43 protein-coding genes and 1 pseudogene are annotated in these 57,671 nt (G+C 59.8%); 29 read left to right on the top strand and 15 right to left on the bottom strand.

Features of this window, described 5'->3' with window-relative positions:
- Positions 1 to 130: 130 nt before the first annotated feature.
- Both ACDK93_RS09545 and ACDK93_RS09550 read left to right on the top strand, forming a co-directional pair.
- Positions 131 to 616 (top strand): JAB domain-containing protein, encoded by a 486-nt coding sequence (locus tag ACDK93_RS09545; protein ID WP_458068252.1) that lies wholly within the window; start codon positions 131 to 133, stop codon positions 614 to 616.
- A 694-nt stretch (positions 617 to 1,310) separates the two neighbouring features.
- Positions 1,311 to 4,307, top strand: a complete 2,997-nt coding sequence (locus tag ACDK93_RS09550; RefSeq protein ID WP_458068253.1) for a CHAT domain-containing protein — start codon at positions 1,311 to 1,313, stop codon at positions 4,305 to 4,307.
- A 305-nt stretch (positions 4,308 to 4,612) separates the two neighbouring features.
- On the opposite strand, the gene ACDK93_RS09555 is transcribed toward ACDK93_RS09550, so the two are convergent.
- The gene (locus ACDK93_RS09555) at positions 4,613 to 5,632 is read right to left on the bottom strand and encodes a DUF4238 domain-containing protein (protein WP_458068254.1); all 1,020 of its coding nucleotides are present in this window, start codon (positions 5,630 to 5,632) and stop codon (positions 4,613 to 4,615) included.
- Between the two features lie 339 nt (positions 5,633 to 5,971).
- Between ACDK93_RS09555 and ACDK93_RS09560 the strand changes: the two genes are divergently transcribed.
- Positions 5,972 to 10,084 (top strand): HigA family addiction module antitoxin, encoded by a 4,113-nt coding sequence (locus ACDK93_RS09560; RefSeq protein ID WP_458068255.1) that lies wholly within the window; start codon positions 5,972 to 5,974, stop codon positions 10,082 to 10,084.
- A 1,225-nt stretch (positions 10,085 to 11,309) separates the two neighbouring features.
- Here ACDK93_RS09560 and ACDK93_RS09565 read toward each other — a convergent pair.
- Together ACDK93_RS09565 and ACDK93_RS09570 are read right to left on the bottom strand one after the other, a co-directional pair.
- Entirely contained in the window at positions 11,310 to 11,693 is a 384-nt protein-coding gene (locus ACDK93_RS09565; protein WP_458068256.1) for a hypothetical protein, read from the bottom strand.
- Between the two features lie 192 nt (positions 11,694 to 11,885).
- Positions 11,886 to 12,953, bottom strand: a complete 1,068-nt coding sequence (locus ACDK93_RS09570) for an SOS response-associated peptidase family protein (RefSeq protein ID WP_458068257.1) — start codon at positions 12,951 to 12,953, stop codon at positions 11,886 to 11,888.
- 176 nt (positions 12,954 to 13,129) lie between these two features.
- On the opposite strand from ACDK93_RS09570, the gene lexA reads away from it, so the two are divergent.
- The 5 genes from lexA to ACDK93_RS09595 all read left to right on the top strand — a co-directional run bounded on the left by lexA (position 13,130) and on the right by ACDK93_RS09595 (position 20,030).
- Positions 13,130 to 13,750, top strand: coding sequence for a transcriptional repressor LexA (gene lexA / locus ACDK93_RS09575; protein WP_458068258.1), 621 nt, complete (start codon positions 13,130 to 13,132; stop codon positions 13,748 to 13,750).
- The gene (imuA, locus tag ACDK93_RS09580) at positions 13,750 to 14,373 is read left to right on the top strand and encodes a translesion DNA synthesis-associated protein ImuA (protein ID WP_458068259.1); all 624 of its coding nucleotides are present in this window, start codon (positions 13,750 to 13,752) and stop codon (positions 14,371 to 14,373) included. Before lexA ends, imuA begins: the two co-directional genes overlap by 1 nt.
- A 12-nt stretch (positions 14,374 to 14,385) precedes the next feature.
- Positions 14,386 to 15,783 (top strand): Y-family DNA polymerase, encoded by a 1,398-nt coding sequence (locus ACDK93_RS09585; RefSeq protein WP_458068260.1) that lies wholly within the window; start codon positions 14,386 to 14,388, stop codon positions 15,781 to 15,783.
- The gene (locus ACDK93_RS09590; protein ID WP_458068261.1) at positions 15,780 to 18,860 is read left to right on the top strand and encodes an error-prone DNA polymerase; all 3,081 of its coding nucleotides are present in this window, start codon (positions 15,780 to 15,782) and stop codon (positions 18,858 to 18,860) included. Before ACDK93_RS09585 ends, ACDK93_RS09590 begins: the two co-directional genes overlap by 4 nt.
- Positions 18,861 to 19,652: 792 nt before the next feature.
- Positions 19,653 to 20,030 carry a hypothetical protein gene (locus ACDK93_RS09595; RefSeq protein WP_458068262.1) on the top strand — a complete coding sequence of 126 codons (378 nt, stop codon included), beginning with the start codon at positions 19,653 to 19,655 and terminating at the stop codon, positions 20,028 to 20,030.
- Between the two features lie 97 nt (positions 20,031 to 20,127).
- On the opposite strand, the gene ACDK93_RS09600 is transcribed toward ACDK93_RS09595, so the two are convergent.
- Together ACDK93_RS09600 and ACDK93_RS09605 are read right to left on the bottom strand one after the other, a co-directional pair.
- The gene (locus ACDK93_RS09600) at positions 20,128 to 21,096 is read right to left on the bottom strand and encodes an IS481 family transposase (RefSeq protein WP_458068263.1); all 969 of its coding nucleotides are present in this window, start codon (positions 21,094 to 21,096) and stop codon (positions 20,128 to 20,130) included.
- 363 nt (positions 21,097 to 21,459) lie between these two features.
- Positions 21,460 to 22,161, bottom strand: a pseudogene (locus tag ACDK93_RS09605) (IS3 family transposase); the annotation flags it as partial.
- A 442-nt stretch (positions 22,162 to 22,603) separates the two neighbouring features.
- Here ACDK93_RS09605 and ACDK93_RS09610 point away from each other — a divergent pair.
- The 10 genes from ACDK93_RS09610 to ACDK93_RS09655 all read left to right on the top strand — a co-directional run bounded on the left by ACDK93_RS09610 (position 22,604) and on the right by ACDK93_RS09655 (position 32,121).
- Positions 22,604 to 22,924 carry a DUF2384 domain-containing protein gene (locus ACDK93_RS09610; protein WP_458068264.1) on the top strand — a complete coding sequence of 107 codons (321 nt, stop codon included), beginning with the start codon at positions 22,604 to 22,606 and terminating at the stop codon, positions 22,922 to 22,924.
- 99 nt (positions 22,925 to 23,023) lie between these two features.
- A complete protein-coding gene (locus tag ACDK93_RS09615) occupies positions 23,024 to 23,656 on the top strand; it encodes a response regulator (protein WP_458068265.1) in 633 nt (210 codons plus the stop codon).
- A 214-nt stretch (positions 23,657 to 23,870) separates the two neighbouring features.
- Positions 23,871 to 24,272 (top strand): nuclear transport factor 2 family protein, encoded by a 402-nt coding sequence (locus ACDK93_RS09620; protein WP_458068266.1) that lies wholly within the window; start codon positions 23,871 to 23,873, stop codon positions 24,270 to 24,272.
- A gap of 345 nt (positions 24,273 to 24,617) precedes the next feature.
- Positions 24,618 to 25,850 carry a helix-turn-helix domain-containing protein gene (locus ACDK93_RS09625; protein ID WP_458068267.1) on the top strand — a complete coding sequence of 411 codons (1,233 nt, stop codon included), beginning with the start codon at positions 24,618 to 24,620 and terminating at the stop codon, positions 25,848 to 25,850.
- 53 nt (positions 25,851 to 25,903) lie between these two features.
- The gene (locus tag ACDK93_RS09630) at positions 25,904 to 26,335 is read left to right on the top strand and encodes a tautomerase family protein (RefSeq protein WP_458068268.1); all 432 of its coding nucleotides are present in this window, start codon (positions 25,904 to 25,906) and stop codon (positions 26,333 to 26,335) included.
- Positions 26,328 to 26,759 (top strand): nuclear transport factor 2 family protein, encoded by a 432-nt coding sequence (locus ACDK93_RS09635; RefSeq protein WP_458068269.1) that lies wholly within the window; start codon positions 26,328 to 26,330, stop codon positions 26,757 to 26,759. The genes ACDK93_RS09630 and ACDK93_RS09635 overlap by 8 nt, the downstream gene beginning before the upstream one ends.
- 57 nt (positions 26,760 to 26,816) lie before the next feature.
- Positions 26,817 to 27,647 carry a response regulator transcription factor gene (locus tag ACDK93_RS09640; protein WP_458068270.1) on the top strand — a complete coding sequence of 277 codons (831 nt, stop codon included), beginning with the start codon at positions 26,817 to 26,819 and terminating at the stop codon, positions 27,645 to 27,647.
- Positions 27,648 to 28,356: 709 nt separating this feature from the next.
- Entirely contained in the window at positions 28,357 to 28,716 is a 360-nt protein-coding gene (locus tag ACDK93_RS09645; RefSeq protein WP_458072412.1) for an acyloxyacyl hydrolase, read from the top strand.
- Between the two features lie 486 nt (positions 28,717 to 29,202).
- A complete protein-coding gene (locus ACDK93_RS09650; protein WP_458068271.1) occupies positions 29,203 to 29,919 on the top strand; it encodes an SDR family oxidoreductase in 717 nt (238 codons plus the stop codon).
- Positions 29,920 to 30,327: 408 nt separating this feature from the next.
- Entirely contained in the window at positions 30,328 to 32,121 is a 1,794-nt protein-coding gene (locus ACDK93_RS09655) for a GAF domain-containing protein (RefSeq protein ID WP_458068272.1), read from the top strand.
- Between the two features lie 273 nt (positions 32,122 to 32,394).
- On the opposite strand, the gene ACDK93_RS09660 is transcribed toward ACDK93_RS09655, so the two are convergent.
- On the bottom strand, positions 32,395 to 33,486 hold the full coding sequence (locus tag ACDK93_RS09660) for an alpha/beta hydrolase (RefSeq protein WP_458068273.1): 1,092 nt from the start codon (positions 33,484 to 33,486) through the stop codon (positions 32,395 to 32,397).
- Positions 33,487 to 33,764: 278 nt separating this feature from the next.
- On the opposite strand from ACDK93_RS09660, the gene ACDK93_RS09665 reads away from it, so the two are divergent.
- Together ACDK93_RS09665 and ACDK93_RS09670 are read left to right on the top strand one after the other, a co-directional pair.
- Positions 33,765 to 34,736, top strand: a complete 972-nt coding sequence (locus tag ACDK93_RS09665; protein ID WP_458068274.1) for a c-type cytochrome — start codon at positions 33,765 to 33,767, stop codon at positions 34,734 to 34,736.
- 11 nt (positions 34,737 to 34,747) lie between these two features.
- Positions 34,748 to 35,224, top strand: coding sequence for a nuclear transport factor 2 family protein (locus ACDK93_RS09670; RefSeq protein WP_458068275.1), 477 nt, complete (start codon positions 34,748 to 34,750; stop codon positions 35,222 to 35,224).
- Positions 35,225 to 35,359: 135 nt separating this feature from the next.
- Here the strand turns inward: ACDK93_RS09670 and ACDK93_RS09675 are convergent, their stop codons facing one another.
- Positions 35,360 to 35,509, bottom strand: coding sequence for a hypothetical protein (locus ACDK93_RS09675; protein ID WP_458068276.1), 150 nt, complete (start codon positions 35,507 to 35,509; stop codon positions 35,360 to 35,362).
- A gap of 128 nt (positions 35,510 to 35,637) precedes the next feature.
- Here ACDK93_RS09675 and ACDK93_RS09680 point away from each other — a divergent pair, with 128 nt between their 5' ends.
- Both ACDK93_RS09680 and ACDK93_RS09685 read left to right on the top strand, forming a co-directional pair.
- Positions 35,638 to 36,054 (top strand): hypothetical protein, encoded by a 417-nt coding sequence (locus ACDK93_RS09680; protein WP_458068277.1) that lies wholly within the window; start codon positions 35,638 to 35,640, stop codon positions 36,052 to 36,054.
- 197 nt (positions 36,055 to 36,251) lie between these two features.
- Positions 36,252 to 37,241: a c-type cytochrome gene (locus ACDK93_RS09685; protein WP_458068278.1), complete on the top strand. Its 990-nt coding sequence runs from the start codon at positions 36,252 to 36,254 to the stop codon at positions 37,239 to 37,241.
- 227 nt (positions 37,242 to 37,468) lie between these two features.
- Here ACDK93_RS09685 and ahr read toward each other — a convergent pair whose 3' ends face one another.
- The gene (gene ahr, locus ACDK93_RS09690) at positions 37,469 to 38,491 is read right to left on the bottom strand and encodes an NADPH-dependent aldehyde reductase Ahr (RefSeq protein ID WP_458068279.1); all 1,023 of its coding nucleotides are present in this window, start codon (positions 38,489 to 38,491) and stop codon (positions 37,469 to 37,471) included.
- A gap of 136 nt (positions 38,492 to 38,627) precedes the next feature.
- On the bottom strand, positions 38,628 to 41,783 hold the full coding sequence (locus ACDK93_RS09695) for a triple tyrosine motif-containing protein (protein WP_458068280.1): 3,156 nt from the start codon (positions 41,781 to 41,783) through the stop codon (positions 38,628 to 38,630).
- 262 nt (positions 41,784 to 42,045) lie between these two features.
- On the opposite strand from ACDK93_RS09695, the gene ACDK93_RS09700 reads away from it, so the two are divergent.
- The 3 genes from ACDK93_RS09700 to ACDK93_RS09710 all read left to right on the top strand — a co-directional run bounded on the left by ACDK93_RS09700 (position 42,046) and on the right by ACDK93_RS09710 (position 45,333).
- Positions 42,046 to 43,065, top strand: coding sequence for an alcohol dehydrogenase catalytic domain-containing protein (locus ACDK93_RS09700; protein ID WP_458068281.1), 1,020 nt, complete (start codon positions 42,046 to 42,048; stop codon positions 43,063 to 43,065).
- A 138-nt stretch (positions 43,066 to 43,203) separates the two neighbouring features.
- Positions 43,204 to 44,316 (top strand): alkene reductase, encoded by a 1,113-nt coding sequence (locus ACDK93_RS09705; protein WP_458068282.1) that lies wholly within the window; start codon positions 43,204 to 43,206, stop codon positions 44,314 to 44,316.
- Between the two features lie 84 nt (positions 44,317 to 44,400).
- Positions 44,401 to 45,333, top strand: coding sequence for a LysR family transcriptional regulator (locus tag ACDK93_RS09710; RefSeq protein WP_458068283.1), 933 nt, complete (start codon positions 44,401 to 44,403; stop codon positions 45,331 to 45,333).
- Between the two features lie 91 nt (positions 45,334 to 45,424).
- On the opposite strand, the gene ACDK93_RS09715 is transcribed toward ACDK93_RS09710, so the two are convergent.
- From ACDK93_RS09715 to ACDK93_RS09730, 4 genes are read right to left on the bottom strand one after another with little or no spacing between them, the layout of a single operon-like run.
- A complete protein-coding gene (locus tag ACDK93_RS09715) occupies positions 45,425 to 46,960 on the bottom strand; it encodes an efflux transporter outer membrane subunit (protein ID WP_458068284.1) in 1,536 nt (511 codons plus the stop codon).
- Complete coding sequence (locus tag ACDK93_RS09720) at positions 46,957 to 50,163, bottom strand: efflux RND transporter permease subunit (protein ID WP_458068285.1); 3,207 nt, start codon at positions 50,161 to 50,163, stop codon at positions 46,957 to 46,959. Before ACDK93_RS09720 ends, ACDK93_RS09715 begins: the two co-directional genes overlap by 4 nt.
- 9 nt (positions 50,164 to 50,172) lie before the next feature.
- Entirely contained in the window at positions 50,173 to 51,357 is a 1,185-nt protein-coding gene (locus tag ACDK93_RS09725; RefSeq protein WP_458068286.1) for an efflux RND transporter periplasmic adaptor subunit, read from the bottom strand.
- The gene (locus ACDK93_RS09730; RefSeq protein ID WP_458068287.1) at positions 51,354 to 51,818 is read right to left on the bottom strand and encodes a hypothetical protein; all 465 of its coding nucleotides are present in this window, start codon (positions 51,816 to 51,818) and stop codon (positions 51,354 to 51,356) included. Before ACDK93_RS09730 ends, ACDK93_RS09725 begins: the two co-directional genes overlap by 4 nt.
- Between ACDK93_RS09730 and ACDK93_RS09735 the strand changes: the two genes are divergently transcribed.
- The 3 genes from ACDK93_RS09735 to ACDK93_RS09745 all read left to right on the top strand — a co-directional run bounded on the left by ACDK93_RS09735 (position 51,798) and on the right by ACDK93_RS09745 (position 54,087).
- Positions 51,798 to 52,808 (top strand): MBL fold metallo-hydrolase, encoded by a 1,011-nt coding sequence (locus ACDK93_RS09735; protein WP_458068288.1) that lies wholly within the window; start codon positions 51,798 to 51,800, stop codon positions 52,806 to 52,808. The genes ACDK93_RS09730 and ACDK93_RS09735 overlap by 21 nt on opposite strands.
- Before the next feature lie 30 nt (positions 52,809 to 52,838).
- Entirely contained in the window at positions 52,839 to 53,555 is a 717-nt protein-coding gene (locus tag ACDK93_RS09740; protein WP_458068289.1) for a hypothetical protein, read from the top strand.
- A 205-nt stretch (positions 53,556 to 53,760) separates the two neighbouring features.
- The gene (locus tag ACDK93_RS09745; protein WP_458068290.1) at positions 53,761 to 54,087 is read left to right on the top strand and encodes a hypothetical protein; all 327 of its coding nucleotides are present in this window, start codon (positions 53,761 to 53,763) and stop codon (positions 54,085 to 54,087) included.
- A 36-nt stretch (positions 54,088 to 54,123) separates the two neighbouring features.
- Here the strand turns inward: ACDK93_RS09745 and ACDK93_RS09750 are convergent, their stop codons facing one another.
- Together ACDK93_RS09750 and ACDK93_RS09755 are read right to left on the bottom strand one after the other, a co-directional pair.
- Positions 54,124 to 55,341 (bottom strand): MFS transporter, encoded by a 1,218-nt coding sequence (locus ACDK93_RS09750; RefSeq protein ID WP_458068291.1) that lies wholly within the window; start codon positions 55,339 to 55,341, stop codon positions 54,124 to 54,126.
- An 80-nt stretch (positions 55,342 to 55,421) separates the two neighbouring features.
- Positions 55,422 to 56,261 (bottom strand): SDR family oxidoreductase, encoded by an 840-nt coding sequence (locus ACDK93_RS09755; protein WP_458068292.1) that lies wholly within the window; start codon positions 56,259 to 56,261, stop codon positions 55,422 to 55,424.
- A gap of 191 nt (positions 56,262 to 56,452) precedes the next feature.
- On the opposite strand from ACDK93_RS09755, the gene ACDK93_RS09760 reads away from it, so the two are divergent.
- On the top strand, positions 56,453 to 57,610 hold the full coding sequence (locus tag ACDK93_RS09760) for a Gfo/Idh/MocA family protein (RefSeq protein ID WP_458068293.1): 1,158 nt from the start codon (positions 56,453 to 56,455) through the stop codon (positions 57,608 to 57,610).
- Positions 57,611 to 57,671 lie beyond the last annotated feature (61 nt).

The following is a 57,671-nucleotide window of genomic DNA, read 5'->3' on the forward strand; positions in this document are numbered from 1 at the left end:
CTGCATTGCTCACAACGGGTCTGCATGCCGCCCGCCTCAAGTTTTCAAACCATGCCTCTTCAAAAGCCAATAAGCGTAGCCCGGCCTCGGCCGGGCTTTTTTATGCCGCCAACTCATAAGGAAGATGTATATGCACCTCAACAAGACGATCGCTTATGTTCGTTACAAACTCGGCAGCGAAACCAGTGAGCAAGACGTACTCGCCGCGGCGGAAGGTATTCTGATAAGAAGGCTGCAACGCCAAGGCAGCATCGACAATCCGGGGAATGCTTTCGACTATCTTCGTATGCGCTTAGGGGCACTCTTACATGAGGAATTCCACATCATGTGGCTCGATAACCGGCATCGGATTCTGGACTGCCAGAAATTGTTCACGGGGACAATCAACGGTGCGAGCGTCTACCCGAGAGAGGTCGTCAGAGCCGCGCTCGCTATTAACGCTAGTGCAGCTATTTTGGCGCACAACCATCCGAGCGGCGTCGCGGAGCCCAGTGCCGCGGATCGAGTGATCACCAAAGAGATCCGTAATGCGTTGGAACTTGTCGGAGTTCAGATACTGGATCACGTCGTAGTGGGCGCCGAGTGCGTGAGCATGGCAAGTAGAGGTCTGATGTAAGTAGTGTCGATGAAAACGCGTAAGACGATCGTTGCTTGGGACTCTACCTGCGTTGCAGAGGGAGAGGGCACGGGTCTTGGCGTCCTCCAGCTACCGTGTCGGTTGGGTTTGCAAACGGCACCTGTGCACGCAGTTCAACGACCGATGGCCGCTGTCGGCCAAGAAGCGACGGTCAGGTACCAAAGATGCCTGCCGTAAAGCGGCCGTTCGCAATGGTTGAAAAGGGTCGCGCAGCGATCGTCGGCAAGGGCCGTCAACTAACGGCCGCCGACTTGCCAATGGCGGACGTTCGCAACTTACCTGTCAGCTGGTATTGCGATAACATGGATCGGTGCCTCGCATGAGCACCAGCGTGAGGTCGCTGCGCATTGAGCTCAGAACCTGCTGATAACCAATGGCGCTGTCAGCGAGATTCCAAATACGTGCTCTGGGGCCGCGCAGCCATCGCGTCGCCCCGAGTCTCTCTTACTTCTCCTGCTCTTCCCACTTGAGCTACTGTGCTGTTTGAACACGGGCCGGCAAAGAGATCGCTTTGGAAGAGTACAGACGCTATAGCAATTGGGAAGCTGAGGTGCAAGCAGGGTTGGCCATGTGCGATCGGATGCTCGCTAATGGAGAGGTCGGGGCGGCATTAGCTCACTTGGACACGTTGCCGATTCCGGACCAGGCTGACGTACCCTTCCTTCGCATCCAGATGTTGCATGCCGCTGGATTGCCGATACCTGCGCTCGAAGCAATAAAGGCGCTCGTCCTTCCCGAGGATCCTGACCCGGAAGCCCTAGTGCGCCTCGCACATGTGTGCGCCGACGCCGGGGCAGATATGGATGCCTTGGCCTATCTCAAGGCAATTGCGCAAGAGTCCTTGGCTGAATCATCTCTCCTGCTAGCCTCGCGAATAGCTGAGCGCATTGGCGCCTTTGAAATCGAGAGAGATTTCGAGTCGCGCATCGTTGCTGAATACCCTTCATCGCCACTAGTCCAACGTCTGTGCTGGCGACGTGCGATGGTGAGGGGCGAATTTCTGACTGCAGCAGTGACCCTGCCCTCAGACGCTACCCACCTGCGCGAAGCGTTATTTAGCCTGCAATACATGCTTGTCGACAATGATCCGCCCGATTTCAATGCCGTGAGGACTGTATGCGAGCAACACGCAGGAACCCCAATACCAACGATTGTTGTTCGATTTCTCCTCGGCAAAAGCCACGTAGAGCAAGCCCTTAGTGTTGCAATAGGGCTCGTGGAGGCGCCGGGGGATCAGGAAGCGCTTGCGTTATTGGCCGTATTTGATGCGCTTCTCCTACGCCGGGGATCGATAGATTTCACGAAACATGCTCAAGACGTTGAGAAACTCGTGAAGGGCATCATCAGCTATCTGGCGACACGTCCCGAACGTGGCATCTTGCGCCACCGATTAGTAAAGCTTTTATCCGTAAATCGCAGTGGCGACCTGGGGCTACCTATTATTTTGACGGTTGCACTTAATCTGGCCAAAGGCTCGCTTGCTTTAGGACCGGACATTCTTCCCGACGGTGCTTCTGCCCAAGAATTAGAGACCAGTGGATTTCTTGAAGCAGCTACGCGATGGCTCGGTGCACGAGCACCATGTGTACCTGGGCGGACCGTACTGCCACGCGATCTCATTCCAATCGAGCCTGATGCAGTTTTAGGAGCGATCGCCACAATCATGAGCCATAGCCACTTGCCACTTGACTCGGCTGATGACATTGAACTCTGGAAACATTGGCTCCTATTGGGTACGGCAGTGGCACCGCTCGCAAGCAAGCCAGATTGCGTCGTGTCCCTATTCCGAACAGCGGCCACGCGTTTGGCGATTGCGCATCACCCTCAGCAAGCTAGGGACCTCTGCGAGGAGATACTGATTCAAAGCAAGAACTCTCCAACACAGGCCCAGTCAGCTTGGTTTGCTATGGCTGACATCTATAGCCGCCTCAATGATCGATACACTTGCCTGGTTGCCTTCGCATGCGCAGTGGCGGGGCGTCGTGGCCAAGAGCCCATGACGGGATGGAACGAGATTAATGTGTGGGTTCGCCTGCTGAGGGACTGCAAGCTATATGACTATGCCATTGATGCGCTGGATTCAGCAGATGATGCGCTCCGTGCAACCGGCGCATACGATCGGATGCGCCACCATCAAGATCATCTCAGGCTGACAATCGAACACGCTAAGATCCTGTCAAGTCCAGCTTCAAATGGGCCCGCGCTGCCGGCGCTTGTTGAGCGAGCTTGCAAATCAGCGTTCGAGGCGTTGAAACGCGGCGAAGAAGCGACTCAGTCAGTCGTTCTATTGAGTCAACTCATACATCTGTGCGAAACCTTCAGCGTCACATTACCAGCCTCCGCGCGAGCGACCCTTGAGGAACTGACAGGAGAGCATCTGTCGTCCAAGCTATTCGTTCAGACACTCACTGATAGCGATGATCCGGTAGCCGCGCTGTGGGGGCTTTATTGCATGGACAACGAAGCACGCTATGCCACCGACGCGGCATCTGACGCACAACACCTCATCGTGCCCGCTAGGGACCTGTTGACGCGCCACTTAAAAAAAATCGACGCGCAGGCCCTCATCTTGCCGTTCGACTTGTTGGCCGATAGTGGTATTGCTATGCCTGGGTGGACCGAACGACCGCGTCCTCCTCGCCGCTTCACATCAAACCAAGAAATGCTGGAGGTCATCGCGCACCTTCGCGCGCGAAATGTCGCGTTGGTTATGGCTGCTTTCAACAATCGCGGAGAGCTCTTGTCTCTCCGATGTCATGACGGAGGCATCGCGGTTGTCGATGAAGTCGGCTTCAATCATGCCTTCTTCCAAGCGTGGTCCAAGTCTTACCCATTCGACTATTGCAACGAACCCACGGCTACGCAAGCGATTTTTCGCAAGTACGAGCTAATGATTGATACGCTCGAAGGCTGCGAGTGGGCACCCTTCCCGCAGCACGCTGTTTTAATGGTCTTCGATACGGACCTTCAATCTTTGCCCTGCAACCTAATCCGGACGGGGTTCCAATTCCTCGGCCAAACACGCGCCGTTGGAGCAGCGCCTTCGCTCGCATGGCTTGCTGAGTCGTTTAGGCGCCCAGCCTCTAGCAGCCGTCGGTTGCACGCGTGGATTTCGGCGGCGGGTGACCAAGGAAAGACACTGAACGTCCTCATCGCCAATCTTAAGAACACGTTTGCGGAGCAAGATGTCCAGCTTGATACCGGAGACCAGCCGCCAGCATCCTTGGCGGGCGCCGATTTGGTCTTCGTTGCCGCGCACGGCCAAGTCTCACCAGATGGCCGCTATTTTCATACGCTAAATGACGAGGGAACGCTCAAGATTCCTGCAGAATCACTTGCTCTGGCACTACGAAATGCGCGAGTGGTCGTGCTCTTTGTGTGTAGCGGCGGACGCTCAGACAAAGTGCCAAGCGCAAACACGACGAGCGGACTTGCAAAGCAGCTGCTCGACGCCGGTTGCGCTACGGTGATCGCTTCTCCTTGGCCTATGGAGGCCATGGTGGCGGTCGAATGGGCACCAACGTTTCTCAAGCATTGGAAGTCTGGGGAGAATGTGATCGAAGCATGCTTCCATGCGAATGAGCGCATTAGCCGTGACGATCCGTCCCGCAGTCTTGCAATGAACTTGTATGGCGATCCGTGCCAATTTTGCGCAACATCGCCGACTTAGTGAATCGTACAGCAGCTTTCGGCCGATTCTGTTGAAAAACACTCTTACGGCAGCGTGATGGTAGTGATTGACTGACCACCCATCGACCGAACGGAATTATCGCGATTTTGGGACGTCAGCAGGCTGCACAAGCCCCGACGCTCTGTCGGTCGTCGGCTCTGTTGGAAGTGTATGCGTTAACGGGGTAGAACCCGTTGCTGCAAAGCGGGACGCAAGCTTGTAAGAGATGGAGCTGCGTTCGACTGTGGCCTCAATGGGCTGCCGAGCATACTGCTGCGGCCCACACAACCGACAAGCGCCTCTGATCAGCTCTCTCGGTCCAGAATGTCACGCAACTCATATGGACAGCTGGGACTGGTCCACCGCTTCCGTTCGGCAGGGTCGGGATGAAGCACGTCCCATGAATCAGCAGGCGCCTCGACTACCTGAAACCATAGCGCCCGCGTCTCTTTTCTCCGCGCCACAATCGTGGTCGGAGCATGCCCGGCATGCCGGTGATTAAAGGCATCAACGGTGTCTGGGGAGACCTCGCAGTAGAGCGGGCCGACAGGTCGATGCGTGAAAAGCAGGCATTGGCTTGGGGAGATCGGCAACGTGATCTCGATATCAGGGTTCTCCAGACCCGGAGCTCGCTCGTATGGATGCTTCCTGTATGCGGTTTGGTCGTACCAGGTCGATGGGGCATCGGTTGTCAGGAACCCAAGCTGGTCATTCGTGCAAAGCACCGTCTTGTTCATGCCAAGCAGCACCGGAAGAATGACCTTTACCCCTGATTCGATCAGGATTCTTGTCGAGTCCTCTTTCAAGTTGTCGAAATCCCCTGGTTGAGGAACGTAGACCCTCGAACGGTCAACGTGGGCAGGAAGCACGGACTCAACCGTTCGCGTTTCCCAGCCGGGGCCAGCCATCTGCTGGAACATCGCCTTGACGTCCTCCATTTGATGAAGCCAGTGGTCGCGGCTCGATTTCGTACGGAGGTGGGCCGTTGCAGCGAACAAACAGATCCACATCCAGTCGTCATCGGTGAGTGGGCGTTTGAAATTGAATGTTCTGTTGCGCACCGTCGTGAAGTTGGACTCGATCGTTCCCAGTCCTTTCTCTAGCCGAAGGTCACGGCCCCCATCAGCCTCCGTCAGCGTGTACATCTCCGTCTCACGGAAGATCTTCTCCGGTGACTTGGGCCTGGGATTTTCGCCGTTTTTGTCGAACAACCAAACGTACGGATTATTCGTGGCCGTCTTCGGCGCCACAGGATCCAACCAGGCTTTCAGGTAACAGGCCGGGACGAAATGCTGCTTCCGCTGCGCGTATTTCTCTCGTTTCATAGCTGGAACGTCCGAAGGTTGTTGTCGCACTGATGCGACGATGATAACCAACCACCTTCAAGCGGCTTGCGCCCGGCCACATTCAGAAGGTCATGGATCAAGAGCCGGCGGCCTAACGTGCTCCAACACCGGAGAACAATCGAACATTCCGACCTTCCGCAACTTCCGGAAACGAGCGATTGCGCGCTGTGCGGCGTTCTGCGTCGCCACCTCGACCGTGAGATCTCGCTGTGCGGCCAGGCACGACAGCTGCGCAAGCGGAGGTTTCGGCAAGCGCGATGTCACTTGTATTGTGTAGCGTCACACGATACGCTACCTCAACAACCCGAGGAGGCAGCCATGGCACCCCAAGATGACACGCCCCACCCGGGAAGCCGCATTCGGGCCGAAGTGATTCCGCTCGGCATGTCGGTTACCAAGGCCGCCAAGCTAATGGGGGTGGGGCGCCCTGCGCTTTCAAACCTCCTCAACGGCAATGCCTCCCTTTCACCGGAGATGGCCTCGCGTCTGGAGAAGGCTTTCCAAGTGCCCAGGGCCGACCTGATGGAAATGCAGGCGCGCTTTGACGCGGCCCAAGCAAGAAGTCGCGGCGCTCCCGCCAACATTACGGCTTACGTGCCCCCCTTCCTGCAGATCAAGGCCAACGACATCGAAGTCTGGGTAACGGACAACCTCCAAGCACGCGCTCGATTGGCCGTGCTACTTCGAACACTGGTGCATTCCACTGGAAGGGGCCTTTCGAAGGTCGATTTTCCGGGCAATGACGACTCACAGCGGAAGGGCTGTGATGGTGAGGTGGAAGCGAATGAAGGTGCCCCGTGGGTTCCGAGCGGACGGTCAGCCTGGGAATTCGGAACCGACGAGGATGTGAAGCGCAAGGCAAATAATGACTTCGACAAGAGCGTCGATGGAATCGAGGCAAAGGAGCGCGCCGAGATGACCTTCGTGTTCGTTTCTCCACGCCGCTGGACGGCAAAGGATGCGTGGCGAAAGGAAAAGAAGAAGCTTGAGCGGTGGAAAGACGTTCTGGTCTACGACGCCAGCGATCTGGAACAATGGCTCGAACAGTCCCTACAAGGTCAAGCCTGGTTTGCCAACGAAACTAATCGACCGTCGCGGGATGTCCGCACGCTCGACAGTTGCTGGGCGGATTGGGCTAATGCAGCGTCGCCGCCTTTGTCCGGAATGCTGTTCAAGTCCGCGATCGAGGCGAGCAAGCGAACAATCCTGGCGCGCCTCTCCAAGCCTAGCGAAGGTCCTATTTTGCTGGCGGCAGACTCGCACGAAGAGGCACTGGCATTCCTCGCACAGCTGCTGACCGGCAGCGAGGAACTCCAGGCCCTCCGTGACCGTGTCTTGGTCTTTGACAAGCCAGGAGTCTTTCCTGGCTTGGTCGCCGCCGCGCAGGCGTTCATTGCGGTCACTCACTCGCGTGATGTGGAGCGGGAGTTCGCTCCCCATGCCAAAAATCTGCACACAATCGCGATCTATCCTCGGAATGCTGCCCCGGGGAAGCCCGATGTGGTTCTCGAACCCGCAAGCCACGAGACATTCGGCGCCGCATTGGAAGCAATGGGCAAGAGCCGCGACGAAATCGGTAGGCTCTCGTCAGACTCAGGTCGTTCGCTGACAGTGCTGCGACGTCGGCTGTCAACGGTGCCTGCCGTTAGAGTGCCGCGGTGGGCGGGTGATCCTCAGTTGGCAGGAAAGCTGGTTCCTTTCCTGCTCGTCGGCGCGTGGGATAGCACCAATGAGTCGGACAAGAGTGCCCTGTCACTTGTCGCTGGCGGCAAGAGTTACGAGGAACTAGAAAAAGATTGCCAAGGTTTGGTCTTGCTGGACGATACGCCCGTTTGGTCCATAGGCACGTTTCGCGGTGTTGTCTCCAAGCTTGACCTGCTGCACGCGATCGCCGGTGTCGTAACCCAAGACGACCTGAAGGCCTTTTTCCGCGTGGCGCGGCGAGTCTTGGGCGAAGACGACCCATCCCTTGACCTCGAAGACGGCGAGCGTTGGGCAGCTTCCATGTACGGTAAAACGCGCCAGTTCTCCGGCACCTTCCGCGAAAGCATCTCGGAGACGCTGGTCATGCTCGCAGTGCAAGGCCCTCAACTCTTCAAGCATCGTCTTGGGGCGGACCCTGAGCTGGAAGCGGCGATGGTAGTGCGCGAACTGCTCCCCGACCCGCTTACGACACGCGCCCTCGAAGCGAATGATCGCGACTTGCCACTTTACGCAGAAGCGGCGCCGGAGGAATTCCTGGGAATCATCGAACGCGATCTCCGGACCGGCTCGCCGGCGTCCCTCGGGTTGATGAGACCGGTAGGTGGCGACTTCTTCAGCAGCCCGGTCCGGACCGGGTTGCTGTGGGCCTTAGAAGGGTTGGCATGGAATCCGGACCTGCTGCCGCGAACCGCCCTGGTGCTTGCACGGCTCGCTAGCGTTGAAATCAACGACAACTGGTCCAACAAGCCGATCAATTCCTTGGAGTCGATCTTTCGCGCGTGGATGCCGCAAACCGAGGCGGACCTCAGCACACGCGTCGCCGTGATGAAGATGTTGGCGCGGAAGTTCCCTCGTATTGGCTGGAAGATCTGCATGGATCAGTTCGGGGATCTCCAATCCGGACATTACAGTCACAAGCCTCGATGGCGCTCCGATGGTTATGGGTTTGGGGAGACGCTCGCCACGTGGGAGCCCATTCATGCTTTTCAGCGCGAGATGGTGGAACTCGCACTTTCATGGAAGGAGCACTCACTCGAGACGCTTTCTGATCTCGTAGAACGCATGCACTTCTTGTCGCCGGAGCACCAAGTCCGGGCATGGGATTTGGTCGCAGCCTGGGGAGACGGAACGGCGAGCGACTCGGACAAAGCCAGGATGCGCGAAAAAGTCCGCACGTCTGCGCTATCGAGGCGCGCAGCTCTGCGGGGCAAGAGAAAGGGAATTGACAAGACGCTGATAACCGCGGCCAAAGCTGCTTTCCAGGCGCTTGAGCCTGCCGGAGTCGTGAACAAGCATCTATGGCTGTTCAAGGATCACTGGGTCGACGAGTCCGCCGATGAATTGGAGGACATCGAAAAGGTCGACTATCAGGAGCGCGAGAAGAGAATTGGCGCTCTGCGCGTGAACGCCCTGCGAGAGGTTTATGGGGGTGTGGGCGCTGCGGGTTTGCTGGAGCTTGCGAGTCGCGGCCGCGCGCCATGGATCGTCGGGGCGCTGGCTCCCGATGCGATAGAAATTGAGTACCTGGAATCGCTCCTGACGGCAGCGTTCGATGCCGTGGTTCATGGTGCGCAGGAGACCGGGTCATATAGCAGCTTAATTGGCGGCACGCTGCATGCAATTGCAGAAGACGGGAGCCGCGAGAAGGTGATTGAGGCTGTTTCCGCCGCCCGCCCCGAAATTGAAAGGGCATGGCTGCTGACGCTGGCACCTTTTATCAGAAGCACATGGAAGCTGATAGACGGTCTCGGCGAGGAAGCTGCGAGGAAGTACTGGGAAGAAGTCCGGCCGGACCTTATGCGAGGTGAGGCAGATGAAAAAGAAGAAGGAGTCGCCAGGCTGCTCGACGCTCGTCGCCCGCGCGCGGGATTTTTCAGCGTCAAGTACGACCTGAAAATTCTCGATCTGGAACTGCTCTTCAGCCTGATGTCGGCGATCGCCAAAGACGGAAACGATAAGCCGGGCGAGTATCAGCTCGATTCCTACCATATTGAAGAGGCCTTCAAGCGCCTTGATTCAAGCGGGCGATTCACTGTCGATCAGATGGCATCCCTGGAATTCACCTATATGGAAGTCCTCAGAAAGCTTGGGGGTCGAGACATGGGTTATGGCATCCCCAACCTGGAGCGGCATGTCGAGGCCAATCCGGAAATGTACGTGCACGCTCTTGTCTGGGCTTACCGGCGAGGAGACAAGCAAGCTGATCCCGAACCGTTCCGGGTCGCACCTGATCAAGTGAGAGAGATGGCGAAACGCGGCCATCATCTGCTGGAGGCAATCCATCGAATCCCTGGCCATGATGATCTGGGCAACCTGGATGCACTACGACTTGCGAAGTGGATCGCGGCGGTTCGAAAAATGGCTGCAGAACTCGATCGGGCGAAAGTAGCCGATGTGTCCATAGGCGGGCTCTTGGCAAACGCTCCTATTGGAGCGGACGGAGTCTGGCCCTGCGAGCCTGTCCGCGATGTCATGGAGGAACTGCAACTTGAGGACGTGATGCGCGGCGCGCACACGGGCCTGTACAACTCGCGAGGTGTTCACTGGCGAGCTAAAGGCGGTGACCAGGAGCGGGAATTGGCGGATAAGTATCGAGCGTGGAGCAAGGCGCTGCAGATCTCACATCCGTTTCTCTCCTCAAACCTACTCATGGGCATGGTTAGGACTTACGAACGCGAAGCCAGCCGCGAAGAAACAGCGTCCGCCCTGCATCACCGTTTGCGCTGAGGTTGAGATGCAGACTCAAGGAGACGCAATCGCCGTTGAACTCGACGCCCCTAGAATCAGCCTGTAACGACCGACCGCTAATGAGCGACCCAAAGCGGCCGTTAGTGACAGGCTGAAATGGGTCGAATTCTGCCGGTCCACTTAAGCCCGCGGGTGACCCGATTCGGAACACCCCTAGGAGCTGGATGATCATTTGTCGAACGGCTTCGACTTGAGTACAAGCCCTTTGCAACAAGTTGCTGAAAGAATCCCAATAGTCAAATGAAATGACGAGATACTTACTCAAGGAAGAGCGACCTAAAATGTAGAGATCGCCCGCAAAGCCCTGGTATTGAGCGGTTTGTGCATCTGCTTTGACGTCGACGTGATTCCGTACACAGAGCTTTTCTCAAGAACCATTTTTTCTTTGGGCACTATGCAATCCGCATCAGCCTCACCGAGTGGTGCCCTTTGGTGATCGCAGATGCCGGAGCTTCCTTACCGTCTGAACACCATGTTGCCGATTCCTGAAGATGGTTATTAACCAATGTGACGTCATCCCCTTCTTCCGCATGGAACGCTGCTACCCACAGGCCGACACATGCGCCGATACTGGGTTAGCTACAGCGGCACCCTTATCGATTTTCACGCCCGGGGTCTGGGTTGGAGTGGGAGCAGTAAAATATGTCCTTTAGTCGTGTGAACACTCGTTATTTCCCATTAGATATTTTTCGCTCATTAGAGACGGCTGTATGCCCCTTATCGAACTTCAAAAGTACCTAGCTGCTATAGCTCCCGGAAAAACTATCTCACGAGTATCTTGAGGATGTCCAAAGCCTTCCGTTTGATTGTTGGGAGAAATTGTCCGGCCGAACGAACGGAGGGATGGCCGCACACAAATTGACTGAACGAGCTGAAGAATTCAACTGGGATCTCCCAGTACTCAGCTTCCTAATCGAGCGCCATGGAGCGATAGTAGGAGGAGGCTCGTCAAGGGCAGAGGTTCAAGGTTGGAAGGTTAATCTTGGGGCTGCGACGGCCGACGTTAGCTCGGTTGGTTTTAAGCAGAGCCGTCCCATGAACAGGGCTCTTGACGTAAAGCCAATAGCGGCAAAAGTCACTGCGTCGATCTTGAATCGTGTTAATGATCCTAAAATCGCGTGGGAGGGCCCGAACCGTGTAACGATAGTGATGGCCGCGAACGGCAGTTTCTGCCCAATTTGGGGCGGTCTTTTAATCATCCAGCTCAGCGCCCCGGTATGTAGCGGTGGAACTCCCCTGACCAGCGCATACGTGGCGACTTAAAGTCGGCCATCACATCTCTCGGTGAATGCGGGCGAATCACGATTTCACCATCAACCATTTCATCGCAAAAATGTCCCCCTTGAGGCGTTTCGATCGCGTAGTGGCTGACGTGCGGATCGCCGTGCACGAGGTGGGCGTGCAAGACGCAGGTGTGAGGTCCGTGCACTTGCGCGATCAGACGATGAGGTTCAAACCGGAGTTCTGTGTAAACACCGTGCGGACTTTTGGCGTGGAGAACCCCGTCAAAGAACGGAGCCGTTGGTGCGCAAAGTGCGTTTGCACTGATGCCCAGAAGCATGACGGCGGCGCATGTCTTCAGCTGCATCCACTTTGCGAGCGTGCTGCTATGAGAAAGGGAAGGTGTTGGGTCAGCATGTGCGCCCGTAGGGCAGGACATAAAAGTTATCGGACCATCTGAAAACTGGTGGGAACTTAGTTCATTCGTGTGTGGCAAGGGCTGGAATCTCATTTGCATCGTCGGAAGTGACACCAAACAGGTGAGGGGATACGGAACTGATCAATTTTCAGGCTTTGCCAACTGATGTTCGTAGAAGGGCCGCACGCGTCGATCCAGAACAGCGTATTGGCTCGGCAGATCGTTCGGATCAGGATTCAGCCACACGTCGATGTCGTCTTCGCGGATTGGAATGGGGCATCGATCATGTCCGGCCTCTACCACTTCTAGCGGCGGTTCATCGGTGATGGCGGCAAAGGTGTAGAACCCTGAGTTGTCGCCTTCCGGTTCGACATACGTCCACAAGCAGGCCACGAAAAGATCTTCACCAGTAGACGGTGTGAACAGGATTTCCACGCTCTGTTCTCGCTCGCCCGGAACTAACTCTCGCCGTTGCAGGTGGTGGAGATAAACCGATTCATAGAAGCGATCCACCACCATGACGCCATGGTGGTATCCGAAGACCTTGCGCCACACCGTCGACAGCTTGTCGCGACGAGCGTTGTAAGTGCCGGGCTTTTCAATCTCATCTGCTTCCGTCCAGCCGGGCAAGCGGCATCGGTAGCGCATGGGCACCACAGAGCGCTCGCCCGTTTCCGGGTCACGAATCATCACTGGGGCGAAGTAGCCCGGCCAGATGCGGCCGATGCCATCCGCCGAGGCGGGGGAGGCCATGTCGTCAAGCTTCTTCCGGCCGGCGTCGATCTTGTTGGTTGCAATGCGGCGATCGTTCTCGGCTTTCTTGGTCGGTTTGGCTGACGCCAACTTGGCGTTGGCTTCGACCAGACGCGCTTCCTGCACGCCGATCTCCGCGGCGATCAGCGCGATCGCTTCCGCGTCTGCCTCGCGAGCCAACTCGACGGTGCCGATGTCGAGCACGCCGCTTGCGGTATCCGTCATCGCTTGGCGCATGGCCTTCGGCACAACTTTCACCCACGTACCCTTTTTTTTCGTCCAGCCGGCGAGATTCGTGAACTCCTTGATCGCGAGCTTGCCGCCAAAGCGTTCGTATTTTCGAAAGTCCGCCCAGATTTGCGCGCTGTAACACATGCGTTTCGGCACTCCTGGGCGTTCGTGGTCTATATACCGGCAAGTCTCACCAACGCCATGTGAGATCGGTGCGTCGGTCATGAGTGGATCAATGACTCATCTCAGGCCATGAGATCGGTTTGCGCGAGCCTGATGCCTAGATCAGTGCTCGACATCAGGTGCAGTTTGCGGTCCAACCCCTTGATCCGTCTCGAGTGGTTCTGAGGATATCTTTTTCTTCTTCCATTTTCACCTATTTTGGTGAAACTATGTGAGCTATGACGATCCAGATCACCAGTCGCCAATCCAATGTCCTCGCCTTCATCCGGGCTCGCATCGAGCGGGATGGTCAGTCCCCCACGCTTGAAGAAATCGGCGAGGCCCTGGGGATCGGCAACGTGAGCGCCGTGCTCAAGCACGTCCGCTCGCTGGAGGCCAAAGGTCGGTTGACCATGGAGCCCAACCGCGCGCGCAGCATCCGGCTGGTGCACGAATCCGACCCCCTGGATGCAGACACACTAGAACTCCCACTGATAGGTCGCATCGCCGCCGGTGAGCCGCTGTTTTCCGAAAGTCGTATTGACCGGACGTTACGTGTGTCCCGATGGGCATTTCGCTTGCGACCGGACTATCTGGTGCGCGTGGTCGGAAATTCCATGCGCGATGAAGGCATTCTGGATCAGGACATCGTGGGCGTGCACGCGACACCGGTGGCGCGACACGGCCAGGTGGTGGCCGCGCGACTGGATGGCGATCGTTTTACGATCAAACGGCTGCATTTGAAAGGCGATGTCATTCGGTTGTTACCCAACAGCCCGGGCTTTCACCCGATTGATCCCAACCCGACCGAAGACTTCGCGATTGAAGGCTTGTTCGCCGGCCTTTTGAGGTCTGGCTGATGGCTGCCGTTGTTGCACTGTCGAGCTTGCTGGAAGGTCGCCAGGTCTGGCGGGGCCGGGAAGCACCTGCACCGGCTGGCGATCAGCCGACCGGTTGGAAGGCACTCGACGCGATCCTACCGGCCGGTGGCTGGCCGGACGCGGCGCTGTCGGAAATACTGCTGCCCGTCGATGGCGTCGGGGAACTCCAGCTGGTGTTGCCCACCCTCGCGCGGCTAACGCAAGGCAAGCGCAGCGTCGTGATTGTTGCGCCGCCCTACGTGCCGTGCGTCGCCGGCTGGCGACAGCGGGGCGTGGACATGCGACGCGTTGAAATCGTCGCGGCGGGCGACAAGGACGTGCTCTGGGCAACCGAACAGTGTCTGCGGTCGGGCAGCTGCTCGGCGGTCCTGGTCTGGCCGCATCAGGCCGACGATCGCGCGCTGCGACGCCTTCAGGTCGCCGCCGACACCGGCAAGGCGCTCGCTCTAGCTTTTCGCGACCGTCGCCATCTGTCGAATGCGTCGCCTGCGGCTCTGCGGCTGGAACTGGAAGCGATGCCGCGGGCCCAGATCTGGGTCCGCAAATGTCGGGGTGGCAACGCGCCGAGCCAGCCCGTTCCCCTTTCGCGCCATTCGCATTGATGGCGGCCGGGTATGTGGGCGTGTCTATTGCTGCCGCATCTGGCGCTGGATGGGATCCTCCGACGCCGGCCCGTCGATGGGCCGCTGGTGTTGGTCGATGGTCCCGTCAACGCGCGGACCGTGGTCGCCGTCAATGACGCGGCGCGCGCGGCAGGCTTGCACGTTGGCCAGAGACTGACCGCCGCACACGCACTTCTGGCGCAATTCGATGCGGTTCCGTATGACCCGGATGGGGTCGAGAATTGGCACCGTTTTCTGGCGGCGGTGGCCTACCGCTACAGCTCCGAAGTCTGTTTGCTGCCCCATGCCATCGTCCTGGAGGTCAGCAAGAGCATGGGCTTGTTTGGCCCCTGGCCGCGCCTCGAATCCATGTTGCGGGCCGACGTGGAAGAGCTCGGGTTTCGCCACCGCATTGCAGCGGCACCGACGCCGCATGCCGCTTACATTTTGGCCGGTGTCAGCGACGGGCTCGCGGTCCTGACCCGAGACACCTTAATCAACGCGCTGCGACGCGTGCCCATCCAGAAAAGCCGGTTGCCGGCCTCGGCGTCGAGTTTGCCGGGCATGGGCGTGCGAACCCTGGGTCAGCTGCTGGCGCTTCCCCGAGACGGGCTGCGCCGGCGCTTCGGCGCGGAACTCCTGGCAAACCTCGACCGCGTGACGGGTGATCTGCCGTCCGGGCTCGACAGCTTCCGACCACCTGATGTGTTTGATCTGAGGATCGAGCTGGTTCACGAGGTCGAAAACCTCGCCATGCTGGTGTTTCCCGTTCGCCGCATGACGAGTGACCTGGCGGCGTATCTGGCTGGGCGCGATGGCGGGGTCCAGCGGTTCCTCTTGCGGCTGGAACACCGCGATGATCGCCACACCGACGTGGTCGTAGGCCTGCTTGCTGCAGAGCGCGACCCGGCCATGCTGTTCGAGTTCGCCCGCGGCCGCCTGGAGCACGTGACGCTCACCGAACCGGTGCTGGCGCTGCGACTGATCGCGCGCGATCTGCCCGCGTTCGTGCCCGCCGGACGCGATCTCTTCGATGAGCGACCGGCCAACGCGCTGCCGTTCGAACAGCTGCGCGAGCGCCTGCGCGCCCGTCTGGGTGATGGCGCGGTTTATGGCTTGGGCAGCACGACCGATCCACGGCCGGAACGCGCTCAACAAATCGCGGCGAGTGCACACGTGGCGATCGAAGCACACCCCCGGCCGACGTGGTTATTGGAGCGGCCCATTCCTCTGCGCGGGCATGAGCCGCTGATTTTGTCGGGGCCTGAGCGCCTGGAAACGGGCTGGTGGGATGACGGCGAGGTGTGCCGCGATTACTACGTGGTGGAAACGTCATTGGGTCAGCACGCGTGGGCGTTCTGTCCACCGGGCGAACAAACAGGGTGGATGATCCACGGCTGGTTTGCGTGAGCGGGTATGCGGAGTTGCACTGCCTGTCCGATTTTTCGTTTGGACGCGGCGCCTCTAGCGCGCGCGAGCTGTTTGGTCGCGCGAAGACCTGCGGGTATGAGGCATTGGCGATCACCGACGAGTGTTCGCTGGCCGGGATCGTGCGCGCCTTCGAGGCAGCGCGCGACACAGACGTACCGCTTATCGTCGGCAGTGAAATCCAGTTGACCAATGGCCCAAAGCTCGTCGTTCTGTGCGAGACGAAACAAGGCTACATCAGCTTGTGTCAGCTCATCACCAAAGGCCGGCGGGCCTCAGAGAAGGGCACGTATCGGCTGGAGCGTGCTGATATGGAAGATGGGCTGCCTGGCACGTTGGTACTGTGGATACCCGGGTTCGATGTGGCGATGGAGGAGGGACGTTGGGTGCGCGAGCAGTTCGGGAAACGCGCGTGGCTCGCGGTCGAGCTACATCACGGCCCCGATGATGCGCGACGTCTGCGCGAGCTCGGGGAGGTCAGCCGCGTGCTCAACCTGCCGATGGTCGCCGCGGGCGACGTCCACATGCATATCCGCAAGCGCTTGGCGCTACAGCACACGCTCACTGCCATTCGTCACCGGTTGCCAATAGCCGAGGCTGGCGCAGTGCTGGCGCGCAACGGTGAACGTCACCTGCGCGCCTTACACAAACTCGCATCGATTTATCCCGACCACTTGCTGGAAGAGAGCGCAGCTATCGCACGACGTTGCACATTCACACTGAAGGAGTTGCAGTACCGCTATCCCGCCGAGCTGGTGCCCGAGGGGCATACAGCGATCAGCTGGCTGCGCCAGCTGACCGAAACGGGTATGCACTGGCGATGGCCAAAGGGGATAGCGGACAAAGTTCGTCAGCAGATCGAACACGAGCTGGCATTGATCGAAGAGCTCAAGTACGAGCCGTACTTTCTGACGGTCCACGACATCGTGCGGTTCGCGCGAAGCCAGGGAATCCTCTGCCAGGGTCGTGGGTCCGCGGCGAACTCGGCCGTGTGCTTTGCGCTCGGCGTCACTGAGGTCGATCCGGCCCGCATGAATTTGTTAGTTGAACGCTTTATCAGCAAGGAGCGTAACGAACCGCCGGATATCGACATCGACTTCGAGCACGAGCGGCGCGAAGAGGTCATTCAGTACATCTATGGCAAGTACGGGCGCGAGCGCGCGGCCTTGGCCGCGACCGTCATTTGCTACCGCGGCAAGAGTGCCGTTCGCGATGTCGCCAAGACCTTGGGATTGCCACTCGACCAGATTGACCAGCTCAGCCGTGTCTTTGCCTGGTGGGATGGAGAGGCGGATCTCTCCGACCATTTGCGCGAACGCGGCTTTGATCCGGATAGCGCCGTTATCCTACGCATCATCCGACTGACCGCTGAACTGCTCAACAAGCCAAGACACCTTTCCCAACACGTCGGCGGTTTCGTCATCGCCGATGCACCGCTGACCGAGTTGGTGCCAGTGGAAAACGCGGCCATGCCGGACCGCACGATCATCCAATGGGATAAGGATGACCTGGATACCATGAATCTGCTGAAGGTCGATTGCCTGGCGCTCGGCATGTTGACGTGCGTGCGCAAATGCTTGGACCTGTTACGGAATCACCGCGGGCAGGATTACACGATGGCGACGCTGCCCGCGGAAGATCCTAAGACCTACGCCATGATCCAGCGCGCTGACACCTTGGGGGTGTTCCAGATCGAGAGTCGGGCGCAGATGTCGATGCTGCCCCGGCATCTTCCCGCGACGTTCTACGACCTGGTCATCCAAGTGGCCATTGTTAGGCCTGGTCCGATCCAGGGCGACATGGTGCATCCTTATCTACGGCGCCGCCGCGGCGAGGAGCCCGTCACGTATCCGTCGGAAGACTTGAAGGCTGTATTCGAGCGAACGTTGGGTGTTCCGTTGTTCCAGGAGCAGGTGATGAAGCTCGCCATTGTGGCTGCCGGCTACACCCCGGGTGAAGCCGACCAGCTTCGCCGAGCGATGGCCGCGTGGAAGCGCCATGGTGGTATGGAGAAGCACCGCGAGCGGATCATGAGCGGCATGATTGAACGGGGATATACGGCAGAGTTTTCCGCCCAGCTGTTCGAGCAGATCAAGGGGTTTGGATCTTATGGCTTCCCCGAATCTCATTCGGCCAGTTTTGCCGGCATCGTTTACGCGTCGTGCTGGCTCAAGGCGCACGAGCCGGCGGCGTTCGCGTGTGCTTTGTTGAACAGTCAGCCGATGGGTTTTTACTCGGCTAGCCAAATTGTTCAGGACGCGCAGCGGCATCGCATCCGTGTTCACCCCGTGGATGTCCGCTACAGCGATTGGGACTGTACGTTGGAAACTGATAGCCGATGCACTGACGACGCGCCGCTCATTCGGCTGGGTTTTCGGCAGCTGCGCGGCTTTAGCAAAGCGGTGGCGCTTCGTATTCAAACCGCGCGCGCCACTCGGTCGTTTGATGATGTGCCCGACCTGTGCGGCCGCGGTGGACTGGACAAGCGCCATCAAGAATTGTTGGCTGATGCGTCGGCGCTGCGAGGGCTTGCTGGCAATCGCCATCGCGCGCGCTGGGCCACCGCCGGCGTCGAAATGCAGTTGCCGCTGTTTGGCAATTCCAGCCCGAGTGAGCAACCTGTGTTGCTGCCCGCGCCCACACAGGCAGAAAACACGTTGGCCGATTACGCGCGCACCGGGCTCACGCTGGGGCCGCACCCGCTGCGACAAATTCGCGCCCGATTGAAGGCATCGCGATGCGTCGATTCGAAGACGCTTCGCACGCGGCCGCATAAAAGTTTTGTGCGGGTCGCTGGCATGGTGACCATGCGTCAGCGGCCCGCAACAGCAAGTGGTGTGACCTTTGTGACCATCGAAGACGAACACGGCATGGTCAATGTCATCGTGTGGCGTAAAACGGCTGAGCTTCAACACCGCGTCTTGCTGGAAAGCCAGCTGCTGGCTGTGGACGGGCAGTGGGAGGTCCAAGATGGCGTCTGCCACTTGATTGCCCATCATTTGCGGGACCTGACCCACCTACTCGGAACGCTTGAATCGCGATCGAGAGATTTCCACTAGCGACTGCGCCATGCGCACCGGCTGCCGATTTGGCATAGGAAACGTCCTACAGCTTCTGGCTCCCAACCCCGATACCGGCAACACGAGCAACAACTCATTGTTGGGTGGCTCCGCAAGTCCGGCCCGATCCGACAGGTGTCCAGGCGAAAGCCGACGCTGCAACGTCTGGTGGAACCGACGACCGGAGCACTCTTCCTGATGCAGGGCGCCTTATGCTTGAGATTAGACCGGCTGAGAAAGGCTTCATCTTGTTCGATACGGACGAGCAAGAGCCGATCATGCGTTTTGATACCAAGTCCGATGCCGCAGTCCTGATCGCAGAGCTAGCTGCGGATTTCTACAACAGCGGATCTTCAATTTCCCAGTCAGGCTGATCGCTTCGAAGCAAAATTCTTCGCGAATTATCATGTCTGAACCGAACGTCATAGATCGGACTGGAATGCACCACGCGCCTGATGACTAACCCGGTACCCAAACCCTCATGCCACAGACTCCTGCCCAGAAACGGATCTGAAGTCTGAGTGGAGGGCGTCGGCGCCGATATCCGTCTAAACGGAAAAAATTGGTCCGGTCGCTCCGATCGATAACTTTTGTTCACCATTACACGGCAAGCCCCCGGGTTATGCGCAAACGGTTTGGACATCTTAAAAATGGTGGGAATATCCCTTGTAATTGGATTTCTCCATCTCGAGATGCCGACCGCTCCGCTTTTCGGCAGTTACCACAGAAAGCGACAAGTTCCGTTCGACTATCCATCTTAGATTAGATATGTCGCTTCCGCCGGTGAACACCATGCGTACAAATTTTCCCACAGATATTGGAGCTGTTCGCCTACGTGCCAAGATGCGTCAGGAAGTGCTTACTGATCCAAGAGACTCGGTAGTAAGTCGTATTGGTGAGCACGATTTTTCCACTATGTTCGGGATCATTCCGGACACGCTCGCAGTTTTGAGATCTGCTTCAGCTTTCGAGAAGGATAAAACGAAGCTACTTGAATGGTTTTCACACGAACGTATTGCGAGTCTCGGTGGACTGAGCGCTGCTTCACTTGTCCGCATGGGCCGCGCAGCTCTGGTGCTTGATTTTCTGAAGCGTGTCGAAGTGGCTGAGCGCTTCGGTGGCTTCGTATGCGAGGATCAAGGATTGGATGATGAGTTAGCACGTAGTTGACTTTCAGAACTTCGCTGTCGATCTGGAGCGAATCCATTTGCTAAGAGAGCCGACCATCCTGGATGCTTTCTTGGCACTCGAGCGCAGCCATTCATGCTTAGCTGTCCAGTCCCGACTGGTTCTTTGATTTGCCATTGAATAGCTCTGGCCTCTCGGTCTGCCAGGTCCGTATCGCTTGAAGCGGTGTCTTGTGGCCGAGTGCGCGTTGCGGAAGATGGTCGTTGTAAAGCTTCTCGTAGCGTTCCAACGTGGTCTGTAGATCATCGCGTGAACGAAGCGTGGTGGCCAGCACTTCAGTGATGCGACCATTGAAACGCTCAACCATGCCGTTGGTCTGCGGGTGACGCGGTTTGATCAAGCGATGCTCGATGCCCAGTTTGACGCACTCACGATCAAACGCGTGCTCGCCGGAGGGCATCTTGGTCTTTCTGGTGAAACGGTCGGTGAACTGACTGCCGTTATCGGTGAGCAGCTTGACGATCTTCATCGGCGCGGCGGCCTGGAGGCGACGCAGAAAGTCCGTGCTGCTGATCTCGCTCTGATCGGCATAGATGCGTAAGAAAACCCAGCGCGTGGCGCGATCGATGGCAACGAACAGATAGCGCCGCGCCGTTTCATCGGCCATCTGCGGCAGGTATTTGATGTCCATATGAAGGAAGCCGGGTGCATAGTCCTTGAAGGATTTAGCCGGTGCCGGCGCGTCCTTGTCTTCCACAGGGCGCCGGTTCAAACCGTGGCGAGTCAAACATCGGGCCAGTCCCGATCGAGACACCTTAGCGTTCAAGAACTCGCGCACGACCACCAACAGGTCATCCAGCGGTAGCCACAGCGCGCGGCGGATTTCCATGGCCACCGCTTCCTGCGCCGGGTTCAATGTGCAGTGCAGTGTGTCCGGCCGGTGCGAGCGGTCCTGCGTCGACTCGCGTTCGCGCCACTTGCGCACGGTCGGTGCGGTCACGCCGTACTTCCGTGCCAGGGCTGCATCACTGAGCGAGTGATCCTCGGCCCGCAGCTCAGCGCGTGTACGTGGCGTGGTGCGGGCCAAAGGATGGAGCGTCAGGGCCATCGTTCGGTTCTCAGTTCGGTGATCAGTTGCCTCATCGCATCACGGGCAGCGGCAAAACGCCAGAGACGCAGCTCGATAGGATCACACGGGACGTGACACTTAGCTGGGTTATTACTCTCAGAATTCTCAGATCGTCGACGAGCTGCTCATTGGATGGCGCAGCACCAACTAGCGTTTGAGGGTCGGACTGCCTATCAGTTGCTAGCAAAAAAGGGTGATGGGGTAGTGTGGGACGAGTTAGAGCGGAAGGGCCACTTGGTTTCGCTCACCGAAGCAGAGACGGCACTCAACGGGACTTACTGAAAGCTCTTAGCGGGAAAGATCTGAATCGCCCCGGGTTCCGTGGAGGCTGTTGCGTTTAAGTCAGGCCTCCACTGCGGTGGCCTGACTGGCGAGTGCCGGTAGTAGTTTGCCTCGGCCTCGGCTGGCGGGATATAGCCGATGGGTTCGAGTAGTTGGTGGTGGTTGAACCAGGCCACCCATTCCAGCGTAGCGAGCTCCACGGTCTCCTTGGTTTTCCATGGTGCTCGGCGGTGGATCAGTTCGGCTTTGTAGAGGCCATTGATGGTTTCTGCAAGCGCGTTGTGCCCCAAGGGCAGGCTTCGCGCTCGTAGCTGTCGCCTGTGCTTCCCACTGACGGCTCGATACCTGCTTCTGCCAAGCGTTCGCTGAATCGAATGGAAACGTATTGCGACCCGCGATCGCTATGGTGAATCAAGCTGTTGTCACGCTCCGGTTGACGTGCGTAGAGCGCCTGCTCCAAGGCGTCGAGCAGAAAGTCCGTGCGCATCGAGCTGTTGACGCGCAAGCCAACGATGCGTCTTGCGAACACGTCGATGACGAAGGCCACTTAGAGCCATCCCTGCTAGGTCGAGACGTAGGTGAAATCCGAGACCCAAAGCTGGTTCGGCCGCTCGGCACGGAACTGCCGATTGACCCGGTCCAGTGGGCATATCGCTTAGGGTCGTCCACTGTCCTGCGCACAACCTTGCCGCGCACCGCAGCGAGCAAGCCTTGTCGTCGCATCAACCGCTCGACTGTGCACCGCGCCACAACCCAAGCTTCGTTTCACTTTTTTGCACCTATTGCAAGAAGCGACAATTCACAGTTGCCACAGAGTCGTAGATTGGATGCGTCACCTTAGGGGCCAAACCTGTGCGTGCAAGCTCGTTCACGACTATCGGAAACCCCCTTGATGCAATGACACCCATAGCAGTAGCTGCGGGATCAGGGGGCGCTGCCATTTGTGTCATGGCGAAATTCAGTTCTGCACGATCTTTGGAAATATTCCCGATACGCTCGCCGTCTTGCGAGCCGCCGCGGCATTCGAACCCGACGATGGACGGCTGCTTGAGTGATTTTTGGGCGAGTGCATCTCGAGTCTGGGCGGTTTACTGCCGCAGCGCTCGTCAATATCGGCCGGACAACACTAGTTCTCGACTTTCTCAAGAATGTTGAGGCGTCTGAGCGCTTCGCTGCTATTAATACTCCGATCATAGGTAGCCTCATGAACAATCGCGCTGTCGACTACAAGCACATCTCTCGTGAGCTGGAGCGAATTCACCTCCTGCGTGAGCAGACCATGCTGGATGCTTTTGGGGCGCTGGAGCGCAGCCACACCAGCTTGGCGGAGTTGCTACTTTCAGAATTTACTGATCGCCGGCGCGCTGCCCACTGGATGGCGCAGCACCAACGTGCATTTGACGGGCGCACCGCGTATGGGCTTCTCGCCGAAAGAGACGATGGCTCCGTGTGGGACGAACTCGAACGCACGGGGCATCTTGTGTTGCTGACGGAACCTAGCACGGTACGCAGTGGCGTCTATTGAAGCCGCGTAGCTGAAAAGAAATTGATGACTGTGCACATGTGTATAGCTGTCTCGAGATGCGGGTCTATACTCAGTTGTCTCCGTATCTGACATCTAGCCATGGCGGCACCAGCTCCCCCCATACGCGTTCTTGTTGTTGATGACCACCCCCTTCTGCGGGAGGGGATCGTTGGAGTGGTAAACAGTCAGCCTGACATGTTGATAGTCGGCGAAGCCAGCGACGGGCTCGATGCGATTGAACATTTTCGCAAGCTACGTCCTGATGTGACCCTGATGGACTTGCAGATGCCCGGCATGGATGGTCTTGAGGCCATCACGATCCTGCGCAAGGAATTTGCCGACGCGATCATCCTGGTGTTGACCACGTACAAGGGCGATGTGCAGGCGCTTCGTGCCATCAAGGCAGGGGCACAGGGATATCTGCTCAAGGGAGCCTTGCGAAAAGAGCTGGTGGATACCATCCGCAACGTCTTCGCCGGGCATCGCTACATCCTTCCGGAAGTAGCCAGCGACATCGCGGCGCATCTCATCCAGGACGCCCTGACCGAACGCGAGACCGTCGTGCTGTCATGCGTGGCGGCGGGAAACTCCAACAAGCTGGTGGCGCAAGCGCTGTGCATCACCGAAGAGACAGTCAAGGGGCACATGAAGAGCATCATGGCCAAGCTGGCCGCCCGCGATCGCACCCACGCCGTCGCCATCGCCATGCGACGCGGCATCATCACGATGTGACCAGGTTGGTTGCTGGTGCGTTCCTGCGCACGCATGCATTGTGCCCTGATCAGCTGACTCGTCGGTAGCAAAATCATCTATGCGCTTGCTGCTGTGACCGGCCTTGAACTTTCATGAAGGCTTGCCTGTTCAGACGCAAACGGGCAACTAGCGACAAGCGATGTGATACGCCCATCGCTACGCTCGCAAGAGGCTCTTCATCAGGACATGCACCATGACTATCGCAACTTCCAACCGCCAGCTCGTGCTTGATGCTTTCGATACGCTGTTCAACCGGCGCGATTACGCCGCCGCCGAACGGCTGTGGTCAGCCAGCTATCAGCAACACAGCGCCCACATTCCGCCAGGTCGTGATGGTTTGTTCGATCTCATTCGTGCCGCGCCGGCTGCGCTTCGGTATGAAGCCGGGCAGGTGCTGGCCGAAGGCGACATCGTCATGGTCCATGGTCGCTACGCGAATACGGGTCTGCCCGCCGACTGGATCGTCGTCGACATTGTACGGATGGCCGATGGCCTGCTCGTCGAACACTGGGATGTGATCCAGGACGAGGCGACGCGCGAGACGTCAAAAAGCGGGTCTCCGATGTTCGGAACGCGTTTCCCCGAAGACGGCTAGTGCATCAGTGGATCGCCCGTTGCGCTGACGTCGAGGGCGGCTGGAACGATGGGAGTCGCTGTCTTCCGCTGCAGCCTCCCACAGAGAGTTTCGATCACATTGGCTGCCCCGCCAAGAGCGGGCTGAGTGATGGCGTCTGAAGCTCTGCACGTCCGTATACGACTTCCAGAGGGGCGCGAAAGCCCCGCATGCGGTCGGCACGATTGAAAAGATGCATGGTCATGCATCACCCCCGATATGAGGGGCTGAAATTGGCCACACCTGGGGCATGTGCCAGTTCAACCAGCGACCTAGCATGGTTTTGCGGCGCGAGACGAACGTCGCCAGACCTGCGAGGACAATGCGATGACGGCCAACCTGAACAACGCAGTGATCAGTGACCTGCGTCAGCTCCTTATGCCGATGGCACTCACGCAATGCGAAGGACGCAGCATCGTTTCATTTTCTGGCCGACACAGAATCGGGATAGGCGACGACGGCGCCGCCCGCTCGCTTGCCGTCAACCTGGATGAGCAGGGATTACATGCCTTGGCCACCGCCGCTCACTGGGCACGTGGATTGAGCGACAGCCATGCGGATTTCGTCGGACGCTTTGCGGCGCTGGAATCGGCTTGCGCGCGCAAGGTTGGAGCGGCCGCCATCGTCCACGGAGCACTGGCGGGCTGGCAGTTGCAGCGGGCTCTTCAGATGCTGGGTGAGCATCTGGATCAGGCCATCGAACTGGACGACATCGCCACGGCCTGCCGCGTTTCGCGTGCTCACTTTGCCAAAGCATTCCGACGTTCGATGGGCGTTCCGCCTTATCGTTGGCGGCTCGAACTGCGTCTGGCCATCGCGCGCCGCGCAGTGGTCGACACCAGTGAGTCACTAACCCGGATTGCGCAGTCGCTCGGCTTCCAGCAGATGACGCATTTCTCTCATGCCTTCGTACGCGCCACCGGAATGAGTCCGCGGCAATGGCGTCGGACTTTCCAGTCGACCCATCGGATCGGTGTTGCAGGCGCACAGGCAGACGTGTTGCAAATCATGCAGATGGACGATGGCGACGATCTTTTCGTCCATCTTGAACTGCTTCATGCACCCGGCGACGTCATCGTTGATGCGCTTCGCATCCTGCTTGTGGCGACGCTGCGCGAGGATCGCTCTTTCGATGACTGCGCCGAAGTGCTGGTCGAGGCGCTGCACCTTTGCAGCACACAGGCACGACTCGCCGGCAAGCCCGATAGCGCGGGCGGTGGGCAGCTTGCCGAATGGCAGGTGGAGCTCGCGCGGCAGCTGCTTTCCACGCCGTCGGAGGACACAAGCATCGCCTTGGTGGCGGCGGCCTGCGGTACCTCGCCGGGATATTTCTCCAAGGCGTTTCGCGCCACCGTGGGCATGTGCCCGCGACGCTGGCAGGCGCACTCGCGCGTGGATCGCGCCAAGTCGCTGCTGGAAACCAGTACGCGGATGATGATCGACATTGCCGGTGATTGCGGTTTCACCGAGCAGAGCCACTTCAACCACACCTTCACCCGGCTTGTCGGTTGCAATCCCGGCGCGTGGCGCATGCAGCACCAACAAGCCCGCGCCGGCTAGTCACCGCGAAACGGATGCGACTTCAACAGCGCGATTTCCCCAGGACGCCGAGCATGCCGCTGGTACGTATTGATCTGATCGAGGGACGCACGCCCGCACAGGTTCGGCTGATTGCTGACCTGGTGCATGAGGCCGTGGTGTTTGCCTTTCGCGTGCCCCGCGACGACCGCTACCAGACCATCACCGAGCATCGTCCCGAGCAGCTCATCGTGCTCGATACCGGGCTGGGCATTTCCCGGTCGTCATCGCTGGTGATGCTGAGTGTCACCTCGCGCCCGCGCAGTGAGCTTGAAAAGGTCAACTTTTACCAACGCGTGTGCGAGCTGTTGCACGAACGACTTGATGCCAACCCCGGAGACCTGGTGATCAACATCACCACGAACGGCGCTGCCGATTGGAGTTTTGGCCACGGCCGCGCGCAGTTCCTGACCGGTGAACTCAACGGCGGCCCCATCCGCCCCTTGCCCGAGAAACAACATGAGTGAAACTGCCAACCCAACCAGTGCCCGAGCCAACCACAATCGCAGCGTTGTTGAAGCTTTCTACAGCGGCGGCGTGCGTGGCGATCTTTCAGGCATCAAGGAAAAGTTGCACGTCGACTTCGTCTGCAGCGCGCCAAATTATCTGCCATGGGGCGGCGACTCCCTCGGCAGGGATGCTTACCTCAATGTCGTGATTCCCCAAGTGGCCCGCTTCCTCGACTTCGGCCCCTTTTCCTACGACAGCCTGACCGTCGAGGGGGATCATGCGGTGGCCCTGATCAATGTAGGCATCAAGGGCACCGACAAGCGCATCAAGATTTCAGAGCACTGGGATTTTCATGAAGGCTTGGCCACGCGTATCTGGGTGGCCTACTACGAGCCTAAAGTGCTGATGGACGCCATCGGGCGAAGTGAGGGTGTTGCTTGAGAGTCGAGGGCCATGAAACAGGAATCCAGTCCGACATGACATTCCCAAGGAGGTGCCATGCGCGCGCGAACCGGCATAAGCGGATTGATATTACTTGTCGAGAATGAGCAGCTGATCGCCAATGTCGTCGGCGATACTTTTGAACAAAAAAACTATTCTGTCGACTACGCTCCCGACGGAAAGACAGGCTTTCGATTAGCTGCCTCGGGTAATTACGACGCAATTGTGCTTGACCTGACGTTGCCGGGAATCAACGGACTGGAACTGTGTAGAAAACTCAGAGACGAATATAAAAAATCTGCTCCCATTCTCATCATTAGTGGGAACGAGACGCTAGACGATAAGATTGCTGGATTCGAAGCTGGAGCGGATGACTATTTGGTCAAGCCTTTCGATGCGGCGGAGTTGGAAGCAAGAGTTCGTGCTCAGATTCGGCGATACAAAGGGCAAGTCGTTACGGGCCTGCTTACCGTAGCGGATATGACTTTGGACACAGCAACAGGGATCGTTACGCGCGCTGGCAAATGCCTCACTCCAACCCCCATGGGAGTGAGATTGCTCAGGATCTTAATGCGAAGGTCACCGAACTATGTCACTCGACAGGAGATCGAGCGCGAAATTTGGGGGGAAACGCTCCCGGATACAGACACGCTTCGTTCTCATATCTACACGCTGCGTAGCATCGTAGATAAGCCTTTCTCCCATCACTTAGTTCATACGATCCCCTACAGGGGCTGTTTTGGGGTAATCCCTCCTGAATGCGTTCCCGCACTGCGCTCATCACTGGGCCGCATGACCATAAATAGACCTTATCTGCGCGCGAATCATTGGCCCATTCTATTCAGACCAGTAAAGAACTCAATTTCTTTAAGAGCGCCCGACTCTTGAGCGCGGTTTATCACCATGCAAGTCATTCGCGGGTTGCACGGCAGCACTTTGAGTGACCGATATGCAGCAACTAATCATCCCTGTCGATCACGGAAAAGACGATTTGGTCTCGAAGTCAGTGCATGAATTTTCGCTTCGACAATTGATCGTCACCAATAACAAAAGTTGCTCAAATAAAGCTGGTCAGATCATTCCAAGAAAGGTGCTTTGAATGGGACCCAAAGCCGGCAAATTGTTGAAGCCGTCATTTGCTCGAGCATCAGGTATGACGCCCCCAATAGAGCAACGCGTCTTTTAGGATATGGCGTCGCGAAAGCGTTCGACGTACACCTGAAATCCTTGATCAGAACACCGATGAAAACATTCAAAAAGGTGCAAAAAGCAGCAAGAAATCGATGTTCTCCATTCCTAATCTGCAGATGGTGGCTATCTCTGCATGGTTGCTCGAACGTCAAATTCAGACAAGTCGCGGCTGCAGCCCTGCAGTGTGCCTTCACGCAGCGTGTCTTGACTCATTAATTGACAAGAAGAAGAGGCCATACTTCACATGAGCGCTTCTATAGCAGTCCGACCATCCGTTTTGGCTCTTTCTTTTTTCTGCTTCTGTGTTTCTGCTGAAGGAAACACATTGGAAGTTGAGGCGGGCCGAAGCTATTCCGACAGTCGTGGAGCAAACTCAATCTTTTTTGAGAGTGTCTGCGATCCACGGATGATCGGTGACGGCCGTCTTGGCTGGGAATGCGATTTTTCCACCGGGTGGATTTCGGGAAGACACGTAGCTAATCATTGGCCTGGTCGATATGACGTCCGCGATCATGCATTCGTAGCTGCAGCTGGCGCCAGGTTTCAATACGGGGATCCAAGCAACTGGTATCGGCATCTTTTTTTTAGCTTTCAGCCGACATACAACACAGGGCGTACAATGGCGCTAAGCAGCGCCTACGAATTCACCAGCTCGATTGGCTGGCAATCACGCCGTTTTAGCGTTCAAATACGCCATATCTCAAACGGTGGAACCCACGAGCCAAACCGCGGCGAAACGATGGCGTTAGTAGGAATAGTCTTCTAAGGGCGGATAAGCCAATGAGCTCGCCAGTCCTGTCGTAAATGATCTGTATGGTTTCAGCTTTGCTCGACCCCCTCCAGATACTCAAAAGCTGTTTGCGCAGCCCCGTGCCTACTCTCTCGAATCGACCCGGCGCAGATCGAGTCGCCTTTGCCGGTGGGCTATATACTTTCGTTGGTGAGAATATCTCGCCCGTGTGTCGAGAGTTACGGTAATTGGGGCAGGCCGCGTAGACGGTCGGTATTATGTGGCAGAGATCGATCCTGCCGATGATTAGTTGCATCGCCGCCGGTGAGCCGATGTTCTGAATCAGCAACTTTCTAAGCATGGAAATGGCCTGATGCTCGGCGAGAATTTTATTTGTTTACTAAGTTGAGCTGAGCCGCCGACTTCCGTTCGCTTTATCTAGCAGTAGGCTCCAGAGTGCCAAAGTTAGTTCAATGTCTCAGATCCTACTGTGGCTCATCCATACGTCAACGGATCCTCATTATGCAACGCACCTTTTTAATTACCGGCGCCGGCAAAGGCATTGGTCTTGCGCTTTCCCAGCGTTTGGCGGCAAACGGCCACCGGGTGGTGGGCATAGCCCGCCATCTGACAGATGACTTCCCAGGACAATTGCTGCCGATCGACTTAGGGGATGCGGAAGCCACGGCTAACGCACTAGTGGATCTCACTCGGCGCTTTCCCTTCGATGGCGTGGTCAACAACGTTGGGCTGGTGCGCCCGCAACGCCTTGGTGACGTGACGCTCTCCGCACTCGGCGAGGTGATGCAGGTGAACCTGCATCCCGCACTGCAGATCACCCAGGCGTTGTTGCCCGGTATGCAGCAGCGTGGCTGGGGACGTATCGTCAACATCGCCAGCCTGACCGTACTGGGGGCCGTCGAGCGTACCGCCTATGCGGCCGCGAAGGCCGCCTTGATCAGCTTTACTCGTAGCTGGGGGCTGGAACTGGCGAGAACAGGGATCACCGTCAACGCGGTGGCTCCCGGACCTACAGAGACGGACCTGTTTCGCGCTAACAACCCAACAGGAAGTACCGGTGAGCAGCGTTATCTCGATGCCGTGCCGATGCGACGCTTTGGCCGTCCGGAAGAGATCGCCGCAAGCATCGCCTTCCTGCTCTCCGATGATGCTTCATTTATCACTGGACAAACCTTGTATGTGGACGGTGGCGCATCCATTGGACGCGCGGCGTTGTAAGAGGAGCGACGCAATTAGCCATCAAATTGGGATGCATTCTGATTGCGCTGGAGTGCTGGTCGCTTTCGAATGACTGCTTTGCGGCCTGCACTAGCAGTAGACGACCGGCCGTTACTGGCCGGTCAGCGACCTTTGGTTGAAGTGCGCCCTGCTGTCGGTTGGCGGCTCTTGCTCGACGGTCGCTGACCGACCCTAAGCCGCCAGTGGCGACTGTCCACTTTCGGGAAACCTGGTTACGAGTGCAATGATGGATCTGGCGAGGAGCATCGCGACGATGGGTCTAGCCCGGGTCAACGATGGGTTCGCTGGCGAATGGGCATACCGGACCATTGCTGACGCCCAACATAATCATATATTTTCGACCGAAGCAGGCCTTGCGGGCCTCGTCTTACAGCATAAGGGGTGGTCATGCATCGTCGCCAAGGGGTCCTCTGGTTGCTCACGTTGATAGTTGTGACGGCCATTGGTTACGTGGGCTGGAGTTTGTTCGCACCTACCCCGCGCTCTGGGTTTCCGATCGTCAGGCTTGCCAACGCGCATGTTGCCGTGGTGCTAGCGGAGGACAGCGTGCTGCTTCCCTCGCAGCTGAGGCCTGGCGACCGCATCGACCTTTCGGCGCTTGCACCGGCTACCCGCATCGCGTTGATCAAGTCGACCAACCTCAACCGGCTCCCCAACGACTCGGCTTACGACTTGGTCGTACGGCACGCTGGCGCCGAAGGCGCGCCGACGGTCATCACGGTGCACGGCGTTTCTTTAAACCAGAAATCTCCTGTTCAGCGTTTGCTGGACTGGGGCCTGCTCACCTTTTTCAGCTACCCGTTCTGCCTATCGGCCATCGCCTTGCTCTCTCTTTGGAGAGGACGGGGCCGCGACGCCATGGGTCTGGCGCTGTGGGCAACCGCATTCCTGCTCGGCCTGACACTCCAGTGGATCCCTTCTGATGGTGCGATTGGCCTGACCGTGCTGCTGGCCTCCAACGTATTGTTCCTGCTGGCAAGGCTAAGCTTCTACGTCATGGCGGAGGTGATGGCAGCGACGCTGTTGACGCCACGCGCCGCCAGAGGCTGGCGCATTGCTTTTTTCGTCATGCTGGGACTAGGTGCTATACAGTCGCTGGCCGGATTGCTGGCATTCGTTGCTATGGGCTGGGCCGAACTGATGCGTCCGGCCTACGGCGTGGTGTTAACCCTGAGCTATGCCATTCCGGTGGCGATGCTGTTTTCCGTACTACCGCGTGCCAGTTCGGCACAGCGGTTGCGCCTCGGATGGGTGACCCGTTGCGGCGCGATTTACGTGGCCGCCATTTTCCTAATTAATTCACCGATATTCGGTCCCGTCGCCTCGCCGCTCATTGCACGCGGTATGTTCTCCTTATCTCTCATGGGGCTACTTTATGGTGTCGTGAGAACGCGACTGCTTGACTTCAGCGTGGTGCTCAATCGCACCTTGGTCTATGCGGCGACGACCAGCCTGATATTGGGCCTGTTTGCCCTCTTTGAGAGCGTGATCGAACGCATCGCTGTGGGCGAACGGGCGAGTCTTCTGCTTGAGCTGCTCGTGCCGCTGGCCTTGGGAGTATCGCTTACTACGGTCCATCGGCGCATCGACGGTCTGGTCGAGCGGCTGATATTTCGCCGCCAATACTTGCAGGAAAGCACGCTGCGTCGCTTCGCCCACGAAGCAGCCTTTGTCAGTAACCCTGACAGTCTGATGGAACTCACTGTGACCGAGCTGCAGCGCCACATCGGCGCTCCGTGGGTGGCGCATTATGAGAGCAGCCGGCAAGGGTTTGCACTGGCGCGGCAGAGTGGAGAGCACGCGTTGCCGGAATGCGTCGATGTCGACGATCCGGCAGTGATCGCCGTGCGTGCCCGCGAGCCGGAGGTGGACCTTCAGAATCGTGGGGGCGTTCTGCGAGACGAAGGCTACGCCTTTCCGCTCCAGGTGCGCGGCCAGTTGTTGGGCCTTCTGGTCATCGGGCTACGCCCCGATGAGCACTACAGCAGCGAGGAGCGTGAGCTGTTCGCTCACGTGGCACACGAAGTCAGCTCAGCCCTGTTCGCGCTGCACGCGCAGGCCAGCGAGGCGATGCTCGACGAAGTGCGTGCAATGGCACGGGCCAGCGAAGAACGGGCACGAGCCAGCGAGGCTTTGTTATTGCAGTTGCTGCCTGCGGCGGGCACCACGCTCAAGACATAGCGAGCGTCATGCATCTCAGGGAAGAGGGAGGCGCCTGAGTCGCTGCAGGCGGCCGCGTAGCGCCTATTGGCTAGCGCAATTGCCCGATGGTCGCTAGGCAGTTCCTTTCCACCTCGTGCCCTCTCCACTCTTCGTGCACCGTCACTGCATCCGTGTCGTCAGCCCAGAATGGTGATCCGTAGGCGACAAGAAGGACACCTGCTCCTCGGCATGGCGGGGAGGAGGGAGGTCATGTGTGTAGTGATGGGCGCTTCCTGCGAAAGGGTGAACGGGCTAGTTCTTCAGATGCCTTTCGAAGAATTTCGCAGCGATATGATAGGCCTCATCGGACTCAGGCAAGGTTGGGTTGACCCAGAATCCATGGTTGAGTCCATCGAACACGACGAGTTTGGGATCGTCGCCCGCTCGCAACATGGCTCGATCAAACAAGCTCGTGCCGCTCAAGAACCAGTCGCGTGTACTGGTCAGGAATAACGTCGGTGGCAGTCCGGAGAGGTCGCCCTTCATCGGCGATAGCAAGGGATCATCCAGCCGCGTCGAGCCGACATAAGCGGTTTGCACAGCCATGAGCCCCGCTGCCGGGGTCAAGTATCCCGCAAGTCCAGCCCCCGTGAAGAACGACTGGGAGTCGCCCTGCTGGGTAAAGTCGCCGAAGCCGGAGAAAATACCCAGCGCCCCGGGCTGAGGTAACCCCAACCGCTTGAGCTTCATCGCGACTTCGCCGGTCATGACCGCTCCCGAAGAGGTTCCGTAGATGCCAATCTCGCTTGCAGAATGGCTCTTGAGCAACGCGCGGTACACCGCAATGACGTCATCAACACCAGCAGGAAAGGGATGCTCGGGAGCCAGGCGATAACTGACCGCGACCACTTCCGTCCTCATCAGGCTGGCGATAGGAATACTCTCGGTCAAAGAGCAGCAGTCGTACTCGTACGCGCCTCCATGGATATTGATTAGAACGAAGTGTTTTGCGGGGGTGTCACTGGGAGGCGGAGTGACTATGGTGACGGGCACGCCAGCCATTGACCCGGCAGCGACCCGCGCCGGATACTTTTCCAACGCGATCTTTCCGTTTTTCTCTCGCGACAAGTCAGTCCGCCGCCGGCGTTCTGCGAGACTGGACGTGGACGGAGCGTCGATATCGGGGATCTGCCGCGCGATCCATTTTTGCGCTTCGGGACTCACTGTTTTGGGGACGGGGATAACCCGGGTGATGTAGGCCGTACCGTCAGCGCCGATATAGGTTGTATCGCGTGAGGGAGCTCCGGCCTTTGTCGTGGGTTGTGGGGTTGACTGCGCGTTGGCCAAACAGGTGCAGAACGCGCTGAGAATGACAGCCAGCACTGATGCTTTGATGAAGATCATGCGACTCGCCTTTATTACGCCGAGAAGATTTCCCGGAACGATATCCGAAGACTCGGCGGATTTCCGCCCTCTAATGCTTGAAGAGTCACTTGCACGCTGGCCCGCATGTCCTTGGTATTATGCCCGGAGCATGCCACGGTAAATGCGGCGGCAGAGGCACTGGGGAGAGCGCGACGTTTACCATGTTCGGCCCGTGCGGCGTGCCTGGCGAACTGTCTCGCGTCGACCATGGCGGAACGAATCAACGGGGGAAGCGTATGCATGCAGGAATGGCGGGCATGTTCGGACTTGCGTCGATTGCCCTGCTGTCGGCAGCGGTCGTACCGAAGGCCAAGGCACCGACTGTACCGCCGCCGGAGCTGGCCTGGGCCTATCCGGTCGCGCCACCCGATACGGCGGAACTTGACATGCCCTCGGGGCGATACCTCGCCCCAGACGGCAAGCGCACGCTGACCGCCGTGCAGGTAGATAAGCTGACGCCTGCCGAAAAAGACTGGTTTCCGCAAAGTCATCCCATACCCCCTGCCGTGGTTCTTGTTCCGGGCAAGGATCAAGCGACCCCCTGCGCCGAATGCCACACCGTCAACGGCCAGGGAATGGTGGGGATTCCCGACATTGCAGGCCTGCCCGCCGACTACCTGCTCGAACAGCTCGCCGCGTTCCGATCAGGAGTGCGTACCTCGGCGCTACCGCACTATCTCGGGACGGGAGTAATGATCGCGACCGCCAAAGCCTGGAGCCAGACGGACCTCCAGGCTGCGGTCGCTTACTACGCATCGCTTCCCCGGCGTACGCCTACGCGCGTGGTGGAAACGGAGGCCGCCCCTTCGATGCGACTGGAGCGCTGGGGATGGACCTATCTTGATCCCACTGGTGGACCGACGCACTCTCTCGACGGCTCGGTGGCCGAGGCCCCGGGGAGCGTGAACAGACTCTTCCTGGGCGATCTGGCCAATCGCCAGTTCGTCTACGTCTCGCACGCCACGCTGACTCTCGGCGGGGCCCTGATCCGCTCCGGCGGAAGCGCCGGCCAGCCTTGCACGACTTGCCACGGCGCCAACCTGCGAGGCACTGCGATAGCGCCACCGCTGGCCGGGCGGGACCCGGGTTACCTCGCGCGACAGCTCTGGGACATCCGGTCCGGCGCCCGCACCGGCGGAAACGCAAAACTGATGCAAGGACCCGCACGCGGACTGACCGCCCACGACATCACGGCCGTTGCTGCTTATCTGGCCTCGCTTACACCCTGAGGAAACACGTCATGATCAAGAGCTTTCTGCCTGTTGTCGCCCTCGTTCTGCTCACGCCGCTCGCCCATGCAACCGGTAGCACCTGCAAGGCACCGGCCTCGGCCGATGCCGACGTTACCGCCACGCTGCGTGCGATGTACGCCGCGGCCCGAACCGACGACCTGGCCGCGTTCCATGCCGTCACCACACCCGACTTCTATGCCTTCGACGGCGGCCAGCGCTTCGACGGCGACGCACTGATGAACATGGTCAAAAGCGTGCATGCCAAGGGCACCCGGATCGAGTGGTCGGTCACCCAGCCGCACGTCGAAGCGGACTGCCGCCGGGCGCTGATCACCTTTGTCAACGTCGGCTCGATCACCAGGGACGGCAAGACCCAGCCGCTCAGCTGGCTCGAAGCGGCGGAGCTGCATCGCGACGGCAAGCGCTGGCGGATCCACTTCTTCACCTCGGCGCGGGTGCCCGAGCAGAAGCCGGTGACCAAGTGATGCAGCGGCGAACAACGTCTGGTTAGGAGCATCCATATGCCGCGCACGCCCAGCCTACCCGTGGCCGCGATCCCCGAGCTCCTGTCGGAAAGCGCAGACAGCCACGCTGCTCCGGGGAAGCCGAGTTCGGATACTTCAAACAGTGAACAGGCTACCCCGATGCTTGATATCCACGTTCCGGAGCATTCGACCCGAACCTGGCGAGACTTCTTTATCCACATCGCCACGATCGTCATCGGTCTGTTGATTGCCATTGGCCTGGAACAGGCCGTTGAGTATGTTCATCACCGGCATCAACTGTACGAGGCACGAGCCGCCATTCGCGCGGAGTTGGAGGTCAACACGCGTTTGCTCGACAAGATCCTTGCAGCCACAAAAACTGCAAAGTCCGCGATGCAAAAAAAAACGCAGCCATGCTCCTGGCTGCTGCACCAAAGGACGGCATACCGACATCGGCGCTCGATTACACATGGGACATTCCTTATCCACGCTCGAATGCGTGGCAGGATGCCAAGGCCAGCGGCGCGGTTGACTTCATGGCCCCCGGAGAGCGAGCCGCAGCAGACTACATCTACGGAGATGGCGATCTCGCGGAAACCTTTGCCATGGCATGGCTGACGAGCAACAACGCCGCTTCTGCCATCGCGCATAGCGCTCCTACCGTGCATGAACTCAGTGCCCCTGAGCGTGAGGAATTGCTCAAACTCACACGCCAGACAGAGGGGCAGATCGAGAGCTATAACATGCTGATTAGCTACGAACAGGACGCCATCAGGCGCTACCTGAGCTTTCCGGAACAGTCCGGGCGACAGACACCCGATGAAGACTAGCGGGCTATTGAGAGGCTCCGTTCCCTGACTACTCACAGTTCAAATCCAAGCAGTGCTGTCGTACGGAGGGTCGCGGGACGCAACCTTCCGCCCTGTTAACCCCCGTCTCACGTCGTCGATCCTGTCTGCCGGCGAACGACTCTCGCCACTCAACACCCTGCCTCTGTCCCGGTGCGATCTTGCCAAGAGTAAATTGCATGCTGAAGTCCAAGGTACACATACTGCTGGTGGCCCTGACCACGGGGCTATCGCCGTTCGTTTTCGCACAAAGTGCGCCGACGCCTCGCGACGCCGAATGGCGTGCCGCGATGGAATGGGCGTCTCCGCTCAATCCACCGCCCGCTGCACCTTCGCCGATGCCGGACATGCACAAGCCGTTGCACGTGCCGGGTAGTGCGTACACCTACACGCTCAATGACTACGACCATATGTTCGGCGCTCCGGACTGGTTCCCGCAGGATCATCCGCCGATGCCACGCATCGTGGCGAGGGGACGCAAGGCGGCGTGGGCCTGCGCGTACTGCCATCTGCCGACCGGACAAGGGCGGCCGGAGAACGCACCGCTGGCGGGACTGTCTGCCGCGTACATCATCGAACAGGTGAAGGCGTTTCGCAGCGGCGAGCGCGTCGGCGGCCAACCCGAATTGACGCGCTACATGCGAGCCGAGGCGACACACGTCACCGATGCGGACCTAAAGCAGGCCGCGGAATACTTTGCCAGCCTGCACTTCAAACCGTGGACGCAGGTGATCGAAACCGCGACCGTGCCGAAAACGCACAACGCGCACTTTATGCTGGTCACCAACGCCGGCACGGCACGTGAGCCGATCGGTGATCGCATCATCGAGACGTCCACCGACATGGCACGCACCGAGTTGCGTGACACCCGCTTTGGTTTCGTGGCCTACGTGCCGCCCGGCAGCATTGCGCGCGGTGCGGAGATCGCCTCGAAGGGTGCCGGCGAGGTGGTGCCATGCGAATCCTGCCACGGTCCCGACCTGCGCGGTGTTGGCAATATCCCGCCGCTGGCGGGTCGCTCGCCGACCTACATCGTGCGCCAGCTGATCCTGTTTCGGCTAGGCGGGCGCAGCAACGCCGCCGCTGCCCCGATGAGGCAGGAGGTCTCCCATCTGTCGTTGAAGGACATGATCGCGACCGCAGCGTACGCTGCCTATCGCAAGCCTTGATGGTCCCTACAGACTGGGCATTGGCGCTGGCACTTGCGAGGAAACGCAGGAGCGCGGCCAAATTCAATGGACGACGGCAGGAGAGTGACTGTGGGTCCGTAGCGGCACGTTTTGAACGTCTGCTATGCGGCGCGTAGTCGCAGAAGCCGACGGGCACTTGTTGGCCGATACCCGCCGCTCACTACGTGGGCGAGCAGGACAAGTCCTTCCATCAAGGGTTATTCCTCTCAGGAAAAATCGGCGTCCAGCACGATGCGATAGTTCGCCTTGCCCGCTTCCATATGCTCGATGGCTTCGTTGATGCGGCTCATGGGGAAGTGCTCCACGCGCGGGGCAATATGGTGACGCGCGGCGAAGCGCAGCATCGCATCCATCGAGGTGCGTGAGCCGCCGGGTGATGAGGATATGGACGTCTGGGGAATCAGCAGGTCCATTACCTGGACGGGAATGGGTTCGCTGATGATGCCGACGAAATGCAGTCGGCCACGCGGTGATAACAGCTCGAGTACCCGGTGCCAGTCCAGCGGCACGGCGACCGTCACGATGACGAGATCGAGTTTGCCTTTCAGATGCGCCCACGCATCGGGACTGCGGCTGTCGACCACATCGTCCGCGCCGAGACCGATGATTTCGGTGTACTTGGACTTGGTCGAGGAAAAAGCCGTGACGTGGCTGCCCCACGCGTGGCAGAACTGCAGCGCCAGGTGGCCAAGGCCGCCGATGCCGAACACGCCGACGTGATCGACCGGGCGCAGGCCGAATTCCATCAGGGGAGAGAACACCGTGATGCCGGCGCAGAACAGCGGGCCGGCATCGGCCGCCGCCAGGCCATCGGGAACCGGCACGGTCCATAGCCAGTGTGCGCGCACGTGTGAGGCGAACCCGCCGTGGTGGCCGATGATGGTTCCCTGCAGGCGCGTACACAGCTGCGGAGCGCCACTGATGCACGCATCGCAGTATTGGCAGCTCTGCTTATTCCAGCCCACGCCGACGACTTGTCCAACGGCGAGTCCCTTGGCCGCTGCAACCGCTCCCACCTGGGTGATGCGACCGGTGATCTCGTGCCCGGGCACCAGCGGAAACGTGATGAAGCCGGGCTCGTTGGCGATGAACGACAGGTCGGTGTGGCACAGCCCGCAGTTGTCTACCTGCACCTCCACTTCCTCAGTACCCAACGCGCCCAGTTCGTATTCAAACGGTTCCAGTGCGGCGCCGGCTTTCATGGCAGCCCAGGCTTTGACGAGTGTCATGGCAGTCTCCTGATCGGGACGTCCACTATCGTGCGGTCGCAGCGGCGGTGATTGCGTCGATTCGATCCGGTTGCAACAAACGATCATTCGATGCGTCGCCAACGCTACTGACGCTTCCGGGTTCATCTCGGGTCAATCAGCCGGATCTCGTCAGCAGGCGATGGGCGTACGCGCGCCGACCCGGCACGGAAAACGAAATCGTCGAGCCTTGCCCAGGGAAGAGTTCGATGAACAAGCGACCACCCAGATTCTTGGCGCGAGCGCGCATGCCGCGATATTCAGCGTGCGCATACCCAGCCACGGCAAGCTTGCCGCTATCCACGCCCGGGCCGCTTTCCGATACGGAAAGCCTCAGGCCACGGCGTCGGTAGACTAGGCTTACTTCCAAGTGAGTTGGCGAACCATTTCCTGCCGCATGGTTCAGTGCCTCCCGGACAAGCGAAAGGCACTCTTCGGCGATCAGGGAGTGCAACAGATGCGGCTCTCCGCGAACAAAGAGTTTGAATACGAAACCATGCACACACGACAGCTGGTCGCCGAGTTCTTCCAGAGCGCCGGCCAGATCGCGGACAACTTCAGCCGGCTCACGCAGTTCGGCCACGCGGTCCCGTCCTTCGACGATGACGTGATCGGCAAGGTCGAGCGCCGCTTCGAAATCGAGGCGGGATGACTCGCCGACAGGCAGCCTTTCGGTGGCCACCTGAAAACGCAGGACAAGCGCCTGGATGGATTGCAGCAAGGTGTCGTGCAGTTCGCGCGCGATGCGATCACGCTCGATGTGGCGATCTTCCAGACGGATGCGCAGCTGTGCGGTGATCCGGCGCACGCGAAAACGCATTACGGCGTACACGATGGCTGCGGCGGCAAGGATTGATGCCAGCGCAAACCACCAGGTCTGATAAAAGGTGCTGGCAATGGTAAATGCCAGGGTAGCTCCCTGGTTGTTCCACACGCCGTCTTCATTGGCGGCCACCACGTGGAAGCGATAGCGGCCCGGTTTCATGTTGGTGTCGAACGCTTCCCTGAGGTTGCCGGCTTCCTGCCACGTCGTGTCCATGCCGTCGAGGCGATAGCGAAAGCGCACTCGCACCGGTACCGAAAGACTGGCGGCGGTGAAGGCGATATGCAGGCGCCGGGTCAGCTGCGGCAGGGCGAGCCCCGGCACGGGCTTGAAGGTCTTCTCGTCGGCTTCGATGTAGCGAATCGAGACCGGCGGCGGCACCGGGTTGTTTTGGATGTTGCGCGGGTCGATGAAGGCAAGCCCCTTGTTGGTCTCGATCCAGACGCGTCCGGACCGGTCGATCTGCAAGGTATTGGTGGGCTGCGCCTGCACCGCAATGCCCGGAAGACCGTCGTGCGAATCGAACAGTCGATAATCGGGCAGGTAGCTGGCGTCGCGGAACACGTGCAGCAGCTCGTCAGGCGCGATGCGGATCAGGCCCTTGCTGGTGTTGAGCCACACCCATGTGTGATCGCGCGCAATACCCGAGATCCCCGACAGCGGCAGGCTGCCCAGAAAGGCAATGCTGTGAAACGAGCCGGATGCATTCCAGCTCACGCCCGATTCGCCGCCGGCCATGACATCCTCACCCCGCACACTCAGACTCAGCACGGCGCCCAGTTGTTGCCCATCGCGCGTGGAAAACACCTGTCGGGTGTGGCCGTCGAACGAGACGATGCGATCGCCGGTCAGGCCTAGCCAAAGCTTCCCCGCGGGGCCGGTTGCCATCGAAGCGACGTCGCCGGGATTCGTGACCTGCGGATCCCAATGCAGCCAACGGCCGTTAGTGAAGTGAAAAATGCCCGCGAGATTGAAGCTTTCCCACAGCCCGCCGTCGCCATCGTCTGTCTTCGCCGTGCCGGAGGCCCGGTTGACGCCGGGAGGCAGCGGCAACGAGACCGTGTTGCCGTTGCTTCTGCGGTACATGCCATCGTTGCGCTCGAACCAGAGCGTGCCGAACGGATCGGCATACAGGTGCGAGAGAGTCGCGGGTAAGGCTTCGTCCTTCGCCAGCTGCTGGCCGTTCCAGTGATACAGCGAGGTGTTGCTGATGATCCATGGCACCCCGTCGCTATCGACCGACACGTTGGAGACGAAGCGGCCGGGTGCAGGCAAGGCGCCCATCACGACGATGCTTGCGGCGCGAAAGCTGTCGAGACCAAAGTTTGTGCCCACCCAAACATTGTGTTCGACGTCTTCGAACAACGCGCCGTCAGCGTCCGATGAGAGGCCGGTGTTCGAGCTGAAGCGTGCCGTTAAATCCTGCTCGACCAGGGCATGGCCATCAGCCAACGCGGCAGGGTGAACGATCAGGAATACACCGCCACGTATCGGATCGGTACCCCACAATCGTCCGAGGTGATCGAAGATCATACGTACCGACTCGACGTGCGCTGGGTCAGGCGCCGGACGTTGCTGCTCGATCTTCGTGTGCGCAACCGACAATCCGGGCAGGCCACGCACGCCGTGGTTACGGTCAGCCAGCCACAGGCTGCCGTCGGCAGATCGCGCCATCTGGCTGTCGACGTCGACCACGACGCTGGTGCGGACAAACTGGCGCGAACCTTTTGGCAGCACATAAATATGGTCCCGCCCGGTAACCCACAAATTGCCCTGCGCATCTATCAACACGCCGCCGGCATGCTTGCCGTGGAAGCCCCATTCATCCCCCACGGTGATCCAGTGGCCAGATGAGAAGCGTGCCAAGCCGCCTTCGAGCGAAGCCCAGACGGTGCCCGAAGCTTCGACCGCAAAGGACGAGACCCAGCCATTGGGCAATCCATCGGCGGTAGTGAAGCTTTCGACCTGGCCATCCCTGATCCGCGAAATGCCCCCGCTGAAATATCCCGCCCACAGATTGCCGTCGGCGGCCAACGTCAACGCGGTGAGATTGCTTGCCGGCAGATTGCGTCCGGCGCGATCGACGAACCGCTCGAAGCGAACGCCGTCAAAGCGGTACAGACCACCGCCCGTGCCCAACCACAGATAGCCGTCCGTTGACTGACTGATCGCCCAGATGTCCGCAGGTGCGCCATCAGCGGCACTGTAAGCGTTGTGCTGGAGTGGCGGCGGCGAGGTCGCCATGCAAACCGAGACAGCGAGGGCCACCACCACCCACGCACAAGCAGTGACGGCGCGTTTGCTGGTGCCTTGATGGTGAAGCCGCGGCGCATGCGTCATGTGCCGGAGTGTGCGGGTCAGCGACGGACGGATCATTGACAAATTCGTGCAAACAGTCGGATACGAGCATTGCCTTAGGTGCCGGTCGCACGCGAGTCGCGTCAGAAACAAAAGTCAGAACTGGCATCTTTACTTTCGCGTGCCGTCGGCGATCACCCGCAGGTCTTTTACGCCTCTCAAACGGAATGCCTGGACTTTTGCTGCAATCGAGCAAGTGTGTTTATTCATCGCAAGCGCTGGGTTCGGCCACTGGCTAGCCTGTCTTCGACGTAACACCACGACGCTGGCATCCGACAAAGTTCGCTGCCAGCGCTTTCCTCGTCGAGACAGTGCAGCCTCGGCATGACAACGGCTGGACCCCCAAGGTGAGACGATGTCCATTGATACCTATCTTGCGGTACATGCGGTTGCACCAAGCCAACTGGAGCTCATTCGCAAACCGCTGCGGTCGCCCGGCCCGGATCAGGTGCGCGTGCGCATCGAGGCGTGCGGCGTCTGCCATTCGGATTCGGTGACGGTTGAAGGCATTTTCCCCATCGAATGGCCGCGCGTTCCCGGGCACGAAGTCATCGGGCGCATCGATGCGGTTGGCGACGCCGTGGTCGGCTGGCATGTCGGCCAGCGGGTAGGCGTCGGCTTTCTTGGCGGCCCCTGTCATCACTGCGAGCCCTGTCGGGGCGGCGACCTGGTCAACTGCAAGAATCAGGCTTATACCGGCGTGCAGCAGGATGGCGGTTATGCCGAAGTCATGCTGACCAAGGCCAGTGGCCTGATGACGATTCCCGATGAACTTTCCTCGGTCGACGCGGCGCCGTTGCTTTGCGCGGGCCTCACCACCTTCAGCGCCTTGCGCAACAGTGATGCGAGGGCAGGCGATCTTGTCGCGGTTGTTGGCATAGGCGGGCTCGGACACGTGGCGGTGCAATACGCGCGTCACATGGGATTTGAGGTGGTGGCGATTGGCCGGGGTGCCGACAAGGCAGCCATGGCTAAGGAATTGGGTGCCCATCACTTCCTCGATTCAGCCGCGCAAGACGTGACCGCCGGATTGCTGGCACTCGGTGGTGCAGCACTGGTGGTGGTCACTTCTTCGAACGGTGATGCTGTCGTGCAGACCATCGGCGGCCTGCGGCCGCGTGGAACGGTATTGACGCTTGGCGCTTCGGCAGATGCCTTGGGTATCAATGCGACGCAGCTGATCTTTGGCAACCATCGCGTAGCGGGCGCACTCACTGGCGACACCGCGACTGGCGACGCAACCCTGCGCTTCAGCGCCCTGGCCGGCATCGGTGCCCGCGTTGAAATCATGCCGCTCGAACGTGCGGCAGAGGCCTATGCACGAATGATGGCGGGCAAAGCGCGCTTTCGGATCGTTTTGACTATGGGCACGTGAGTGGGCTGCCATTGCGGAAGCAGCGTCCGTTCTATCCGGACGATCGGCGGCCTTCGGATCGGTATCCGCGGTGACCACCTGATGGCCTGAGCAAGCGGCAACGTGCCGCTTGGACCGTTTTCCAACGAGGCGACTTTCATGTCAAAGCATCTGTTCAAACCCATTTCCATCGGCCCGTACACGCTCGATCACCGCGTGGTGATGGCGCCGCTGACCCGCATGCGCTCCGAGCCCGGCGACGTGCCGGGCGAGCTGATGCTGGAGTATTACCGCCAGCGCGCGTCAAAGGGCGGCTATATCGTCTCCGAAGCGACGGTGGTGGCCAGCAACGGCGGTGGTTATCTGGGCTCGCCAGGCATCTATGCCGACGCGCAGATTCCGGGCTGGAAGCGCATCACCGATGCCGTGCATGCGAAAGGTGGGCTGATCTTTCTGCAGTTGTTCCACGCCGGCCGCCAGTCGCACGTCGACATGCAACCTGACGGCGGTGCGCCGGTCGCACCTTCTGAAGTGGACTATGAAGGTGTCGCCTATACCCGCAATGGCTGGGTGACGAGTTCGCCCCATCGGGCCATGGCCGAAACCGAAGTCGTCGACATGGTCGAGGCATTCCGCCTTGCTGCCGAGCGCGGAATGAAAGCCGGTTTCGATGGTGTGGAAATCCACGGTGCCAATGGCTACCTCGTTGACCAGTTCCTGCAGGATGGCTCGAATAAGCGCAGCGACAGTTTTGGCGGCACCATTGCCAAGCGTTCACGGTTCCTGCTCGACATCGTCCACGCGACAGCGTCGGTATGGGGCTATGACCGGGTCGCTGTGCGGCTTGGTCCAAGCGGCAAGTTTGGCGACATGAAGGACAGTGACCCGGCGGCGTTGTTCGGTTACGTGGCAGACGAACTCGACAAGCTCGGGCTTGCCTATCTCCATCTGATCGAACCACGCGTCAATGGCAGTACCATCGACGAGTCGAGAGATCAGAACCCGCTGGCTGCGCGCATGATCCGTCAGCACTACCACGGGCCGATCATTGCCGCGGGTGGTTTTACGCCAGCCTCCGCGGAGGCCCTGCTGCAAGAGGGCAGCGCGGATATGGTCGCCTTCGGTCGTGATTTCATTTCCAATCCCGATCTGCCGCTGCGTATCGCCAACGACTATCCGCTTGCCGATTACGATCGCGACACGTTTTACGGTGGCAACGCCGCGGGTTATACCGACTATCCGGCGTATGACGACGCTGCTGTGGCGGGCTGACGCAACATCGGCCCATGCTGCCGCTATCGGCAGCATGGGCGCACTATGCGGAATGCTGTTCCACCGACTCGAGGCGAAACTCCCATGGACAGTCTGAGTTCGCTAACCACCTTCGTCCACGCGGCGGAGACGCGCAGCTTCACCCAGGCCGGGCGGATGCTGGGCTTGTCGTCATCGGCGGTCGGCAAGACCATCGCCCGTCTCGAATCGCATCTGGGCGTGCGGCTGTTCCACCGCAGCACGCGCAGTATCGCGTTGACTCCCGAAGGCGAAGTTTTCCTGGAAACCTGCCGCCGGGTTCTGCTTGAAATCGGCACGGTGGAGCGCGAGCTCGCCGGTAACCGGGCAACGCCGAAGGGGCGTCTGCGGATCAGCCTGCCGATCCTCGGCGGCATGTTTGCGCCGGTCTTGACTGGTTTCATGTCGACTTATCCCGAGATCGAACTGGACGTCGATTTCAGTGATCGCCTGGTTGATATCGTCAATGACGGATTCGATGTCGCAGTGCGCTCCGGCGAGGGCGTGGACTCGCGCCTGATGTCACGCCGTCTAGGCATCTACCGACTGGTGCTGGCAGCATCGCCGGCGTATCTGGGTCGCGCAGGCACGCCACAGATACCAGCCGATCTGCTTGGCCACACCTGCATTCATCACCGCTACCCCGAGACCGGCAAGCTTGAACGCTGGCCCTTGCGCCAAGCAGGCAAGGGGGCCGAGTTGAGCCTGCCAGTCGCCGCTGCCATGAGCACGCTCGAGCCGATGGTTCGGTCGGCCGAACTGGGCGCGGGCATCGTCTGCGTGCCTGATTTCACGATTGCGCGCCAGGTCGGCGAAGGGCTGCTGGTGCGGCTGCTCGACGAGCATCTGGAGCACAAGAATGTGTTTCGTGCGGTATGGCCATCGAGCCGGTTGATCGCACCACGCTTGCGTGTATTCCTGGATTATCTGGCGAACTATTTTTTCGTCGAAGAGACGAAGGAAACAGTTGCCTTGCCCGGTGATCGGCTCGAATCCTGAACGCTGGTTACGCTTGAACCTCAACGTGGCGCCAGCGGCCAGTCGGCAGTCACGGTTGACAGTTCGTGATGCCGACGGCGCTTCCATAAAGTTACTTTGCTGCATCAACCTCACGGCGCTGCTCGCGTGCATCTGCAGCGGCGACATCGTCGGTCTTGTCGCCCCAGCCACCACCGAGCGCGCGAATGAGGTTGACCGTGGAAACCGCCTGGATGCCCGTGAGCTTGTTCGCCTGCTGCTGTGCTTGCAGCACGGTGCGCTCGGCATCGATGACGTCGATATAGGTCGCGGAACCTTCCTTGTACTGGGTTTTCGAAATCGCTTCGGCCTGCAGGGATGCCTGCACCGCATCCTGCTGCGTGCGGGTTTGTGCTTCGAGGATGCGCAAATCGGAGAGACGATCCTCGACCTCCTGAAAGGCCGTCAAGACCTGTTCGCGATAAGTGGCCGTGCGCTCTTCCAGCACAGCATGCGCGCGTTGCACGCCGGCTTTTCGGCGTCCTCCGTCGAATAACGGCAAGGTCAGCGCGGCGCCAGCCAGCGGACCAAGCAGAAATACCTCGCTGGAGGCCTTGAACAGATTGGAAAACGCGGCGGCTTCGTAGCCGCCGCTTGCGTTGAGTGAAAGCGATGGAAAGTACGCCGCGCGTGCGACGCCAATGCGGGCGTTCGCTACCGCAACCGCCCGTTCCGCCGCGGCGATATCGGGGCGGCGCTCAAGCAGGGTGGAAGGAACGCCGGTCGGCACGTGGATGCGCACCGGTTCGATCGGCGACGGCGCCAAGCGGAAGTCAGCCACTGGCTGGCCAGTCAAGACGGCCAGGGCATGCTCGCCAATGGCCCTGGCGCGCTCGGCGGTCATCTGGTCGGATCGCGCGCTCGCCAGTTCGGCCCGGGATCTGGCGACGTCGAGTTCCGAGATGTCACCGGCATCGAAACGCTGCTGCACAAGCTTGAGCGTTTCGACGCGAAGATCCACGCCCGTTCGGTAGACCTGGATCTCGGCATCAAGCTCGCGAAGATTGAAGTAGCTCTGGGCAACATCCGCCTGAAGGGTCAACAGCACCGAACGGAACAACGCCCTGGATTCATCCGTCTCGGCTTTTGCTGCGTTCAGTTCGCTGGTCGCTCTGCCGAACAGATCAACTTCATACGAGGCTGTGGCCTGGGCGCGCCAGAGCGTCTGTGGCGGGACGCTTCCACCATCCGATTGCATCAGCGACGCCGGCGAGACCTTTGCGCGGGTCGGACCGAAACCCGCGCCAAGACTGGGCAGCAGATCGGCGCGTGTCGAGTGCTGCACGGCACGTGCCTCCTGGACCCGAGCCATGGCTGCCTTGAGACCCTGATTCGCGCTGGATGCCTGTTCTTCCAGTGCGTCGAGTCGTGGATCAGCGAAGATTGCCCACCACGTCCCGCGCGGCATCTGGTCCGACGGACTTGCTGTGCGCCAGCGGGCCTGCGCACCATCTGCCGTAGGAGCATCCATCGGCTGACTGCTCGCCTCCTTGAAGGCGAGCGGCATCGGTGTGCCGGGGCGGGTGTAGGCCGGCGCGAGCGAACAGCCCGAGACAAAAAGTGAAGTCAGCGTAACCAGCAAGCCGCTGCGTGTCCGTGCAGTCTTCATGCCTGTTCTCCTTCCGGACACTCGTCACCGACGCAGGTGATATGCAAAGTCGAACCATGTTTGTTCTCGATGTGCTCGGTACGCGTGAGCTTGCGCAGCAGCACATAAAACACTGGCGTCAGCAGCAGTCCGAACAGGGTGACGCCGAGCATGCCGAAGAACACCGCAATGCCCATGGCGTGACGCATCTCCGATCCGGCGCCGCCGGACAAGACCAGCGGCACCACGCCCATGATGAAGGCGAGCGAGGTCATCAGGATCGGTCGCAGTCGCAGGCGGCTCGCCTCGATTGCTGCGTCGACGATCGAGCGTCCCTGCATCTCCAACTCGCGCGCAAATTCGACGATGAGTATCGCGTTCTTCGCCGACAGACCCACCAGCACCATCAAGCCGATCTGGGTAAAGATGTTGTTGTCACCCTTGGTCAGCCACACGCCGAGCAGCGCCGACAGGATGCTCATCGGAACGATCAGGATGATCGCGACGGGCAGGGTCAGGCTTTCGTATAGTGCAGCCAGCACCATGAAGACCAGCAGCACACTGATCGGGAAGATGTACAGCCCCGAGTTGCCGGCCAGGATCTGCTGGTAGTTCAAGTCGGTCCATTCGAACTTCACCCCGCGCGGTAAGGTGGCAGCGGCGACTCTCTCGATAGCGGCCTGCGCCTGACCCGACGAGTAGCCCGGAGCAGGGCCGCCGTTGATATCGGCAGCGGTGAATCCGTTGTAGCGAACGACGCTGTCCGGCCCGAAGGTATGGCTCACCTGCATCATGGTCGACAACGGCACCATCTCGCCGCGCGCATTGCGGGTTTTCAGATAGCCGATGGCATCGGCGTTGGCCCGGTATGCCGCGTCGGCCTGCACGCGTACCTGGTAGACACGGCCAAAGCGGTTGAAGTCGTTGACGTAGTAGGAGCCCAGATAGACCTGCAGGGTCTGGAATACATCGGCGATGGGTACACCGAGCTGCTTTGCCTTGACCCGGTCCAGCGCGATGTTCAACTGCGGCACGTCGATCTGGTAGTTGGAGAAGCTTGGTCCGAGCTCCGGCTCTTGCGCCGCGCGCTTGAGAAACGCGGCCAGGGCGTTGTTCAAGCCGGCGTAGCCGAGCGAGCCGCGGTCTTCCAGTTGCAGCTTGAAACCTCCCAGTGATCCGAGTCCAAGCACCGGGGGTGGGGGAAACACGGCAACGAAGGCACCCTTGATCGACGAGAGCCGCTTGCCGAGCTCGGCCGCGATGGCCACGCCATTGGGCGAGGACGACGTCCGCTCGTCGAAGTGGGTTTCGCCGAAGAAGATCACGGCGGAACTGGACGAATTCGTGAAGCCGTTGATGGACAGGCCGGGAAACTGGATCGCGTTGATGATGCCGGGCGTCTTGAGCGCGATCTCACCCACTTTGCGCACGATCGCCTCGGTGCGATCCAGCGATGCGCCGTTGGGCAACTGGATGACGGCGACCAGATATTGCTTGTCCTGCATCGGAACAAAGCCACTGGGCACCACGCGCACCATCAGCACGGTGATTCCCAGCAGCACGGCATATACCGCCAACACCATCCCCTTGCGATTCACCAGCCGGCTCACGCCGTGGCTGTAATCACCGGCGGCCCGGTGGAAGATGCGATTGAACAGCCCGAAAAATCGGCCGAGCAGGCGATCCATCTGCCGGGTGAATGCATCCTTCGGCGCATCGTGGCTGCGCAGGAGCAGGGCTGAAAGCGCCGGCGAAAGCGTCAGCGAATTGAAGGCGGAGATCACGGCCGAAATGGCGATCGTCATCGCGAACTGCTTGTAGAACTGGCCGGTCAGTCCCGACATGAAAGCCAGCGGCACGAATACTGCCAGCAAGGTCAGGGCGATGGCGATGATCGGGCCGCTCACCTCCTGCATCGCTTGGTAGGTCGCGTCCCGCGGCGATAGTCCGTTACCGATATTTCGTTCGACGTTCTCCACCACCACGATGGCATCGTCCACGACAATGCCGATGGCCAGCACCATACCGAAAAGTGACAGCGCATTGATGGTGAAGCCGAATGCCAGCATCAGCGAGAACGTGCCGATGATCGAGACTGGCACCGCGATCAGCGGAATGATTGATGCGCGCCAGGTCTGCAGAAAAAGGATCACCACCAGCACGACCAGTGCAACAGCTTCCAGAAGGGTGTGGATCACCGCTTCAATGCTCGCCCTGACGAACTGGGTCGGGTCGTAGACGATGTCGTAATCGACGCCCTCGGGCATGTCTGCCCTGAGCTCCTTCATGGTTTCACGCACATGCTTGGAGATGTCGAGCGAATTGGCACCAGGCAGTTCGAACACCGCCATCGCCAGGGCCGGCTGGTTGTCGAGCAGGGAGCGTCGCGCATATTCCGCCGCGCCCAGCTGGACTCGCGCAACGTCCTTCAGCCGAGTCACCGCGCCATCGGGCGACGCCTTCAGCACGATGTCCTCAAATTGCTCGACGGTCTGCAAGCGACCCTGCGCATTGATGCTGAGCTGCAGTGCCGTGCCGGGGAGCGCGGGTGACGATCCAACCTGGCCGGCGGCCACCTGAAGATTCTGGTCGCGAATGGCCTGGACCACGTCGGTTGCGGTCATGCCCCGGGCGGCGACCTTCTGCGGATCGAGCCAGACCCGCATCGCGTAGTCCCCATTTCCCCACAGGGTAAGTTGGCCCACACCCGGTATGCGCTCGAGTCTGTCGCGCACGTTGATGACCGCGTAGTTGCGCAGGTAGTCGAGGTTGTAGCGATGGTTCGGTGAAGTGATGTGCACCACCATTGTCAGTGTGGGCGATGCCTTGACCGTGGTGATGCCCAGTCGCTGCACATCTTCGGGCAGCCGGGGCAGGGCCTGATTCACGCGGTTTTGCACAAGCTGCTGAGCAAGGTCGGGATCGGTGCCGAGCTTGAACGTGATCGTCGTGGTCAACGTGCCGTCGCTGTTGGCCTGCGACTGCATATACAGCATGTCTTCGACGCCATTGATTTGTTCTTCAAGGGGAGCAGCGACGGTCTCGGCGATGACCTTCGGGTTTGCGCCTGGATACTGGGCACTCACCACCACCGATGGCGGAACGACCGCGGGATACTCCGAGACAGGCAGGTTGAACATCGAGATGATCCCGCCCAGCAGGATGATCGTCGACAACACGCCGGCAAAGATGGGTCGATCGATGAAGAAGCGGGAGATGTTCATAGAGGCGGCCTATCGGGATGCAGTGATGGCGTCGTCCCCGCCAGAGCTGCTGGTCATGGCGACGAGATTCGGCTTGACCTGCGTTCCAGGTTGGGCCCGTTGCAACCCGTTGACGACGATCTTTTCGCCGGCCTTCATTCCATGGGTAACCTCGCGCAAATCACCGAACAGTGCGCCCAGGGCAACCTCGCGGTACTGCACCTTTCCCTGCGCGTCGACGACGAGAACGAAGCGCTTGTCCTGATCCGTGCCGATGGCTGCATCGCTCACCAGAACCGCTTCATGGAAGACGTCGCCGACGACTTTCACGCGGGCGAAAAGTCCGGGCACGAGTCCGCCATCCGCATTGTCGAAACGAGCGCGCACGCGGATGGTTCCAGAGTTGGCATCGAGCTGGTTATCGATGGAATCGATCACGCCTTTCCGCGGGTAACCTTGCTGGTTGGTGAGGCCGAGATAGACCGGTTGCCCACTGCCCTGGTTTTCGACAAGAAAGTTCAGGTACGTATGCTCGTCGACATCGAACGACGCATAGATCGGCGACACTGAAACGATCGTCGTCAGCACAGCTGCTCCGGCTCCCGGGAACACGATGTTGCCGGCGGTCACTTCGGCTCTGGAAGCACGGCCGGCAATTGGCGCCACGATCTTGGTATAGCTGAAATTCACCTGCGCCAGCTTGAGTGCCGCCGAAGCAGCGGCAAGATTGGCGCTGGCTTCGCGCGACGCGTTTTGTGCGAGGTCATAGTCGCGGCGGGAGACAGCGTTGCCGGCGATCAGTCGTTCTGCACGTGCAGCATCGGTCGTAGCGTAGACGCAGTGCGCCCTTGCTTGAGCAACCTGGGCCGTTGCACGATCAACCTCGGCGGCGTAAACGCGCGGATCGATGGTGAAGAGGAGATCACCTTTCTTCACTACTTGCCCATCGTGAAAGTGGACGGCGGCAATGGCTCCCGAAACCTGGGTGCGTATGTCGGCCCGATCGATCGCCTGCAGCCGGCCGGAGTAGGTTTCGAAATCCTCGACATGACGGATCACCACCGTGGCCACGTCCACCTCGGGCAGCGGCGCCTTGTCGGAAGAGTGCGCAACGCTGGCGACGCCCCCGGTGAAGAGAATCGCCACGCCGATAGAGACTATGACTACGAGCGAGCTGCCCCACATGGCTTTTCTGGCAAGGTTCTGACGTTTCATGGTGATGCCTGTTTCGTCGTCGGTGAGAGGACAGGATGGAAATCTGCGTCGGTTTTCGAATCACGCCGCCTCAGCTGGTGCGTTGCGCTATCGCCACTTGCGATCTGTCTGCGCGGGAATCGATCCCACGCTAGGCTGCGCCGCTTGCGCCAACTTTGATTGGTTGTTTCCGTTGAACGTGCCAAATCCAATGACAACCGATTGCCGGTGGTCAGCCGGCACCTGAAATGCTTTGGACGTCCATTTTTCAAAGCCGGCGCATTGCGCTTGCGGCGGGCCGACGCCGGCAGTTGGTGTGCGATAGGGAAGGCTGGCTTTTTGCAAGCTGCAGCCACGTCGACCAAGACCGCATTCGTGTCTCGCCCAATACTCAAGTCGTTGCGTGATCGACGCGCGACTGCAAGCCACGCAGTGCTGGCAGCTTTTTTCTGGACACCACGATGACCTTCAATCGAATGCATGCCCGGCGAATCCCGGTCGTGCTAACCGGCGCACTGCTGTTTTGCTTGTGTCAGCCGTTGATGGCTGCGGCACCGCAGATTCGACAGCAGGCGCCGGGCTACTTCCGGATGATGATTGGGGCGTACGAAATCACCGCGCTCTCGGACGGCACCAAGTTCATTCCATGGAATACCCTGGCGCACCATGCGCCGCCTGGGGAGATTGAGGCTCTTAGCCGCAAGGCTTTCCTCAACGAGCCGGTGGAGAGTTCAAGTGCCGCCTACCTCGTCAATACCGGTAGGGCACTGATCCTTATCGATGCCGGCGCAGGGCAGATGTGGGATCCGACCTTGGGCAAGGTGGTTGCCAATCTGCGCGCCTCCGGCTATCGCCCGGAGCAGGTCGATGACGTGCTTATCACCCACCTGCACTTTGATCACGCAGGCGGCCTGGTGAACGACGGGCGCGCGGTGTTTCCCAACGCCACCGTGTGGGTCGACAAGAACGAGGTCGGCTTTTGGCTCAGCAAAGAGGCGCGAGGCAAGGCACCGGATGCACTCAAGCCATGGTTCGACAAGGCGGTTGCGGCGCTCGCACCGTACAAGGTGTCAGGACACCTGAAAACATTCTCCGGCAGCAAGTCGTTTGCGCCGGGTATCCATGCGACCGAGACCTTCGGACATACCCCTGGCGATGTGTCCTATGCCATCCAAAGCGAGGGGCAGAAGCTGGTGGTGTGGGGCGATCTGGTGCACTTCGCCGCGGTCCAGTTTGCGGATCCCTCGGTGACGATCGCCTTTGATCTGGACGAGGAGGGCAATGCAAGCCAGCGCAAAGTTGCCATGCATGATGCCGCTGTTGGCGGCTACTACACGGCAAGCTCGCATCTCTCATTCCCCGGCATTGGCCACGTGAGAACCGAAGGCGACCATTTCGTTTTCGTGCCAGTCAACTACGGCACTATTTTCCTTGGGCAAGCCAACGCCACGCCAGCGGCGCGCACGCCATGAGTGGCTCCGTGACACAACAGAGGAATGATCATGAATGATTTGCTCGCATTGGCCATCGAGGCGCATGGTGGTCTGCCGCGCTGGAACGAATTCCGCCAACTCAAGGCCGACGTGTCCATCGACGGAGCCATCTGGCATCTGAAGCGGGTCCCCGGCCTGCTGCACGAAAAGGTGTTTGAGCTGGACACTCACCAGCAACGCCTCACGATCGCACCCTTTGGTGAGAACGATGGTCGCGTGGTATTCGAGAATGACAGGATGTCGTTCGAGTCGGCCGGTATGGCGACCTCGGTCATTGATCATCCTGAGTCGTTGTTCGCCGGGCAGACGCTCGAAACGCCATGGGATGCACGCCATGTCGCGTATTTTGCATCCGAGGCCTTGTGGACGTATCTCACCAGTCCGTTTCTGTATGCCTATCCCGGTTTTTCCTCGCGTGAGATCGAGCCGTGGCATGAAGATGGCGAGACGTGGCGACGGCTCGAAGTGACCTTTCCGGAAAGCATTGCCTCACACACCAGAACACAGGTGACGCACTTCGGTGCGGATGGGCTGATGCGCAGACACGATTACACCGTCGATATTCTGGGTGGCGCGACCGGTGCGAATTATCCGGGTGACTATCGGAACGTGCAGGGCATCATGCTGCCGACGTCGCGCCGGATCTTTGCCTACGACGCCACGTTCAAGAAGATCGATGAGCCGATCCTGGTGTCGATCGATATTGGCCAGATGTCGTTTCGCTGAGGTTCGAGTTGGCCAAACCAACGGAAAGCTCATCTGGATCTCGCGCACGATGACCTCGAGCTGCGGCCGGGGCGACGTGGCGCGCTCGTGAAATCACCTGCGCAAGATTGAGACAATGACCACAAACGAGCCGCGAACATCCGGCATTGCCTGGATGGAAATACTCCAGCGAAAGAGCCTGGCGGAATTTGCACGCGCCTTTTCATTGAACGTGGTCATCGAAGCTTCGGTGCTGCCTTCGGCGCTGACCGGTGTGCATGATGTTCGGGCGTTCTTCGAGGCTACCAAAAAAATGTATACAACGGTCGGGTTCACCTTCGAGTCGACCGACGGCCCGCGCACGCTGCTCGGTTGGGATGGCGAATTTGCCGGAGAGCCCGTGGCGGGCATCACGGTGCTGGAGCACGATACGGATGGGCGCATCGGCGCCATCCACCTGCATCATCGGCCTTTGTCCGCCGTGCTGGCGTTCTCGACCGAGCTTGGCCGTCGGCTGGAAGGCCAGCTTGATGGCGATCCCTTTTCCCACTGAGCAGGATGCGGATCGGCGCGGCGCATCGCCAATAAATCAATCGTCGGCGCGCAAGAGGCTTTCGCCACGACCGGTCACTCGCAACAGCAGCAACGACAGCACCACGAACGAAGCGCCGACCAGACCGAGGTTGGCCACGCCCACGGTTCCAAGCGCAAGCGATCCCGCGGCCGCGCCGAGCGAGAAGCCCAGATACATGAAGGACGCATTGAGCGACATCGCCACGGGTGCGACACGTAGCCCGCCCAGCGTGATCAGACGTGATTGCTGGGCCGGATAGAACGCCCAATGCGAAACGCCCCACAGCGCCGTGGTGAAGATGACCGGTGCGAGGGCGTAAGCCGGCGGGATGAAGTGCGCAATCATGCTCAGCAGTACAAACGACAGTGCGCCCAGCGACAGACAGGGCCCGACCACCCGACGTGCGCCAAAGCGGTCGGCACCCCATCCTCCCAGCAGCACACCGGCACCGGCCGAGACGCCCCACACGAACAGCACCAAGCCGATGGCCGCGCCGCGCAGCAGAGTTGCGCTTTGCAGGTAGATCGCCAGATACGTATAGACGGAGTAGGCGCCGGTTGCCCACAACGTGGTGACCAGCAGCGCCATCAGCATGTCTGGTCGCGCCGCAACGCGAAGGCGTTCGGACAGGCTGGCCACCGGCAGGTTCGCGCCGACGTCGCGGGCCAATCCATATATCAATCCGAGCGTCGCCACCAGCGAAAGCAGCGCCACGCCGACGAAGGTCATCCGCCAGCTGGCGACACTGGCGACCCATGTGCCTAGCGGTACCCCAAGCGCAATCGCAATGGTGAGGCCGCCATTGACGACGCCGATCGCTCTGCCCCGCAGCGAGGGGGCGACGACTGAACCCGCCAGCGCGTTGGCGCCTGGCACATACAGCCCGGCGGCGATTGCCAGCAGCACACGCGCGACCATCAAGCTCCGGTAGCCGGCAGCAAGGGCCGCCAGCAGGTTGAGCACACTGAATATGGCCAGCGATTCAATCAGCAGGGTGCGGCGCGGAATGCGGCTGGTCAGCGCCGTCATGATCGGCGAGAAGAGGGCATAAGCCAGCGCAAATACGGTGACCAGCTGGCCGGCTGTCGCAGCGCTTACTGCAAAATCCTGGCTGATGCGCGGAAGGATGCCGGCAATCATGAAACTCTCGGTGCCCACGGCAAACGTGCCCAATGCCAGCCAATAGACCGGTGAGCCGCGCAGCGTAGGTGGTGGTGAGACGTGAGGTGTCATCATCGGTTCCGCAAAGAGGTGGAAAGCTTTGTCTGTTGTTCGCCCCGAGGGCGGCGCGCATGCACCGCCCTCGTCATGCATCAGCCTTCGAGAAAGCCGCGGTTGAATTCGGTCACGAATGCCATTTCGTTCGGGCCGGGCTGGGCGCGCATGAAGGGAGCCTGGCCGACCAGGATTTCATCCGCGTCGGTGGCCAGTTCGGCCATGGCCTGTTCGATGAACGGGGCCAGTGGCATTGCGCGGGGTTCGTCACTGCTGTTGAGCAATTCGGTCTGAACCCATGGCGGCGCTATTTCCAGCACGCGTATGCCGCTTCCATGCAACATGAAGCGCTGCGACATGGCGAACGAATGCAACGCCGCCTTGGTGGCCGAATAGACCGCCGTCGGTGCCAGCGGAACGAAGCCGAGCACGGACGTCACATAGATGACAACGGCATCCTTTTTTGTCTTCAGGTGCTCGATGAAGCCTGAGGTGACGCGGATTGGCCCGAGCAGGTTGGTGGAAACCGTCTCGCTTGCCTGACGGTCATCGAGTTCCCCGGCCGCATCATCGATCTGCATGATGCCGGCATTGTTGATCACCACGTTGATGTCGGGGAAACGACTGATCGCTTCGCTGACCGCCGTGCGCACGCCCTCGGCAGTACTGACATCCAGTACCACCGATTCCATCCCCGGATTGGCGGCGGTGACGCTGTCGAGCAGCTCCTTGCGCCGGCTGGCGATGATCACCTTGCTGCCGGCCTTGTGCAGGGATTCGGCCAGTGCACGCCCGATGCCCGATGCGCCGCCGGTGATGAAGATAGTGTTGTTGTCGAGTTTCATGACGTCCTCATGGAAGGGAGTGGACAGGATTTGAGGGAATGCACACGAGCCATCAGTGGACGGTCGGAGTGTCTTCACGCTGGGCTGAAACATGAGGGGTTCGGCATGGCGCGAGAAGAGCGCTTCAAGGCCGAACAGTGCGGAATCACAACTATGCAATCGCGCGGTCGGTGCTCACCGCTGCCGTTTGATCCGCACAGGCCGGACACAGCGGAGCGCCATCGCACTTATGCGCTGAAGGCGCTGCCCCATATCGACGGTCTCATCCCTGACTGGCCTTCGCCATGAACGACATTGCAAGCGACAACGCGCCCGCCCTGACCCCTCCGATCCGTGTCGGCCTGGTCGGCTTCGGCAACTGGGCACTGCACGGTCACGTGCGCGTGCTCGACCTTCTACCCGGGTACGAGCTTTCGGCTCTCTACAGTCAGCGCGCAAGCGCGGCGGCCGAGGGCGCACAGAAGTATGGCTTTCGCCATGTGGTCGATTCACTCGACGCGCTGGTCAATCATCCGGAGGTTGATCTCGTCGTGGTCTTGACGACGGCGCCACAGCATGAGGAAGCTGTGCGCGCAGCCATTGCGGCCGGCAAGGACGTCTACTGCGAATGGCCGCTGACGATCAATGCAGGCGTGGCCCGTGAATTGGCGGTCGCGGCCGAGGCGAAAGGCGTGCGGCATGTGGTCGGTCTGCAGCGCCGCACGGCGCCACACAATCGCTACTTGCGTGACCTCATCGAGCAGGGTTTCGTCGGCAAGCTTCGCTCGGTGCGGATGCACGTGAGCATGAATTACTTCCAGGCGCTGCGCTCCAGGGCGCTGCGCTGGACCGCTCCGCCAGAAAATTTCTCCAGCGTCATTGCCATCTATGCCGGGCATTTCGTCGATATGCTGTTGTCGGCCGTCGGCTGGCCGCACGAAGTGTCCGCCTTGCTCGTCAACCAGTTTCCCAACGTCACCATCCAGGAAAGCGGCGAAGTCATTCCGACCACCGCACCGGATCAACTGGTCCTGACGGGACGCCTCCCTGGCCATGCCGTGCTGACCGTACATGTCGAAGGTGGCAAGCGGAATGGTTCCGGCGTGCAGATCGACGTTACCGGTGATGAAGGTGATATCCGCATCACCAACGCTTCCGCCTTCGGCGGTGTTGGCGACGACTATCAGGTAAGCGGCGCACATGGCGACAATCTGCCGATGACGCCTCTACCGGTTCCCGGACACTACGACAGCCTGCCTGCATCGGAGCTTCCTTCGGCCGTGCTTGAACTGGCGCATCTGTACGCTGCGTTTGCGCATGACGTCGCGCACGGTACCCACACGGCGCCGACCTTTGTCGACGCGGTGCGCATGCACGAGTTGATTGAAGCCGCGGAACGCTCATCGGCGGAGGGCGTGACAGTTCGCATGACGGCGGCTGCCTCCTCGGATCCCGCCAGCTGACCGACTGATCGAGGGCGGCCACACGCTGGCCGCCCTCGAGGGCGCGCATCTGGAAGCCGCC

Source organism: Rhodanobacter sp. BL-MT-08, assembly GCF_054161255.1.

Bases quoted from the DNA above. Each gene is read 5' to 3' on its own strand.
- ACDK93_RS09545 (WP_458068252.1), top strand. From the start codon at position 131: ATGCACCTCAACAAGACGATCGCTTATGTTCGTTACAAACTCGGCAGC.
- ACDK93_RS09550 (WP_458068253.1), top strand. From the start codon at position 1,311: ATGTTGCATGCCGCTGGATTGCCGATACCTGCGCTCGAAGCAATAAAG.
- ACDK93_RS09555 (WP_458068254.1), bottom strand. From the start codon at position 5,632: ATGAAACGAGAGAAATACGCGCAGCGGAAGCAGCATTTCGTCCCGGCC.
- ACDK93_RS09560 (WP_458068255.1), top strand. From the start codon at position 5,972: ATGGCACCCCAAGATGACACGCCCCACCCGGGAAGCCGCATTCGGGCC.
- ACDK93_RS09565 (WP_458068256.1), bottom strand. From the start codon at position 11,693: ATGCAGCTGAAGACATGCGCCGCCGTCATGCTTCTGGGCATCAGTGCA.
- ACDK93_RS09570 (WP_458068257.1), bottom strand. From the start codon at position 12,953: ATGACCGACGCACCGATCTCACATGGCGTTGGTGAGACTTGCCGGTAT.
- lexA (WP_458068258.1), top strand. From the start codon at position 13,130: ATGACGATCCAGATCACCAGTCGCCAATCCAATGTCCTCGCCTTCATC.
- imuA (WP_458068259.1), top strand. From the start codon at position 13,750: ATGGCTGCCGTTGTTGCACTGTCGAGCTTGCTGGAAGGTCGCCAGGTC.
- ACDK93_RS09585 (WP_458068260.1), top strand. From the start codon at position 14,386: ATGTGGGCGTGTCTATTGCTGCCGCATCTGGCGCTGGATGGGATCCTC.
- ACDK93_RS09595 (WP_458068262.1), top strand. From the start codon at position 19,653: ATGCGTACAAATTTTCCCACAGATATTGGAGCTGTTCGCCTACGTGCC.
- ACDK93_RS09600 (WP_458068263.1), bottom strand. From the start codon at position 21,096: ATGGCCCTGACGCTCCATCCTTTGGCCCGCACCACGCCACGTACACGC.
- ACDK93_RS09610 (WP_458068264.1), top strand. From the start codon at position 22,604: ATGAACAATCGCGCTGTCGACTACAAGCACATCTCTCGTGAGCTGGAG.
- ACDK93_RS09615 (WP_458068265.1), top strand. From the start codon at position 23,024: ATGGCGGCACCAGCTCCCCCCATACGCGTTCTTGTTGTTGATGACCAC.
- ACDK93_RS09620 (WP_458068266.1), top strand. From the start codon at position 23,871: ATGACTATCGCAACTTCCAACCGCCAGCTCGTGCTTGATGCTTTCGAT.
- ACDK93_RS09625 (WP_458068267.1), top strand. From the start codon at position 24,618: ATGACGGCCAACCTGAACAACGCAGTGATCAGTGACCTGCGTCAGCTC.
- ACDK93_RS09630 (WP_458068268.1), top strand. From the start codon at position 25,904: ATGCCGCTGGTACGTATTGATCTGATCGAGGGACGCACGCCCGCACAG.
- ACDK93_RS09635 (WP_458068269.1), top strand. From the start codon at position 26,328: ATGAGTGAAACTGCCAACCCAACCAGTGCCCGAGCCAACCACAATCGC.
- ACDK93_RS09640 (WP_458068270.1), top strand. From the start codon at position 26,817: ATGCGCGCGCGAACCGGCATAAGCGGATTGATATTACTTGTCGAGAAT.
- ACDK93_RS09645 (WP_458072412.1), top strand. From the start codon at position 28,357: ATGATCGGTGACGGCCGTCTTGGCTGGGAATGCGATTTTTCCACCGGG.
- ACDK93_RS09650 (WP_458068271.1), top strand. From the start codon at position 29,203: ATGCAACGCACCTTTTTAATTACCGGCGCCGGCAAAGGCATTGGTCTT.
- ACDK93_RS09655 (WP_458068272.1), top strand. From the start codon at position 30,328: ATGCATCGTCGCCAAGGGGTCCTCTGGTTGCTCACGTTGATAGTTGTG.
- ACDK93_RS09660 (WP_458068273.1), bottom strand. From the start codon at position 33,486: ATGATCTTCATCAAAGCATCAGTGCTGGCTGTCATTCTCAGCGCGTTC.
- ACDK93_RS09665 (WP_458068274.1), top strand. From the start codon at position 33,765: ATGTTCGGACTTGCGTCGATTGCCCTGCTGTCGGCAGCGGTCGTACCG.
- ACDK93_RS09670 (WP_458068275.1), top strand. From the start codon at position 34,748: ATGATCAAGAGCTTTCTGCCTGTTGTCGCCCTCGTTCTGCTCACGCCG.
- ACDK93_RS09675 (WP_458068276.1), bottom strand. From the start codon at position 35,509: ATGAACATACTCAACGGCCTGTTCCAGGCCAATGGCAATCAACAGACC.
- ACDK93_RS09680 (WP_458068277.1), top strand. From the start codon at position 35,638: ATGCTCCTGGCTGCTGCACCAAAGGACGGCATACCGACATCGGCGCTC.
- ACDK93_RS09685 (WP_458068278.1), top strand. From the start codon at position 36,252: ATGCTGAAGTCCAAGGTACACATACTGCTGGTGGCCCTGACCACGGGG.
- ahr (WP_458068279.1), bottom strand. From the start codon at position 38,491: ATGACACTCGTCAAAGCCTGGGCTGCCATGAAAGCCGGCGCCGCACTG.
- ACDK93_RS09700 (WP_458068281.1), top strand. From the start codon at position 42,046: ATGTCCATTGATACCTATCTTGCGGTACATGCGGTTGCACCAAGCCAA.
- ACDK93_RS09705 (WP_458068282.1), top strand. From the start codon at position 43,204: ATGTCAAAGCATCTGTTCAAACCCATTTCCATCGGCCCGTACACGCTC.
- ACDK93_RS09710 (WP_458068283.1), top strand. From the start codon at position 44,401: ATGGACAGTCTGAGTTCGCTAACCACCTTCGTCCACGCGGCGGAGACG.
- ACDK93_RS09715 (WP_458068284.1), bottom strand. From the start codon at position 46,960: ATGAAGACTGCACGGACACGCAGCGGCTTGCTGGTTACGCTGACTTCA.
- ACDK93_RS09720 (WP_458068285.1), bottom strand. From the start codon at position 50,163: ATGAACATCTCCCGCTTCTTCATCGATCGACCCATCTTTGCCGGCGTG.
- ACDK93_RS09725 (WP_458068286.1), bottom strand. From the start codon at position 51,357: ATGAAACGTCAGAACCTTGCCAGAAAAGCCATGTGGGGCAGCTCGCTC.
- ACDK93_RS09735 (WP_458068288.1), top strand. From the start codon at position 51,798: ATGACCTTCAATCGAATGCATGCCCGGCGAATCCCGGTCGTGCTAACC.
- ACDK93_RS09730 (WP_458068287.1), bottom strand. From the start codon at position 51,818: ATGCATTCGATTGAAGGTCATCGTGGTGTCCAGAAAAAAGCTGCCAGC.
- ACDK93_RS09740 (WP_458068289.1), top strand. From the start codon at position 52,839: ATGAATGATTTGCTCGCATTGGCCATCGAGGCGCATGGTGGTCTGCCG.
- ACDK93_RS09750 (WP_458068291.1), bottom strand. From the start codon at position 55,341: ATGACACCTCACGTCTCACCACCACCTACGCTGCGCGGCTCACCGGTC.
- ACDK93_RS09755 (WP_458068292.1), bottom strand. From the start codon at position 56,261: ATGTTTCAGCCCAGCGTGAAGACACTCCGACCGTCCACTGATGGCTCG.
- ACDK93_RS09760 (WP_458068293.1), top strand. From the start codon at position 56,453: ATGAACGACATTGCAAGCGACAACGCGCCCGCCCTGACCCCTCCGATC.